The organism is Roseomonas elaeocarpi, assembly GCF_042433915.1.
Taxonomy (GTDB): domain Bacteria; phylum Pseudomonadota; class Alphaproteobacteria; order Acetobacterales; family Acetobacteraceae; genus Roseomonas; species Roseomonas elaeocarpi.
The window spans coordinates 276686-333020 of sequence record NZ_JBHLUN010000010.1; the positions used below are offsets into that span (position 1 = coordinate 276686).

Here is a 56335-nt window from a genome sequence, read left to right on the forward strand (position 1 = left end):
CTGCGCGCGATCTGGACCGCTAAGCCCGAGACGGCGAACCGCTTGCGAGGCCGCATCGAGGCGATCCTGAACCTCGCGAGCGCCCGGGGATGGTGGTCAGGAGCGAACCCAGCGGACTGGAAGCATCTACAGCAGGATCTTCCATCTCCCCGCCGGGTGAAGGAGCGGCAGCACCAAACCTCCCTCCCCTACAGCCGTATCACCGCCTTCCTGCAGGAGCTCCGGAAGCGGAGGGGGCTTGCGGCCCAGGCACTGCAGCTCACCATCCTCACAGCCGCGAGGACCCAGGAAATTACCGGAGCCCGCTGGGGAGAGATCGACTTCGACGAGGCTGTCTGGACGCTGCCAGCCGCGCGCATGAAGGCTGGCAAGAGCCATCAGGTGCCGCTTTCGGCCGCGGCGATCGCCGTACTGCGCCCGCTCAAGCCTGCAGCTGCAACGCCGGAAGACTTCGTCTTCCCCGGAGCGAAGGCAGGCAAGTCGCTGTCCAACATGGCCATGCTGGAACTCGTGCGCGGCATGAATGAGGAGGGGAAGTCGGCTACCAAGAACACTAGGCCGCGCTGGTGCGATGCAGAGGGCCTAGCGATCACCGTGCACGGTTTCCGCGCCACTTTCCGCGTCTGGGTTGGCGAACAGACGCAGTTCCCCCGGGAGCTCGCTGAAGCGGCACTGGCACATACCATTCGGGACAAGGTCGAAGCTGCCTATGCCCGCACGGGACTGTTGGAGCGGCGTAGACCTTTGATGACGGCCTGGGCGGAGTGGTGCAGCCGACCGCAGTTGGTTCAACGCGGCGGTACAAAGCAGACGCCCGCCCCTACCCCCGAGGCGCGGGCGGTAAGCGGCGGGCTATCGCATCACCCCTGAAGCCGGCGGACTCAGGTGACATAGCACCAACTATCACTCGCCCTGCCTCATCTCCAATACTCATCACTGAGCGACTCCGAATAAATTGGCTTCCATCCAGTAGAAACTACCAGTTCTTCAGAGGCGGGAATAATATCAGACAGCCTAGTCGCAGAAATTTAGGGTTCTCTGGGTTGCCTACGTCATACCGTCGAGCTTGTAGTCCGAATCCCTCTCTGTTATTGCTCTGTTCTCACAGTGCCTAGGCATGTCAGGGCGCACACAGGGACACTAGGGCAATGCACAGCTTGGCGGAGCAATGGGGAGCAAGGTGCGGCTTGGCGCCTGTCACAATGTTCGCCGAAGCTGAGTGCCACAATGGCTACCACCATCTCCTCCTCGATGGAGGCTTGGGCAGTTTTGCCTTCTCCGAAAGCTCCGAGAGAATCTGGCGTGATCCGCGTACCGCGGCGTGGGCATGGTCCAGCGGTGTACCGCATCACGTCACCGTCACGGCACAAGAGGTCTCCGTGGTTCGGTGGGATCGACCTGGTGCGGAAGAGTTTTCGCGACAAAGTGTAGAAAACGACTTGTCTGCCTTCTACTCCTACCTTGTCGCTGATCGTGTTCAGTCAACACGTCGCGTGGTCGAACACCTCGTAGACGTGTTCCAGCGCACACGTTCACTCATCCATGGCACTGTCGAAGATGGTGCAGCTGTGCGCGCATATCTCGGCATCCTCGCCAAAGCAATCAACCGCGCAGAAGTCTCACATCCTATCTCTCTACCCGATCCGGATCTGCTCGCTTCACTCCCTGCAGCAACTGTAGATCTGCTAGTAGCTCGGACGCTCGCTGCGTCTGGGCATTCTCTCGGCCACTCCAAAGTTTGCCTCCTCCCCGATCTCGCTGTGCGTCACGCTGGGTCTGAGATTTTCCAGGAAGCACATTTCGCTCTTGTCTCCGCAGGCGACGGCGATCTGTTGGACGGGATGTCGCCCGCAAAGTCTATTCGGAAGACGCGCGGCACTAGCCACTTCACACCACCGGCTCTTGCTCGCAGCTTGGTTGAGCAGACCTTCGCTGAGCTGGGTGATCTCAGCATACTTCCCACCCTCACTGTTCTTGATCCAGCATGCGGGTCAGGATCGTTTCTCTATGAGGCAGTTCGCACTGCGCGTCGCGCGGATTTCAAAGGCCAGCTCAAGCTCATCGGCCGTGATCTATCCCGCGCCGCAGTGGACATGGCCCGCTTCGTCTTGAATTTCGCTGCAAGGGACTGGTCACCGAACGGTGGCATCGATGTTGATATCGAGGTCGCTGATGCCCTTGAAACTGAGATGCCGCAGGTCGATGCCGTCCTGATGAATCCACCGTTCATGGCTTGGTCTGTCATGAACGGTGCTTTGCGCGACCGCGTGAAACAGATTCTCGGAGATGCGGCCAGAGGGCGAGGCGACATTTCAATGGCTTTTGTGTCACGCGCGCTCGATGCTGTGCGTCCAGGCGGCGCTATAGGGGCAGTCATGCCGGCAAGTATTCTTGCCTCAAGCGCTGCGGAAGGTTGGCGTTCCTCTATCCGTGACCGCGCTGATCTCCGGTTAGTTGCCTCTCTGGGTGAGTACGGACTTTTCGCTTACGCAGCAGTGAACGTTGCAGCTCTTGTGGCGAAGCGCCATAGCGCCCGCGTTCGTGACGATCGCGATGTTGTTGCCGTGGTTGGTGGACGCACTCCCGAGGCTACGGGTGATGCACTTCGTGCTATTCGGGGAGTGGCTGACACAGTGACCTATGGCACAGCACAGCAATCCTGGCAGGTCTTTGCTGTACCACAGGCTGTCTTTGACAAAGCTCCCACATGGCGCCCGTTTAACCCTGTCGTACGTCAAGCGTTGTCGCGACTGGAAACGCTCGGGCTTACTCGACCGCTCGGGGAAGTATTCGAGGTTCTGCAAGGCGCGCGCACAGGCTGGGTAAACGGCTTTGTGCTGAACAGCGCTCAGCTTTCCGCACTAAAGAAGTCCGAACAGCGCTTCTTCCGTCCAGCAGCAATGGGCGACAACGTAGTTAACGGCAGCCTCGAAAAAGATCGGTACGTCTTCTTCCCGTACAATGAAGATGGTCCGTTGCTTGCGTCAGAAACTGATCTGCACCGCGAGCTTCCCGAGTATTTTGAGCGCTACCTTCTACCTCGGCGAGATATGCTGTCTCATCGCAAAACCCATATCGGGCGCAGCGACTGGTGGACACTTGCTCGGCCACGTGGCTGGAATAGTTCCTCTCGAGCGCGCATCGTCTCCAAATACTTCGGTGGCGTAGGTGGCTTCGCCTTGGATCGCGACGGAGCCTATGTTGTTGTGCAAGGCTTTGGATGGTTCCTCCGTCGCACCGCAGCTAATCAGCAAATGAATGCACTTATCGGCATCAGCGATGATGACGAAGAGCAGGCCGATTTTTTCGAAGCTGAAGGCGCGTATGAAGCATCCAACATCCGGGAGAAGGACCTATTATCTGCCTACGTATCACTTTTCAACTCTAATGTGTTCGAGCAACTGCTTGCGACTTTCTCGTCCCATGTTGCAGGCGGTCAATACGATTTGAGTTGGCGGTTCGTACGCCATATTCCAATTCCTGACTTTGATCTATTATGGAAAAGGGAGGCTCAAGCGTCAGAGATCGCCCGTCTTATTGAGTTAGGAGAAGAGCCAGACCCAGAAGATCGCGCTTGGTCCCGAAAAGTCGATAGAGCACTGCACGGCTTTTATGGAGCCGAGCTTCTCGCTCTGCTGTAAGCAATGACTAACCTCGAACCGTTCCACGTACCGGTTAAGTCTATCAGCGACCACTTTGCACAGGTTGAGGGAATCCTTGCTGCTTGCCTCGACCCCAGTGTGGATGCCAAGCTTGGTCTAGACGAGCTCGAAGCACGCATTGTCGCCGGCTTACAAGGCGCCGGAATGGAAATCACATCTCGGAACAGGGGATTGCACCCTGTTCGTGTCGCACCTCTCCTTCAGCTGCGTGATGGACTTTGGGCTTGGCTCGGATACCAAGAGGAATGGTCGCGCTCACCAGGGGGCGGACCTCGACGCGTTTTCTTCCGTTCCAGTTCTGTCAGCATTTACTTCGGCTTCCGTCACATGGATCCCAAGCCTCAGATCTTCCGTGCCGAGTGGGCTGGGTATGATCTGAAGGATGGTAAGTACCGTTTCCAAGGCGGTAAAGCTGGCCACCCACATTGGCAGTTTGACGCAGTCGAGAGCCTTCTAAGCGATGACGACGCAGACAAGGCAGCTGATTTGGCTGCTCTACTCCGCCATGAGGCAGGCGGAAGCCAAACGCCCGCCGACTTTTCGCCTCAACATCTTGGGCTTGTCTCCACCGATGTACATGGCTTGGTGTCATCAAGAAAGATTGCCGGCATACACTTCGCCAGCGCCGGCCAATGGTGGAGGGACCCTGTCCATGCTCACGCACCGGCTAACGTTATGAATATTCGTGTTTGGTTAAAGCGAACTCTCGAGTATGTCCTCCAAGAGCTTGAACGGGTCTGATACTTCGGATCGGGCCAGCTTAGAAATGAAGAAACAACTGGCAACGACCATTGCCATCAAATGGAAGCCCAATGCACGCCGTGCCTGCTTCTATTTTCTGGTGTAAGCAGCATATGTCCCGGCAGTGGTTCACCTACGCTATGCCTTCCGATCCTGTAAGATACAACTGTCTCCTCAACTGCCCAGCTCTCGTAGGAGCGAGTGGTCACTTCAGGAGCGAGGTAGTCAGCATAGACCCATCGTAACCGGCTACCCGAAGCGTCGAAGTCTCTCATTTCCTTAGCGTTGAGGAAATGGCGGATGGCGTCGGTCGTAGTGCCCCCCCAAGACTCAACGCCGACGTGAACAACGCCAGGTCTGTCACACTGAATTTGTCCTGCGGCGCCAGCCACTACCTTGCGAAAGTGCCCAGCCTTCTTGAATACAGCGTCCGCAGATGCACTCAGCCAGCTAACTACACTCGCTTGATAAACTGCCTCGGCCCAGAACGGACTTCTCTCAGAAGGCCGCCATTTTGCAGCCATGCTGTGCGAGAAATCATGATTGTAGCGCCCAACAAGCAACTCAATCATGCGGCTCGAGCCATAGTAGACGTCATCTGCGGCAAGCACTTTATGAGCCAGACCCCAGTTTACATCGCGGATCACACCCCGCCCTTCGCTGTCAGACCAAGCGTGAGGTGCGGTGCCACCAAGAAATGTCCGCAGGTGTCTTACGAGGTAATCATCCGGCACTTCATGCAGCTCAACTTTGTACGCCACCTGCACAACAACGGATCGTGACGCATTCAATGCAAGCTCGTGCAGCGGTTTGGCCAACTGCTTCCCTCGCATCTTCTCCTTCATCTCGTAGCCGGAGCGGTTGAGGCGCTTACATTCAACCGCCCAACGCCTCCTGCCCTTCTCCACCTTGATGTCGTAGGTGCGGGCAATTCCGGGCATTTCCGGAACAAACTCCACCTTCCAACCATGTCGCTTGTAGGCAAGGGCAACCAGCAACTCGAACAATCCACCGTCCGGCTGAGCACGTTCCGCGTTCATGAAGCGGGACACTCGCTCCTCGACACCCGAGATACTGCTCAGATCTCCCAGTTCCATCGCGATTCTGGTGAGAGACGGCACTATGCGAGCCGCTTCCTCCGGAATCCAGTGAAGGCGCTCTTGAGCATAGGCGTTGGCCTGGAACATGTACCAAGCAGCTGCATCGCGAAGATTATAGAGCGAAACAAGCTCGCCGGAAGTCCAAGCTGACCGGGCCTCCAGAAAGCGGCTTCTTACCGCCTCCATCCTCTCAAAAAATGATCGCTTATCAGCAAAACTCGTGAGCCAGTTTATGGCACGCAGAACTTCATCATCCTGCCAGTCCATCCCTGTCCGCGGTGCAGTCCACGCAGGATTTTCAGGGCTAATTCTCATCCTTGAGTGCTTGTGAAGCGAGCGTAGGAAACTGCAGCAGTTTTTGGGATTGCAATGTGACCTCCCGCCAGCGGAGGGCTCGCAGCGACATGGTCGACGTAAGAAGTACTACCTTTGTCGGTCTGTCCCGCATGGAGGCGTGCCACGAGTTCGCGCGGATCAAGCATCCTGCGCAGCCGCCTTCTTCAGCCTCACTCCGGCCCCTCCCCCATTCTCCGGAATGAACTCGCACCCAGCCGCTTCCAATGCAGCCCGGATCGCAGCGAGGTTGTTTGGATGAGGCGTTCTGGCCCCGCGTTCAAAATCCACCAGGGTCATCCGGGAGACTTTGGCCGCCATTGCAAGCTCAGCCTGGCTCCACGCCAGCATGGCCCGTGCTCCTCGACACTGAGCAGCAGAAAACGAGCTTTCAGACAAACGTTGATCATCCTGCTTGACTTTGGCGACTGAGATGAACAAGTTGCCATGAGTTTGGCAAAAAGCCAAACGTTAGACGGCCGGATGATGAAGGTTGCAGCTCCTCACCCGGCCTAACCGCAACCCGGAAGCACGGAGCAACCGGATCATGGCTGAGCACGCCTTTAGCACGTCCACCATCAGAAGAGACGCCTCCGGCGCGCAGGTGGTCGCGCTGCCCAGAAGAGCCGGTGCCAGCGCCGCCCTGAACCGGGCAGCGCTGGAAGACATCGCCGCCCGTGCGATCGAGGCGCTGGATGCCCTCGACGCCCCGCATCAGGACCGCGAGCCGGAGACGGTGGAGGAGGGCGACGCTGACGAAGCGAGTCTGCAGCCCGCAAGCCTCTGCCCGAACCTGCGGCCGGCCGTCGTCGTGCACACCCGCCGCCGGGAGGTGGCCCGGTGAACGCCCCTACTCTCATCCCCGCGGCGCCGTCGCGCCGCAGCCATCCCCACGTTCAGCGCCGCTCGGATCGTGAGCTCCGGGAACTGTGCCGCCGGCACTTCGCCCTGGCCCAGCGCATCCGGCGCATGTGGGACCAGGTGCGCGAGACAGTGCCGGTCCTGGGCATGGATCCCGATGATCTGGAGAACTACGGCATCCGTGTCCGCTTCGTGGAGCCCACCACGGCGGCCGAACGCCGCGCGAAGGATCGCGTCCTGAAGCTGGGCGAGAGCATCAGCGATCGTCGGGATGAGCTCGAGCTCCTGGCGGCCGAGATCACGCGCATGACGCCCTGCACGCCCGCGGGCTTCCGGGCGAAGACATGGGCGGGGCTCCACACCCTGCGGCTCTGCCGGCACGAGGAGGACAGCGCGGATCAGCCGCTGCTGGACTCGCTGCTGCAGGACCTGCTGTTCGGGGGAGGCCTGCCATGAGCCGCCTCGCCCCCGCGCGTCGGAGCCTCCTTGGCGGCCTCGCGCTGCTGGCCAATCCCATTCCCGCAGTTGCGTCCACCAGTTCTGATGTTGCGCTGCTCACCGCCTGCAGTCGCTGGATCAAGTGCCAGGACGAGCATGACCGCATCGATGAGCCATTCTGGAAGATGCCGGGTGACTGGGAGTACCCGGCGGACGTGCTGAAGCAGTTGGACGCCCTGAGCGAAGAGCGCGACGGCTTGCGCGAGCGCATTATCGCCATGCGCCCCCTGACCGTGGAGGGCTGCCGCGCCTGGGCCCAGGTGGCCCTACGCGACATGGTGCTGCACCTCGACGGCACGGTGCCGGAGAACGCTGACCACTACATCGCCTGGGCGCTGTGCCGCGCGCTGGTGGGTTGAGATGAGCACAAAGCATGAACAATCCGCTAGGGTAGCTTCCCCGAAGAGTCCCCGCCTTCAGCCATGCACCACCTTCGGGATGGTGCCGGCTGATTACGGGTGCGCTCCGAGAAACCGCCCCAAGGAAAGTACCAGTGAGCCAGGACGAGCAGGCATCTCAGGAAAGAGCGGAGACTTGGGAGGAAAGGAAGCGAGCGTTCGAGCTCGCCCTCGTCGGTGGGGATGCGGATTCTCCACCGCTACCTGGGATGCGAAATACAACACAGGAACTGATGAACGCTTTGTGGGGAACACACCTGCAGCTCACGCAGGTGCACGAAGAATTCTTCTCAGCACGTTACGGCACAGACATTCCGGACATTCTTCGACCGTTCTTCCCGGGAGCCCCACAGCCGAAGGACGGGAAGATAACCACAGCCGAGGCCGAAGCCATCGGTTCTGCATTGGACGAAATCTTCGCCAAGAGGCCGCCGGATTTGGTGGAGCGTTACCAAAGGCTCGGTGCGCAAATGACCTCCCTGCAAAGAGAGTTCAGCATCTTGACGCGGGCAAAGTTCGTGAACCTTCCGGAGGAGACGCTTCGTCTTTGCTGGGAGAGAACCAGAAACCCTATCTTCGTCTGGTTGGCTTTGCGGCGAGCTATCCTCATCACTCCCGGCCGTGCTGTTGGAAGAACGGTCGAAGTGGAGACTCTGATCCCTGGTTGGTGCGCGGAGTACCTGCTTCAGGCCTCGTTCGGCATTGTGGATTTGAGCGAGGGCCAAAACCCGTTTCGATCCGCATCAGATCGGGAAGAGCCGTGGCAGTTCGCGCGGAATTTCACCCGTCTCGGAAGGCTTTTGGACGATGCACCCAAGGCATCGAAGCCGAACCCCATGGACTCGATGCTGGCACTCCTAGGCTTCACGGGAGATGCGGGCTGGAACGCCTTCACCGCCTATGCGGCCGAGGTCAGCAAAATCTCAGCATGGTTCACGTTCGAAATTCTCAAAGCTACAGGAACGAAATCCAAGGACGCGTTGTCGCTTCTCATGGAGGAGTTCCAGGTTTCCGATCCCTCTCACATGCGGAGGAAGATTCGCGAGGGCCAGAGGCTTGTCGCACCGTTGGTAGCGAAACCCGCAGCTGCAGGGGAGCAGCGAGGATCTCGGCAGGACGGCCGAGGGGAGGCAGAAGAGGAAGTTGGCGAGTAGGGGGCGTAGCCACCCCACCTGGCAGCGCCCTTACGCCACCCTCAAGCGTGCCGCTATTGGAGTGCCCCGCTGACGCAGGCCGCGTCGCAAACCGAAGGGGCACCCCATGAAGCGCCATAACCCTCCCGTCCCTGCTGCCCTGGACCCGGCCGGCCCACTAACGGTGCCGCTCCCGCAGGCACCGGCGGCAACGGGGCTGTCGCGCAGCGCGATCTACCGCGCCTCTCGGCAGGGACACATCCGGCTGCTGAAGCTCGGACGCACGACGCTAGTCGACATGGCCAGCGTGCGGACGTTCCTGGCGAGCCTGCCGACCCTCTGAAACGCGAAACCCGCCGCGGGAAAGCGGCGGGCTCCGGCCTACTCGTTACGATACAGACACTACGAACATCTGTGCCGTAGCAGGTTGCCCGGACGCGCGCCACGATTTCCACGGCCTTCCATCAAGGCCTCGACATGACCACCCATCATCCCGGCTCGGACGCGCGGCAGATCGTCCTGCCGCGTACCGCGTCGATCGACTTCGCGACCATCCACCAAGCGGCACTGCCGCATCTGGAGGCGCTGTGTGCCCGCTGGCTTCCCGGCGGCCGACGCCAGGGCAGCGAGTGGGCCTGCGGCAGCTTGGCTGGCGAGAGCGGCAGTTCCTGCAAGGTCAACCTGCGCACCGGCCGCTGGGCCGACTTCGCCACCAACAAGAAGGGAGGCGACGTGATCAGCCTTGCCGCCGCCATCCACCGCATCAGCCAGGCCGAAGCCGCGCGAAACATCGCCACGATGCTTGGCATTCCGGCAGGAGGGCAGAAGCATGTCTGAGCAGACTTCCCCTGACGCCTTCGCGCCGCTCACCGAAGTCATGCCACTCCTGAACGGCAAGACGCACGCTGCCGCACCCACTGGGATGAGCCGTGACACCGAGGAGCTGTGGGAGCCGCAGGATGCCTCCAGCTCCACGATTCCATCGACGTCCAAGCTGGTGCATCCGGCACACGGCAGCGCCGCAGCACGCTGGGTGTACCGCGACGCCAAGGGTACACCACTGTTCATCATCGCCCGCTTCGACAAGGTAAAAGCCGACCAGGATGCTAAACAGGGTAAGGAGTTCCTGCCCTACAGCTACGGCCGGCGGGTGTGGACCTCTCGGGATGGTAAGCGGCAGGACCGCACCGGCTGGCACTGCAAAGCCGCGCCCACACCGCGCGCCCTGTACGGCCTCGACCAGTTGGCTGAGCGGCCGGATGCGCCAGTGCTGGTGGTCGAGGGGGAGAAGACTGCCAACCGGGCTCAGGAGCGCTTTCCCGACCACGTCTGCATCACCAGTGCCGGCGGCAGCAAGGCTTCGGGCAAGACGGAGTGGGCGCCACTCGCTCGTCGGCATATCGTGATCTGGGCAGACCGGGATGATCCGGGCCAAACTTATGGAGACGAGGCGGCACGCCGCTGCAAGAGCGCGAAGGCCGCTTCGGTGCGAGTGGTACAGGTGCCGCAGGGCTGGCCTGAAGGCTGGGATTTAGCTGATGCCCTGCCCTCCGGCGTGACCGAGGAGCATCTGCGCGAGCTGCTGGACGAGGCGGAAGACGCCGATCCGCCCCACCTGCCGGAAGGCTTTCAGTTCAAAGAGACTGGGCTGTTCTTCTATCCCGAGAACGAGGATGCAGAGCGCGTGTTCGTCTCGGCCCCCTTCGACGTCATCGGCGAGGCGAACGATGGTGCCGGCTTAGACTGGGGTGTCGTCATCGGCTGGCATGACCGTGACGGACGCAAGCACCAGTGGTCGGTACCGCAGCGCCTGGTGCACTCGGATGGCAACGGCATCGCGGAGGAGCTGGCCTCGGCAGGCCTCCACGTCGGCACCAGCGGTCGGGCGCGCGGGCTGCTGAAGCAGTTCATCGCGGGTGTCCGGTCGCAGCAGCGCCTGACCTGTGTCGATCGCACTGGCTGGCATAGCTGCCGCGGCAACAACGTCTTCATCATGCCTGGTGGCGAGGCCTACGGGCCCGGTTCGCGTCGCGTCATCCTGCAGACCGAGCGCGCGGCATCGGACACCGCTTTCCAGTCTGCCGAGACGCTAGAAGCGTGGCAGCAGCAGGTGGCCCGCTACGCTGTCGGCAACGACCGGCTGCTGCTGGCCATCAGCCTTGCCTTCACTACGCCGCTGCTCGACGTGGTGCACGGCGATAGCGGTGGCATCCACTTCCAGGGCATGTCACGCACCGGCAAGACGACGCTGCTGGTGTGCGCCGGTAGCGTCTGGGGTCGCGGGGACGGCAGCGGCCAGGTGCGGCAATGGCGTGCCACGGCGAACGGCCTGGAGAGCATCGCATCCGAAACCAGCGACACGCTGCTGGTGCTGGATGAGATTGGGCAGGCCAACGCGAACGATGTCGCGGACACGGTCTACATGCTGGCCAATGGCGCAGGGAAGGTGCGCGGCCAGAGACAGGGGGGCGCCCGGCCGACGAAGACCTGGCGTACCATGTACCTGAGCACCGGGGAGATCACGCTAGCTGCCAAGATGGCCGAGTCTGGCAAGCGCATCATGGCGGGCCTCGAGATCCGGCTGCTCAACATCCCCTCGGACGCCGGAGCCGGAATGGGCGCTTTTCAGTACCTGCACAACCTGCAGACACCGGCTGAACTCTCGAAGCACCTGACCCACGCGGCGAAGACCACCTATGGCACTGCGGGACGCGCTTTCCTCAGTCGGCTCGTGCGGGAGCGGGCGCGGGACGGGAAGGCAATTGGGGCGCGACTGAAGAAGGCCCAAGACGACTTTGCTGCCCGTTATGTGCCGTCAGACTCTTCCGGACAGGTCCGCAACGCGGCGGATCGCTTTTCGCTCATCGGCGCGGCGGGGGAGCTGGCGCGCGAGTACGACGTGTTGCCTTGGCCTAAGGGAGAGGGGATGCGCGCCGCAGCCGCCTGCTTCAAGGCGTGGCTGGAGGAGCGCGGCGGTACTGGGTCCAGCGAGGACGAGTTAGCCGTCGCGCAGGTGCAGGCATTTCTCGAGGCACATGGCGAGGCTCGCTTCACGCCCTTGACGGCGCGCTTTGGTGGAGAAGTCGAGCCACCCGAGGCCAGTTCCCAGCGGACACACCAGCGCGCCGGCTGGCGCCGCCGCCCGAAGGGTGAGGAGGAGGGTTGGGAGTACCTGGTGCTGCCCCAGGTCTGGACGAACGAGGTGTGCCGGGGCCTAGAAGCACGACAGGTTGCCAGCGTGCTCCGTAAGCGTGGGCTTCTGCTAGGTGGTACTGCAAAGAGCTCATCCAGCCTGCAGCACATTCCTAGGGAAGGCAGCGTGCGCGTCTACCGCATTTCTGGAAGCATCCTGGGACAGGCGGAAGGAGAGGCTGACGAAGTGGAAGATTGAGAAAAAGACCGGCCAAAAACCGGTGTTAGGAGTGTAAGGATGTTAGATCGCTGATTATAAAAGAGAAATCCCTAACACGCCACTTCGTCAGTCTGTTAGAAATGTTAGAAACGCCTCGGGATTTCTAACACTTCTAACAAGGCAACAGGCGCGAGTGTTATAATTTTCTCCAGCGATATTAACGCTCTAACAGCCTTACACATCTAACACCCACTTTTCTCCTCCTCGCTCGCATAAAGGCGATGTGGCGGAGCGCTGCCTCCCCCAGCGACAGAAAGACTGCGGCAAGTGGAGCGCATCCGGGCACGGCAGGACATAGAACTCGCCCAAATGCCCCGGATTATGGTAACTGGCTTGCCACGCTGAGACAGGCGTACTCGCTGGATAGCCCCGGCGACGCGACGAGCCCCACCCAGTACCATGCTGGGACGGCGGACCAGATGTGAAAGCGATGAGCCAACTCTGCAGCGCTCGGGATCCTCACGGTTCCCGGGCGCTTTTGCGTTCGGCCTACCGGGCAACCCATTTTTCGGAAACCGCTGCCCAGTTCGGCAGCATCTAGACAGCTCTTCACCGGCACCAGCGCCCTCAGTTCGATCAGGCGCAGTGACCGGCACCTTCCATCACCAGGAGAACTCAATGAGCCGTTCAGGCTGGGACCGCGCCATGTCGCGCGTCCGCGCAGATGTCAGCGCCAACATGCAGGACTTTTCTCACCTCGACGGATCGGACCCCGGGGCTGTGGGCGCCTCGCAGTCCGTAGAGCATGAGGCCTCCGACTCCTCCAAGACGGCGACAGCGCGCAGCTGGGACCGCGCCGCGGCGCAGGCGACCGGCCGAAAGCCGGTACCGGGTCGCTGAAGGAGAACCACGACATGCCGAAGCTTCCCACCAAGCCCCATCGCGACACCCTCACCGTGGCGATGGAGGCCGCAACCGCCGCTCTGGCCGAACGCACACGCCTCGAGGCGCTGCGCGGCGAGCTCGCTACCCGGCACCTGCACGCCGAGAGGGCGAAGGTCGAGGCTACCGCCGCCCTGGGCAAAGCGGAGGCCGAGCTCATGCTGGCCTCCCCTCACGAAGAGTCCACACTGCGTGCACAGGTGGAAGCGGTGAAGGCGCAGGTCCGCGAGGCCGATCAGGAAGCTGCCCGGTGCGACGCCGCGCAACGCGCCCTGCCAGTGAAGCTGGATGAGGCAGATGGGCCACTGCAGGACGCGGCTCAGGCGCTGGACGAGGAGGGGCGTGTTCTCGCGGCCAAGGCGCTTCGTGCCTATGAGCGCGAACTGCATAATGCCGTTCGCGTCATGGCCGCCGTCGTCAGGAAGGGCCACGCCCTAAAGGCCTCGCTGAACATCCTCGGCGCTCACCTCGAAGGCATCCGCATCCCGACCGTCGACATGAATCCCTTCAGCGCCGACATACTCAACAAAACGAGGATGCTGCTGGGCGACGAGGTCATCCCCCTGGCCGAGGGCTGGACCGACGATGCCGCGGCCATGGAACTCTATCGCACCTATCAGCCGGTGCGACAGATGGAGCGTCGTCTTGATGAGCACCGAGAACGCATCCAGCGGGAGAGGGAGCGTCGCCGCCTGGAACAGGCAGACATGAACCGCGTCCGGACCTTCCAGCGCGGCAACGTTCTGAGCCAGCCAGCTGTCAGCCAACCACCGACACCGGAGGCGGCGGGGTCCGAGGCGCCCGGTTTCAAGCCGCGGTCCTGGACCGTGCGTGGTCCCGGGCAAGCAGTGCCGGATCCGAGTATCGGCGACGTGGCCATGGCTGTAGCAGGCTCCCACGACTGATTATTCCGGCACGGCCGGCGCATTTTCACCCCTGGTCCGGATCTGATCCGTGCCGAGACGTGCGCGGCGGGTGTGCCATTCGTCCATACGTTCGTCTCGGAAAGGAACGGCGCCAACATGGCCCGTACCATCCTCAGGGTGCGCGCTGAGGGCGCCTCTTCAGCGCCCCCTTTTGTCGCCTACTACCGCGTCTCCACCGAGCAGCAGGGCCGTAGCGGGCTAGGATTGGCTGCTCAGAAGGAGGCTGTGGTCAAACTCTTGGCCAATCGGCCTGGATCCCGCCTCGTTGCGGAGTTCGAAGAGGTCGAGAGCGGCAAGCGCAATGACCGGCCGCAGCTCGCCGCAGCACTAGCTGCCTGTCGCACCAGGCGCGCGGTCCTGGTGATCGCCAAGATCGACCGCCTGGCGCGCAATGCCCGCTTCCTACTGAGCGTGGTCGAGGGTGCAGGCGATGCCGGGGTAGTGTTCTGCGATCTTCCCGACATCCCGGCCGGTCCCACAGGGAAGTTCCTCCTCACCCTCCTTGCTGCCGTGGCGGAGCTCGAGGCGGGGCTTATCAGCCAGCGCACCAAGGCGGCCCTCGCCGCAGCAAAGGCACGTGGCGTGAAGCTGGGCTCCCCCCGACTTCGCAAAGGCTTCGACACGGCCGAGACGCGGCGCGGCCGAGAGACACGCACCGCCAATGCAGAGGAGTACCTGACTGAAGTCTGGCCCTATGTGGAGGCTGCCCAAAAGGCAGGAGCGGCCAGCCTGCGTCAGATCGCTGAGGCTCTGACCGCACGCGGCGTGGTGCCGCCTGCAGGGGGCGAGACCTGGCACGCGACAGCGGTGCGGCGCCTGATGCTACGGAAGGCCGTCGCGACCGCCTGAAGGCGGCCAGGGGGTACCCCCCCGGTCTGGGTCCCTCCTGGGCCCCACCCCTTACGCGGGGCGCTTCGCGGCGTGTCCCTCCTCCAGCTACGGAAGAAAAAAGGTGTCCGCACTCCACTGTCCGCAGTGTCCGCACCAAAAAAATCTAGCTTTATCAATGATTGAGTGCGGACACCGGTGCGGACACCGGTGCGGACACTGCGGACATCTGTAGTGAAGTGTCCGCAGTGTCCGCACCAGCTGTCTATCTAGTGAGCGGCGTCACTGTGGTTGTTTGAGTTTGTCAGCCGCTGCCGCGGGTGGACGCGGCTGTGAAAGCTTTGGGTCACCATGTCTGCTCTATCCTCCTGGCGGAACGGAGAAGCGGCCCACCTGTGTTAGCCCTCACGACTTAGTCTGAAAGGCGGTGAACTGGAGAGTTTCCTCGAGCCATGCACCTTAGGACTGACCTGAACGGCGGCTGATTAGGCCAGTCCCACGAATCAGGGTGCCATGGGGATCAGTCCGGGATTTGCTCCAATGAGGTCGGCTCGATCGTCGTGTTCCCGTTGCGGCCTTGCCGAAACTTCACCAGGGCCGGATAGGTGCGTAGCCGTGCCCGCATGAGGGAACCGAGCGGCCGGTGTGCGGCAAGGCTGTGCGAGGGGCGAAACGACATGCCCTCGTTGAAGAAAATCCGGCGCGCCTCGCTCATGGCGTCCTGCCGCGGCAGCATCAGCCGCGCGACGGGGCGGTAGGGGCTTTCCTCCTCCGGCCACTGCACGGAAGCATCCTCGACCGGCATGGTGTCCAGGTTTGTGCAGAGCTGCACGCGGATCTCGAACTCGGCATTGTTGTTTCGGAAGTACTCCACCGTGGCGTCACGGAAGGTGTTCGGGTTCTCGGAAGTGTCCAGGGGATCGCGGCTGAGCGCGTCCTGTCCTGGCGCGACGGGCACGGCGACGATCTTGGCAACGTAGTCGCCATACCGAAGTGCGGCCTGGCTGTAGTAGCAGTCCACAAGCGGGTGGCGCGGCGCGTGGCCGAAGAAGTCTAGCAGCGGGCTGTCGCCCCCCGTGACGGCCTTGACCACCTTGTTGAGCGTGCCAGCAGTCGCTGAGACGGCGGTCTTCACCGCGTCTGGCATGGTGCCGCCCGCTCCTCCTTCCAGTCCCTTGATGGCACCCAGGAAGCCTGCCGCATCAGCATTGGGGAAGACTGGGCCGGTCGCGAAAACGAAGTCCTGCGTGGTCTCGTTCTCGTGGCCGGGAAGCTTCGGTCCCTCCACACCGAACACCTTGATGGCCATCCCGCGATGCGTGGAAACGCTGTCGGACAGGTTCTCGCCCGGCCCCTGGGCGAGGCGCACCGCGACGTTGAAGGTACGCGGCTCGGCGAAGAGGCCCTGGCGAAGTTCCGCGGGCAGGCCGTCAATCACGCGCAGCTGTCCCTTGAGCACGGCACTCGCCTTGGCGTGCGACGCGCGCACGGTGTGGCCTTCGCGCTCGGCCACCTTCGCGCTCTCGTGCGACATCGAGGAGATGATCTTGTCGATCGTCTCGTCCTCACCTTCCGGACGATGCTCGATATCATCGCTGTAGGGGATCGGGGTCTGGTACGTAGCAGCTTGCATGCGGCGTCTCCCTTTAGCTGATAACTGGCAGAAAGACCCTGCCGTGTGAGCGATAGGATCAGAAGAGCTTCAGGCGCTTTGGCGGGCGCTGGGTTCATGCACCGGGCAACGATTGAAGCGCTCCCGGAACTGGGTCGAGTGGATGTAGGCTTCGCGTCGGGCACGGTTGATGTTGCCTAGCGGCTGGTGCGCAGCGAGACCGGTCCAGATCATGAAGTGCATCTCTTCGTTCACCGCCTGAACCTGAGCAGGATCCCAGCTGTCCTGGCGTGGTGCGGTGATGGTGGCCACCGTCCGGAACGGCGCCTCCTCTTCGTCCCACTCCACGGTCGGGTCCTCGACCGGCTGCTTCTCCAGGTCACGACAGAGCTGCACGCGGAACTCCCACACACCATCAATGCTCTGCATTTCGGACCGCACGGCGTCGCGGATTGCATCTGGGTCGTCGCTGGCGTCGATCTGCTGATCCTTGTGGGCGAGCAGGGCGGGAGCGACGGGAGCGACGCTGAACTTCGCGATGTAGTCGCCGTACCGGAAAGGCGTAACGCTGTAGTAGGTCTCACCGAGCGGATTGACGTTCGGCGCGCCGCCAAGGGACTGCAACTTCGTGCTCTCGATCCCGACCGCGGAGAGAGCGGTGTTCAGGCCACGCGCGACACTGGACACCACCTCCTTCACGCCCTCCATCCGGTTGGTGGTTGCCGCCAGCATCTTGAGGTTGCCGAGGAACTTGTCGGCGGTCTTGGCCTGGAAGACCGGACCGTTCACCATGATGAAGTCCTGGGTCGTTCCTGCCGCACCCGGCAGCCGCTTGCCCTCGACGTCCAGCACCTTCAGCGCCAGCCCGCGCGGGAGCGAGATCGTGTCCGGCAGGATGTCGCCGGCATTGGTCGAGATCCGCATGTAGACCTTGTGCTCGCCAGGGCATGCGAAGACGCCTTGGGCCAGTTCCGGCGGCAGGTTGTCGGCCACCACCATCCGGCCCTCCAGGATCGCGTGCGCCTTGGCGTGTACGGAGCGGACCGCGTGGCCATCCTCCTTGGCGGTGGTCTCCAGGATCGTGTCGAAGGTGTCGTTGAGGCCCTGGATCGTCTCTTGCTCGCCGGGCTGGATTTCCTCGACGGCGGGAGTGTAGCGCACGGGTTCGGCAAGGCTCATCTGCGGTCCTCCTTGGTTAAGTCCCAGAACGTTTCGTTCTCGCAGTCCGAGCGAGGCAGCCCGCCAGCCCTCGGGTATGATCCTGGGCACAGCAAGTGGCTTCTCCGACGTTCCGGCAGGGACCGCCACGAGCTGTGGTGCATGGACGCCGAAGTTCAGCGGCGCCCGCGAGGTTGCCAGAGCTTGGGATGAATTAGACGCCGTGCCGGTCTTTTTGGACGTCGTGTCGGCCGACCGGCGTCAGCGCCAGCTCTACCTCGCTGGTGCTCACATCACACCGAGAACGCGCCCAGGTCGGGCAGCCGTCGGAGCTGCCTAGGGGTCTAGCTGTTCAGGACGCGATAGGCCGTCGGGTCGGTCCCGTACGCTCCACGAAAGGCTCGCGAGAAGGAGGATGGATCGGCATAGCCAATGGCCGCCGCAACAGCCTTCAAAGGCAGGTCGGTTGTTTCAAGAAGGCGTGCGGCCGCGTGAAGCCGCACAGACTGTGCAAATTCCATCGGTCCGCTTCCCAGCGCTCGCGCGAAATGGTCAGCGAACGACGCGCGGCTCATCCCGGCTCTGTCGGCGAGACTCGCAACCGTATGTGGCGCACCAGGATTTTCGAGTACCGCAAGGATGGCGCGGATGAGACGGGGATCCTTGGGCAGGGCTGCGGGAAGCAGGCCCTGGTCTCCACGCCGGAGACGTCCTCGCAGAACGGCAGCAAGGCAAGCTTTCATCAACGCCTCGGTCACAGCCGCCGTGCCGAGGCCAGGTGCCGCAACCTCCGCTCGCATAAGGTCGAAGATACCACGGCCCACATCATCGGCTGGCGCCTCTACAACCGTCTCTGTCAGGAGATCGAAGAGGCTGAGTGCCAACCCATGAGAAGCCGGGATGGAGCCGCACAGCAGCAACGTGCCGGGCCCAGAGCCGGCCGTGAAGGCCGCCAGCCCGTCAGCGAAAGGGCCGCAGGTTTCTCCGGCGTTTACCTCTCGCGCTCCGGGCCAAGCATCGCCGACGATGTGGCCCTGGCGGGGTGGTACGACGATGACACTGCCGGAAGCGTAAGGAACTGGAGCAGCATTGCCGACACGGACGATTCCAGAGCCGGCAAGGACATGATGGACGGTTGCCGCTTCAAGGGGCGCAATAGCCAAACGCCAGCCCTGGCCGATGGTGCAGACGGAGGCGGAGTGGAGGTGAACGACGAGAGCTGCCAGGAGCCTGTCGAGACTATTAGCTGCCATGCTGCAAGCTTAAGCCACAGCAGGATCTACGTCTTAGGGGGAATAGGCTTGGTGATGGCAACCAGACAGCACAACCTTCCGACAAGCCTCAGGTAAGGATGCGAAGGCGTGCGCACGCTGGCAGCTCGATCCTACCGCCACCTTATCCATGGCAGGTCAGAGATGCCATAGGCGAAAGGGCTTCAGGACAAGAAACTAGGAAGGAGGCTGTATCCAGCTGTGCCTGTATGCATCCAGCAGAACCGCATTGAAGTAGGGACCCAGGTAGGGACCGAAAAACTAATCTAGAAAAAATTCAGTATAAACAATGACTTGTTGAACTAACTGGCGGAGAGGGTGGGATTCGAACCCACGGTACCCTTGCGAGCACAACGGTTTTCGAGACCGTCCCAATCGACCACTCTGGCACCTCTCCGCGCCGAGCCATGCTCGGAGCGGGGCTATAAGGGCGGAACCCGTGTCGCGCAATGGGGCGGGGCACAGTTTGCGCGGGTCGCCTTTGCCTTGACTCCCCGCCGGCCCTCCCCTTATACGGCCCGCTTCCCGGAGGTGCCCACGGTGCCGCCGCACCGCCGCTCGCGGCCTCATTCCTACTGATTCAACAGGCGTAACGATGACCTACGCAGTGATCCGCACCGGCGGCAAGCAGTACCGCGTCACCCCGAACTCGGTGCTGATCGTGGAGAAGCTCGAGGCCGAGCCCGGCTCCACCGTGACCTTCCAGGACGTTCTGGCCATCGGCGGCGACGCCGGCCTGACCCTGGGCGCCCCGACCGTGGCCGGTGCCTCCATCACCGCGACCGTGCTCGAGCAGAAGCGCGGCGAGAAGGTCATCATCTTCAAGAAGCGTCGTCGGCAGAACAGCCGCCGCAAGAACGGCCACCGCCAGCACATGACCGTGCTGCGCATCGGCGACATCGCCGCGGCCTGAACCAGAAACCGGAGTTCCAGAGATGGCACACAAGAAGGCTGGCGGCTCCTCCCGCAACGGTCGCGACTCCGCCGGCAAGCGCCTTGGCGTGAAGCTCTACGGCGGCCAGGCCGTGAAGTCGGGCTGCATCATCGTCACCCAGCGCGGCACCAAGATGCTGCCGGGCCGCAACGTGCTCGTGTCGCGCGACCACTCCATCCAGTCCGTGGCGAACGGCGTGGTGAAGTTCGAGCGCAAGGCCGAGGGCCGCGTGATGGTGTCCGTGGACGTGCTGCCGGCGGCCGCCGAGTAAGGCGCCTCCCCCCAGTACGGTTAACCGATACGGTTTTCTTTCCCGGACGGGGGCCCGCTACGGCGGCCCCCGTTCGTCGTTTCAGGCTCACGTGATCCGATGAAGTTCCTCGACGAAGCGAAGGTGTACCTCAAGGCCGGCGACGGCGGGAACGGCGTGGTCGCCTTCCGGCGCGAGAAGTACATCGAGTTCGGCGGCCCCGACGGCGGCAATGGCGGCCGCGGCGGCGACGTGATCGTCGAGGCGGTGGACGGCCTGAACACGCTGATCGACTACCGCTATTCCCAGCACTTCCGTGCCCGCAAGGGCGACAACGGCGCTGGCTCCGACCGCACCGGCGCCGGCAGCGAGGACGTGGTGCTGAAGGTTCCGGTCGGCACCGTCGTGCTCGACGAGGACAAGGAAACCGTTCTCGCCGACCTGACCGAGGTCGGGCAGCGCGCGACGCTGTGCACCGGCGGCGACGGCGGGCGCGGCAACGCGCACTACAAGACCTCCACCAACCGTGCCCCGCGCCGTGCCGATCCCGGTTGGCCGGGCGAGGAGCGCTGGGTCTGGCTGCGCCTGAAGCTGATCGCCGATGCCGGGCTGCTGGGCCTGCCCAATGCCGGCAAGTCGACCTTCCTGGCGGCGGCCTCGGCCGCGCGGCCGAAGATCGCGGATTATCCCTTCACCACGCTGCACCCGCAGCTGGGCGTGGTGCGCCTCAACGCCTCGGAAGAATTCGTGCTGGCCGACATCCCCGGCCTGATCGAGGGTGCCGCGGAAGGCGCCGGCCTCGGCACGCGCTTCCTGGGCCATGTGGAGCGCTGCGCGGTGCTCTTGCACCTGATCGACGGGACGCAAGCCGACCCAGTGGGCGCCTGGCGCACCGTGCGGGCCGAGCTCGAGGAATACGGCGGCGGCCTCATCGACAAGCCCGAGATCGTGGCGCTGAACAAGACCGACGCCATGACGCCGCAGGCGCGCGCCAGCCGCGTCAAGGCGCTGGAGCGTGCCACCGGCAACCCGGTGATGCTGATCAGCGGCGCCACGGGCGACGGCGTGCCGGCCGCGCTGCGCCGCCTGGCCGACGTGATCGCGGAGCAGCGCGAGACCGCGGCGTGAGCGACCTTCGCACCGCGCGCCGCATCGTCGTCAAGGTCGGCTCCGCCCTGGTGGTGGACCCGGCCACCGCCGCCCCGCGCGAGGCGTGGCTGGCATCGGTCGCCGCCGACCTCGCCGCGCTGCGCGCCGGCGGGGCGGAGGTCATCCTGGTCTCGTCGGGCGCCATCGCGCTGGCCCGCCGCGCACTCGGGCTGACGCAACCGCGCCTGCGGCTGGAAGAAAAGCAGGCCGCGGCCGCCGTGGGGCAGATCCGCCTCGCCGGCGCCTGGCAGTCGGCCTTTGCCGCGCACGACATCGCGGCGGCGCAGCTGCTGCTGACGCTGCAGGACAGCGAGGACCGGCGCCGCTACCTCAACGCCCGCGCGACGCTCACCACGCTGCTGACGCTGGGCTGCGTGCCGGTGATCAACGAGAACGACACCGTGGCCACGGCGGAAATCCGTTTCGGCGACAACGACCGCCTCGCCGCCCGCGTGGCCGAGATGGTGCAGGCCGACGCTCTGGTGCTGCTGAGCGACATTGACGGCCTCTACACCGCCGACCCGCGCCGCGACCCGCAGGCCCGCCACCTGCCGGTGATCGAGCGCGTCACCGACGAGATCATGGCCATGGGGGGCGAGCCACCGCCGGGCTATTCCTCCGGCGGCATGCGCACCAAGCTGATCGCGGCGCAGATCGCCACCGGCGCCGGCTGCGCCATGGCCATCGCGCTGGGCACCGCGGAACACCCGCTGCAACGGCTGCTCGACGGCGCGCGCTGCACCTGGTTCCTGCCGGCGCCCGAGGGCCGTTCGGCCCGCAAGCGCTGGATCGCCGGCAGCCTGGCGCCGCAGGGCAGCGTGACCGTGGATGCGGGTGCGGTGCGGGCGCTGCGCAACGGCTCCTCGCTGCTGCCGGCCGGCATCCGCTCGGTGGCCGGCCAGTTCGAGCGCGGCGACGCCGTGGCGGTGCGCGATGAGGCCGGGCACGTGATCGCGCACGGGCTGTCGGCCTACGACGCCGCGGCCACGGGGCGCATCGCCGGGCGGCAGAGCGACGAGATCGAGGCGATCCTGGGCCTGCGCGGCCGCGACGAGGTCATCCACCGCGACGACCTCGTCCTGCTTTAATCCGGGCGGCTGGCGCCGACCGGATAGCAAAGGTTCAGCGCAACCTCCGACGCCCCGAAACGCGGCACCAGGCCGACATGAGGGCGCCCTAAGCGCCCCCGGCCGTGCGTGCCACCCGCCCCTCGATCGGGTAAGCCGGATCGGTGTAGCCCGGGGTCGAGGGATGTCCGGCGGGCACGAGGCCGTCCACCAGGGCCTCGTCCTCGGCCGTGAACTGGTAGTCGAGCGCCCCGAGGTAGTCCGCCCACTGCTCCTCGGTGCGCGGCCCGGCGATGGCCGCGGTGACCAGCCGGTTGTTCAGCACCCAGCGCACCGCGAACTGCCCCGGCGTGATGCCGCGCGCTCTGGCGTGCTCCGCCAGGGTTTCGGCGATCCGCAGGCTTTCCGGCCGCCACTCGGTCTGCATGATGCGGCGATCGGCGCGCGCGGCGCGCGTGCCCTCGGGCGGTGGCGCGTCGGCGCGGTACTTGCCCGTCAGCACGCCGCGCGCCAGCGGGCTGTAGGGCACCACGCCCAGGCCGTAATACTGGCAGGCCGGCAGGTGCTCGACCTCCGGCATTCGGTTCACGGCGTTGTAGTAGGGCTGGCTGACCACCGGCCGCTGGATGCCGAGCTCGTCGCACAGCCGGCAGATCTCGGCGAGGCGCCAGGAGCGGTAGTTCGACACGCCGAAGTAGCGGATCTTGCCCTGTCGCATGAGGTCGCCCATCGCGATCACCGTTTCGCGCAGCGGCGTGTCGTGGTCTTCCTTGTGCAAGTAAAGGATGTCGATCGTCTCGATGCCCAGGCGGCGCAGGCTGCTCTCGGCCTCGGCGAAGCAGCGGCGCCGCGACAGGCCACGCTCGTTGGGTCCCTCACCCATCGGATTGGCGAGCTTGGTGGCCAGCACCCACCAGTCGCGATCCGACGCGATGGCACGGCCGGTGATCCCTTCCGAGCCGCCCTTGCTGTAGGCGTCGGCGGTGTCGATGAAGTTGATGCCGCGCTCGCGTCCCTGCGCCACGATCCGCCGCGCCGTCGCCTCGCCGGTGGTATCGCCGAAGGTCATGGTGCCCAGGCAGATCGGGGAAACCCGCAGGCCGCTGTTGCCCAGTTGCCGGTACTGCATCGCGCCGTCTCCTTGCTTGCTTATCCGCCGTGGCCCGCCTCGTGCCGAGGCCGAGACGTGTCCGGGACCGCACGAGCATGCGCCCCGAGGCGGGACGCTGGAACCGCCGGCCGCTGCCCGTGACCGGGCACGCGGGGTGGTGTCCCGCACGATCGCGTGCGCGCACCCCCGCGCCCCGAAACAGGATGTGGCTGTGATCGTGGGGGGTTTGGCGCTACCATCGGGCGGTCGGTTCGGAGGATAAGGCCGGGATGCGTTTGAGGATGCTCGCGGCCCTGCCCGTTTCCGGGGTCCTGCTGGGGCTGACCGCCGCCTGGGTTCCGGCCGCCCATGCTGACACCGTGACCGCGCTGTGGTGCCGCCCGGCAGCCAGCACGGGCACGAATGCCGACCTGCGGATCGAGATCCGGGGCGACACGGCCACCGTGATCAGCGGCGGCACGCGCATCCTGGCACCCGTCCGGCGCAGCATGGTGGCCTATGTGCTGGCCATGCCCAATGGCGGCAGCATGCGCATCCAGGGCCAGGGCGCGACCACCTGGAAGAGCACCTGGCCCCGTTTCGAGCAGTCCTACAGCTGCCGCAACACGCCCCCTTCGCTGCCCACCGGCGGCGGCGGGAGCTTCAACGGCCAGCCGGGTCTTTCCGCCTCCTCCTCCCTCGGCGGTGCCGGGGGTATGGGGGGCGATCCGCTTTCGGCCCTGACCGGCGGTGCTGGCGCAGGGGCCGGCACGCAGATGGACCCGGCCGCAGCCCAGGCCGCAGCGATGAGCGGCAGCCTGGGTACCAGCCTCGGCGGCGCTGGAGCATCATTGTCCGGAGGAGGACTCTCCGCCGGCGCCGGGTTGGGCGGCGCTGCCGCAGGGGGACTTGGCGCTTCGGGACTTGGCGCTGCGGGTGTCGGCACCTCGGGAGTCGGCGCCTCCGCGCTGGGCGGCGGTGGCGGCGGCAGTGGCGGGTTTCGCCGCTCAGGCTCCTCCAGCTCGAACGGCGACAACGCCGCCGTCGGCTTCGGGGCGGCCGCCAGTTCGGGCGACAGCGACTCCGCCACCGGCTTCAGCTCCGCCACGGGCTTCGGCTCCGTCGCGTCCGGCATGACGGGCGGCATCGGCGATACCTCGTCCGGTGGCACGTCCCTCACCCGAAGTGGCACCCAAGGTGGCACTCAGGGTGGAGCCCAAGGCGGCCTGCAGGGAGCAAGCCAGAATAGCAGCCAGAACGGCGCGCCGGGCGGCAGCCTCGGCAGCGCTTCGGCGGGCGGGATTGGCAGCGGCATGGGCGGCACACAGGGGGCGGGCGACGACGACGCCACGATGAACCCGGTTCTGCCGGGGGCGCAGGTTCCGTTCGGTGGCCAGGCGGTGGACCTCGCGGGGCCGATGGACCCCTTCAGCACCTCGGACTCCAGCCTGACCACCGGCCCGTCCTTTATTCCGTCCCGTTCCGGCTTCGGCCCTTCGGGCGGTTCGAACTTCGGTCCCTATCCCGGCACAACGCCATCGGGCGGGGCCTTCGGGGACTCGTACCAGGGGCAGTCTTCCGTGGGCCCGTATCCGGGCTCCTTCTCGGGCCCGGCAGCCCTGTGGTCTTACGGGTGGTCTTCCAGCCAGACGCAGAACCAGCTCCCGGCCAACGCGCCCCGCACCCGCTACTAGGCGCGCGGCCGGAGGGGTCAGGCGCCCTCGCCGCCCAGGAAGCCGTCCAGGAAGCGGCGGAGCAATCCGCCCAGCTGTTCCACCGCGTAGCCGCCCTCCTGCACGACCGCGGTGGGCAGGCCGAGCGCCGCCACGCGCTCGCCCGCGCGCGCAAAACCCTCCGCCGTAACAGACAGGGCGTTCAGCGGCTCGTGCTCCGAGGCGTCGAAGCCGAGGCTCAACACCAGCGCGGCGGGGGCGAAGCGACGGATGGCCGTGACGGCCTCGTCGATGGCCGACAGCCAGGCCGCGTCGCCGCTGCCCAGCGGCAGCGGGCGGTTGAGGTTGAACCCCTGCCCTGCGCCGGCGCCCCTTTCCCCGGCATGGCCGACATACCAGGGGTAATAGCGGTTCGGATCGCCATGGACGGAGGCGAAGAACACGTCCGGCCTTTCCCAGAAGATGCCCTGCGTGCCGTTGCCGTGGTGGCTGTCGATGTCGAGCACCGCGACCCGCGCGGCGCCACACGCCCGCAGATGCTCGGCAGCGATCGCGGCGTTGTTCATGTAGCAATGGCCGCCGGCACGCAGGGCATAGGCGTGGTGCCCGGGCGGACGGGCCAGGGCGTAGGCATGGCGCCCGGCCGCCGCTTCCCCGGCCGCCGCCAGCGCGCAGGCCGCCGCGGCCTCGGCGGCGGCCCAGGTGTGCGGCCCGATCGGGCAGGCGGTGTCGGCCACGTACCAGCCGACCTGCCCGATGATCGTGCCGGAACGCTCGCACCCTTGCGCCAGCATCTCGGGCGAGGGGTGCATGTTGGGCACCGGTTCCGGCCCGGCGCCCGGCATAGCCTGCCAGGCCTCGAAGGCGCCCCCGAGGAAGTCGAGGTATTCCGCCGGGTGCACGCGCTCCAACGCCGCCCGCTCAGGCGGTGGGGGTGCGGCGATGTCGAGCCCCATGGCGGCGCAGGCGCCGAGCAGCGCCCGGGCGCGGTCGGGCACCTCGAAATGCGGCCGGAGCTGCCCGCGCTGGAGAAAGAACGCCGGCGCGTGGTCGAGCTGCCGCTCATGCCAGAAGACCTTCATGCCGATCGTGCATCCCCTGCGGTGTGCTCACCCCGCCCCGGCCGGGGCGCGGTTGCGGTCGATCATGCGGCCGGGGCGGCGGCACCGGAAGCCCAGGCGGACGGCGCCCGGGATGGGTTCAGGCCGCACGGCGCCTCATGCCATGTGGAAGACGTAACCCTCCTCCACATGGCGGTCTTCGTGGCGTCCGGCGCATGGCCGCTCTACCAGCCCCATGCGCGATAGAGGTCGAAGCCCCTGCGGCCCGGCGTCAGACCACGGCACTCGGCAGCGGCTCACCCGCGAACTGGGCTGCGAGGTTGCGCAGCACGATCCGCCCCATCTCGAGGCGCGTTTCCACCGTGGCGCTGGCCCGGTGCGGCTGCAGCACCACCTGATCCATGCCGAGCAGCGCTTCCGGCACGCGTGGCTCATCGGCGAAGACGTCGAGGCCGGCGCCGCCGAGGCGGCCATCCTGAAGGGCCCGCACCAGCGCGTCCTCGTCCACCACGCTGCCGCGCGCGACGTTCACCAGCACGCCATCGGGTCCCAGCGCCTCGATCACCGCCTCGCTCACCAGCCCGCGCGTCGCGGCGCCACCGGACACGGCGACCACCAGCACGTCGCAGTCCCGCGCCAGCGTCAGCGCATCGGCAACGAAGCGGTAGGGCACGTCGGGCACCGGGTTGCGGTTGTTGTAGCTGATGGGCATGCCGAAGCCTTCGGCCCGGCGCGCCACGGCGCGGCCGATCTGGCCCAGGCCCAGGATGCCGAGGCGAGTGCCGCTGACCTTGCGCGACATGGGCGGCGCGACGCCCCCGCTCCACTGGCCGGAGCGCACGAAGCGGTCGTTCGCCACGGTCTGCCGCAGGGTGGCGAGCACCAGCGCCATGGCCATGTCGGCCACGTCCTCGGTCAGCACGCCGGGCGTGGTGGTGACGCGGATGCCGCGCTCCCGCGCGTAAGACAGGTCCACCGCGTCGGTGCCGATGCCACTGACCGCCACGATCTCGAGCTTCGGCAGCGCTTCCATCAGCGCGCGGGACGCGCCCTTCACGCCGCCCGTCACCACGCCGCGGATGCGCGGACCGACCTCGCGCAGCAGCGCCTGCGCGTCCGCGGCCGCGTAGAGCCGGTGCACCGTGTAGGTGGCGTCGAGCTCCGCCTCGGTCGGCTCCGGCAGGGGTTGGATCATCAGGATCTCGGCGGTCATCGGCTTGCTCCGGAAGATCGGCACGGGTTCGGGCGACGCGGTCCGGATGCCGGCACGCCGGCGGGTCGAACCACCACCGACACCTGGACCGCGTCGCCCCAGGTCGCCGCATAAGGGCCGGGCCCGGCGCCGAGGTCAAACAACGAGGCTCAGGCCGCGGGACACGGAGGGCCGTCCCGCACCGCGGCACCGGCGGGAAGCTGCGCCACCTCCCGCCGCAGGACGTCCAGCACGGCCAGCAGGGCGGGCGTGGCGTCGTCCTCGCGCGTGACGGCGAAGAGCTCGGTGGAAGGCGTATCGGCGTCCAGCACGCGGTAGCGGATGCCGGGCATCCCCAGGCGCCGCGCGGATTCGGGCACGATGGCGAGGCCCAGCCCGGCGCTGACCAGCGGCAGGATCGTGTGGATCTGGCTGATGTGCTGCACGTAGTGCGGCAGCGCCCCGGCCCGGCGCAGCAGGTCCGACACCAGACCGTGGAAGTACTGCCCCTCGGTCGGCGAATACATCACCAGGTCCTGCCCCGTCAGGGCCGCGAGGGGAAAGGCCCCCTCGCCCGCGGCGAAGGGATGCGCCTCGGGCACTGCGAGCAAAAGGGACTCGCGCCAAACGCCCAGCGTCGCCACCCCGCGCGAGTCGAAGGGCGGCCGCGCGAAGCCGAGGTCGATGCGGTGGCTCGCCAGCCCTTCCACCTGCTCGCGCGTCATCATCTCATGCAATGCGAGGTCGATGCCCGGCAGGGCGTGGCGCACGGCTGACACGAAGCGGGGCAGGAAGCCGAAGCTGGTGCCGGCGGTGAAGCCGATGGTGACCGAGCCCGCCTCACCCCGTGCCGCGCGCCGCACCGCCACGGCCGCCCCTTCGGCCATCTGCAGCAGCCGCCGCGCTTCCGACAGGAAGGTCCGCCCGACCGGGGTCAGCCGCACGGAGCGGCTGTTGCGCTCCAGCAGCTGCACGCCGAGTGCCCCTTCCAGCAGCTGCACCTGGCGGCTCAGCGGCGGCTGGGTCATGTGCAGGCGCATCGCCGCGCGGCCGAAATGCAGCTCCTCCGCCACGGCCACGAAGCAGCGCAGCTGGTTCAGCTCGAACATCGATCCAGCTTCCGCATTACTGCATCCAGTTTATGTCTTGGACAGGCATGGATAGCCTATCTAGAAGACTGACCAAAGAGAGGCCAATCTCCGCGGCGGAACGCAGCCCGGCTTCCATCCGGGCGCCACGCCTGAGAAGGCCCGACCGATACGTCGGTCATGGAGGATGTGCGATGCAGTTGACGGGTGAGATGCTGATCGGGGGCGCCGCGGTGCTCGGCCACGATGCCGAGATCCAGGCGATCAACCCCGCCACCGGGGAAACCATGCAGCCGGCCTATCCCGGCGGTGCCGGCGCCGAGGTCGAACGGGCCTGCGCCCTGGCCTGGGAGGCCTTCGACACCTATCGCGCGCTGAGCCTGGAGGAGCGCGCCACCTTCCTCGAAACCGTGGCGGCCGAAATCCTGGAACTGGGCGACGCGCTGGTGGAGCGCGCCTGCGCCGAGAGCGGCCTGCCGCGCGGGCGCATCGAGGGCGAGCGCGGCCGCACCGTCGGCCAGCTGCGCCTGTTTGCCCAGGTGGTGCGCGAAGGCTCCTGGATCGGCGTTCGCATCGACCCCGCCCTGCCCGACCGCAAGCCCATGGCCCGCGTGGACCTGCGCCAGCGCCAGATCCCGCTGGGCCCGGTGGCGGTGTTCGGCGCCTCGAACTTCCCGCTCGCCTTCTCGGTGGCCGGCGGCGACACGGCCTCGGCGCTGGCCGCCGGCTGCCCGGTGGTGGTGAAGGCCCATTCCGCGCATCCCGGCACCTCCGAGATGGTGGGCCGCGCCGTGCAGGCGGCGGTGCGCAAGTGCGGCCTGCCCGAGGGCGTGTTCTCGATGCTGTTCGGCTCCGGCTCCAAGGTTGGGCAGGCGCTGGTGGCGGACCCGCGCATCAAGGCGGTGGGCTTCACCGGCTCGCGCTCCGGCGGCACGGCGCTGATGAAGACGGCGGCCGCGCGTCCCGAGCCGATCCCGGTCTATGCCGAGATGAGCTCGATCAACCCGGTCTTCCTCCTGCCCGCCGCCCTGAACAAGCGCGCCGCGGAGATCGGCAAGAGCTTCGTGGGCTCGCTGACCATGGGCGCCGGGCAGTTCTGCACCAACCCGGGCCTCGTGCTGGCGGTCGAGGGGCCGGATCTCGACGCCTTCCTCGCTTCCGCCCGCACCGCGTTGGAAGCGGCGCCGGCCTCGACCATGCTGACGCCGGGCATCCTCAAGGCCTACCAGGAAGGCGTCGCTCGCCTGAAGGGCCATGCCGACGTGGAGCAGGTGGCCGAGGGCCAGCTCTGCTCCGGCCCGACGCAGGGCCAGGCCGCGCTGTTCGTCACCGACGCCGCGAAGTTCATGGCCGACGTGGCGCTGGAAGAAGAAGTCTTCGGCGCCGCCTCGCTGGTGATCCGCTGTTCCGACGTCGCCACCATGAAGGCCGTGGCCGAGAAGCTGGAAGGCCAGCTCACCGCCACGATCCAGATGGAGGACGGCGACGTCGAGCACGCCCGCGCCCTGCTGCCCACGCTGGAGCGCCGGGTCGGCCGCATCCTGATCAACGGCTACCCCACGGGCGTCGAGGTCAGCCACGCCATGGTGCATGGCGGCCCCTACCCGTCCACGGCGGACGGTCGCTCCACCTCGGTCGGCACGCTGGCGATCCAGCGCTTCCTGCGTCCCGTCTGCTACCAGGACTTCCCCGAGGCGCTGCTGCCCGAGGCGCTGCGCGACAGCAACCCGCTGGGCATCTGGCAGCGCGTCGAGGGCGAGCTGCGCCGGAACTGACGGGCCGCGGGCGGCGGTTCAGGCCGCCGCCCGTCCCACCACCCGCGGGGCGCGGACCCGCGTCAGAAAACCTTTCCCGCCGTTACCCGATGCCGTGCCCGCGGCCTGGAACGGCATGAGCACCACGAAAGATCGAGCGATGTCGCAGTCCGACCCCAACCTGCCTCCTGCCGGCCTGGAGCCGGACAGCGGCGAGAACTCGCCCCAGCCGCGCCGCCGCAACCCGTCCGAGTTCCGCTCGCGCCGCTGGTTCGGCCCGGCCGACCTGCGCTCCTTCGGCCACCGCTCGCGCGCCATGCAGATGGGCTACTCGCCCGAGGAATGGACCGACAAGCCGGTTATCGCGATCATCAACACCTGGTCCGACCTGCAGCCCTGCCACACGCACTTCAAAACGCGCGTCGATGACGTGAAGCGCGGCATCCTGATGGCGGGCGGCTTCCCGGTGGAGCTGCCGGCGCTCTCGCTGAGCGAAAGCTACCTCAAGCCCACCTCCATGCTCTACCGCAACATGCTGGCCATGGAGACGGAGGAGCTCCTGCGCTCCCACCCGATCGACGGCGCGGTGCTGATGGGCGGCTGCGACAAGACCACGCCGGGCCTGCTGCTGGGCGCGACCTCGATGAACATCCCGGCGATCTTCGTGCCGGCAGGCCCGATGCTGCGCGGCAACTGGGGCGGCAAGACGCTGGGCTCGGGCTCCGACAGCTGGAAGTACTGGGACGAGCTGCGCGCGGGCAAGATCACCGACCAGGACTGGCTGGGCGTCGAGGGCGGTATCGCGCGCTCCTATGGCACCTGCATGACCATGGGCACGGCCTCCACCATGACCGCCATCGCGGAATCGGTAGGCATGGTGCTGCCGGGCGGCTCCTCGGTGCTGGCGGCCGATGCCGGCCACATCCGCCTGAGCTCCGAGTCCGGCCGCCGCATCGTCGAGATGGTCTACGAGGACCTGACCCCGCAGAAGATCCAGACGCGCAAGGCCTACGAGAACGCCATCGCGGTGGCCATGGCGATGGGCTGCTCCACCAACGCCATCATCCACCTGATCGCCATGGCGCGCCGCGCCGGCCAGGACATCGGCCTCGACGATTTCGAGCGTTACTCCCGCAAGGTGCCGGTGATCGGCAACGTCCGTCCCTCGGGCAACACCTACCTGATGGAGGACTTCTTCTACGCCGGCGGCATCCGTGGCCTGATGAACAACATCCGCGAGCACCTGCACCTCGACTGCCTCACGGTGACCGGCCGCACGCTGGGTGAAAACATCGAGGGCGCGAAGATCTACAACGACGACGTGATCCGCCCGACCTCGAACCCGATCTACGGCGAGGGCTCGCTCGCGGTGCTCAAGGGCAACCTCGCGCCCGACGGCTGCGTCATCAAGCCCGCCGCGATGGACCAGAAGTTCCTCAAGCACTCCGGCCCGGCCGTGGTGTTCGACGACTACCCTTCCATGAAGAAGGCCGTGGAGGACGAGGATTACCCCTTCACGCCCGACACGGTGATGGTGCTGCGCAATGCCGGCCCGCAGGGCGGGCCGGGCATGCCGGAATGGGGCATGCTGCCGATGCCCAAGAAGCTGCTGAAGATGGGCCTGCGCGACATGATGCGCATGTCGGATGCCCGCATGAGCGGCACGAGCTACGGCGCCTGCGTGCTGCACGTGGCGCCGGAATCCTTCGTCGGCGGCCCGCTGGCGCTGCTGCGCACCGGCGACATCGTCACGGTGGACGTCGAGGCGCGCTCCATCCGCATGGAAATCTCCGACGAGGAGATGGCAGCGCGCCGCGCGGCCTGGAAGGCGCCGGAGCGCCGCTACGAGCGCGGCTACGGCTGGATGTTCTCGAAGCACATCCAGCAGGCCGACCAGGGCTGCGACTTCGACTTCCTGCGCACCGAGTTCGGCGCGCCGGTTTCCGAACCCGTGATCTACTGAGCCGAGAAGAAGCACCCCATGGCGCTCAAGCCCGAGACCCGCGACAAGCTGCGCAAGGTCAGCACCGCGACGCTGGCCAGCACGCTCTACAAGCGCGGCCTGCGCAACCAGTTCATCCAGGACGTGCGTCCGCTGCACCCGCTGACCGACAGCATGGTGGGTGAGGCCTTCACGCTGCGCTACATGCCGGCGCGCGAGGACCTGAACGACATGTCGGTGTTCCGCGACCCGGAGCACCCGCAGCGCAAGGCGGTGGAGATGTGCCCGCCTGGCGCCGTGCTGGTGATGGACAGCCGCAAGGACGCGCGCGCGGCCTCGGCCGGCGGCATCCTGGTGACGCGGCTGATGGCGCGCGGCGTGGCCGGCGTCGTCACCGACGGCGGCTTCCGCGACAGTGCCGAGATCGCGACGCTGGAAATGCCGGCCTTCCACAGCCGCCCTTCCGCGCCGACCAACCTGACGCTGAACCAGGCGATCGACATCAACGTGCCGATCGGCTGCGGCGACGCGCCGGTGTTCCCAGGCGACGTCGTGGTGGGCGACAATGACGGCGTGATCATCCTCCCCGCGCACCTGGCGGACGAGCTCGCCGAAGAGGCCACCGAGATGACGGCCTACGAGGACTTCGTGACCGAACGCGTCCGCGACGGCGCCACCATCCGGGGCCTCTACCCCGCGACCGACCCGAAGAACCTCGAGCTCTTCGCGGAATGGCGCAAGGCGAACAACCGCTAAGGCCCAGGCCCTCGGGGCCGGGGCTTCCGTGATGTGCCACGCCGGGACGCCGGCGTGGCACATTGCGTTTCTGGCCCGCATGATCGGCTTCGACGCCGCGGCGCTGGAGTCGGGCGGCACGCCCTTCTACCAACGCCACCCACCCCCGCGCGGCGCCGTGTCCAGCCCGCAGCCGTCCGCCCCCGCCGGCCCGGGCTACCCCTCCCGCACACCGGACCCTCCGCAGACGCTTCGTTGTCCCCCATCATTGTCCCGAGGCGTAAGAACTCTTTGCAAGCTGCCATGGCAGCGGGCAGGCTGTTCCCATCAACGCGGCACCCTGAGAGTGCCCGGGTGGAGGAAGCGATGGAGTTCCAATCACGGCGGAGCCTGCTACGCGCCGGCATGGGCGCGGGGACGCTCGGGATCCTGGGGGCCGGCGGCCTGACCGGTGCGAGCCGCCCGGCGCTGGCACAGGCGAAAACCCGGCTGCGCTTCATCTGGTGGGGCTCCAAGGAACGCTCCGACCGCAGCTACAAGGCAATGGGCCTCTACACCGCGGCGAACCCCAACGTGCAGGTGGACGGCGAAAGCCTGGGCTGGGGCGACTACTGGCCCAAGCTCGCCACCCAGGTGGTGGGCCGCAACGCGCCCGACCTGATCCAGATGGACTACCGCTACCTCTTCGAGTACGCGCGCCGCGACACGCTGCTGGCGGTGGACCCCTATATCCCGAAGACGCTGGCGATCACCGACTTCGGCAAGGACGCCACCGATGTCGGCCGGGTGAACGGCAAGCTCTACGGCGTGAATTTCGGCGCCAATTCCACCGCCATGCTTTACAGCCGCACGGTGCTGGAAGCCGCCGGGCAGCCGCTGCCCACGCCCGACACGACCTGGGACGACATCGCCAAGCTGGGCGAGGCGATCACCAAGAAGTCCGGCCGCCAGAACTACTACGGCCTGGGCGACGGCGGCGCGCGCGAGCCCCTGCTCGAGGTCTTCCTGCGGCAGCGTGGCAAGGCGCTCTACAAGCCCGACGAGACGCTGGGCTTCGATGCCTCCGACATGGAGGAATGGCTGTCGATGTGGGCCGCGCTGCGCAAGAGCGGCGCCTGCGTTCCGGCCGAGATCGGCGCGCTGAACAAGGACACCATCGAGACCGCCGCCCTGTCGCTGGGCCGGGCGGCGATCGACTTCGCCCATTCCAACCAGCTCGTCGGCTACCAGCAGGTGAACCCGGACAAGCTGGGCATCTCGCTCAACCCCAAGGGCACGGGCGCCAACAACAAGCCCGGGCAGTACCTGAAGCCCTCGATGTTCCTCAGCATCTACGCGCGCTCCCCCCAGGCGGAGGAAGCGGTGAAGCTGATGAACTTCCTGGTCACCGATCCGGAAGCCGGCAAGGCGCTGGGCGTGGAGCGCGGCGTGTCGGTTTCAGCCCGGCAGCGCGCGGCGATCGTGGAAGGGCTGAACGAGCTGGACAAGGCGCAGGTCAGCTACATCGAGTTGGTCAGCGAGGCGGCCGGCCCGATCCCCGCCCCGCCGCCCAAGGGCGCCGGCGAGATCGCCTTCAACCTGCGTCGCACCAACGAGCAGGTGGCCTTCGGCCGGATGACGCCGCGCGTGGCGGCGGAACAGTTCGTGGCGGACGCCAAGGACATCCTGTCGCGCAGCTGAGCGCGGCAGCCCCCGGCAACCATCCGGCGGCCGGGGGAAGGAAGGCTCCTCAGCCCGCCGGGGAGCCTCCAGCCCCAACCGGGGCGATGCGGCGCCAGGTGCTGTGGACATGCTGTTCCAGCACCGCGCCCAGCGCCGGGTCCCTGGCGCGCAGGAGGCGCAGGATCTCCTCGTGCTCGCGGATGGCCTGTGCCCAGACATCCTCGTTGACGCTGCCGAGGTAGCGGGTGCGGTAGAGCTGGTGGTTCAGCCGCTGGTGGATCTCCAGCAGCGTGCGGTTGCGCGCCATCCGCACGATCAGCCCGTGGATGGCCTGGTTGTTGCGGAAATAGCCCTCTCGGTCTCGCTCGGCATGCGCCGCGACCATGCGCGCGTGCAGCCCGGCCAGCGCGTCCAGTTCCTCACCCGTGGCGAGGCGAATGGCCGCCTGCCCGGCCAGCCGTTCCAGCGCCCCCAGCACATCCAGCTTTTCCGCGACCTCGGCCGGCGAGAGCCCGGCGACCACCGCGCCTCGCCCCGGCACCAGCGTCACCAGCCCATCCGCGGCGAGGAGCTTCAGCGCTTCCCGAAACGGCGTGCGCGACACCTGAAGCTGTTCCGCCAGTTCCCGTTCCCGCAGCCGCGTGCCCTCGGGCAGGTCGTCGCGCGTGATGGCGTCGCGCAGCCGCGCCGCGATGCGGCTGGGCAGAGTGTCGCCCCGCAGCGGCTCCGTTTCGGGACGATCCACCCCGCGGTCGGCTTCCGCGGATGGGTCGGGGCGGGCTTGCGAGCTCATCCGGCGCTTTCCCTCAAAGCTTGCAGCGTCATTCGCGACGTTGGTATACCATATTCAGCTTAAAGAGTGCAGCCGGCGAAACACGGCGCGCCGAGGAAGGAAGCAGGGCCATGAACCACGAATTCCTGTTCCGGAAGGAGCTGGGCCGCCCGGTCCGCGTCGTGGTCACGGGCGCGCGGGGCGGCTTCGGGCGGTCGCTGCTGGTGCAGTGCCGGCAGGTTCCGAGCATCACCCTGGCCGCCCTGTGCGACCTCGACACCGCCGGCGTGATGGCGCTGCTGGGCGAGCTGGGCTTCCCCGAAGACGCGGCCCGGATCTGCCGCACGGCGGCGGAGGTGCGCGAAGCCGTGGCGGCCGGCGCGATCGTGGTGACGGCGGAGGCCAACCTCCTGCCCGGGGTTCCGGCCGACATCCTGGTGGAATCCACCGGCCAGCCGGAGGCCAGCGCCCGCTTCGCCCGCGACGCCATCGACCGAGGCCTGCACGTGGCCATGGTCACCAAGGAGACCGACAGCGTCGTGGGGCCGGAGCTGAACCGCCGCGCCGTGGCCAAGGGCCTCGTCTACACCACGGCGGATGGCGACCAGCCCAGCAACCTCGTCGGCCTCGTGACCTGGGCCCGCACCCTGGGCTTCGAGGTGGTCTGCGCCGGCAAGTCCAGCGAGTACGACTACGTCTTCGACGAGCGCCGCGGCACGGTGGACTACACCGGCCAGGTGGTGGAGGCCACGTCACTGCGCGAGCTGTGGGACCTCGGCAGCGACGTGGCGGGCGGCATCGCCCGGCGCAGCGCGGCGCTGAGCGCCCTGCCGCAGAGCGCCACGCCGGACTACTGCGAGATGAACGTGGTGGCGAACTCCACCGGCCTCATCCCCTCGCGCGACGCGCTGAACTACCCGCTCTGCCGCATCAGCGAGTTGGCCGACGTGTTCATCCCGCGCGAGGATGGCGGCATCCTCGACCGCACCAGTGTGGTGGACGTGTTCAACAACATCCGCCGCACCGACGAGGCGAGCTTCGGCGGCGGCGTCTTCGTGATCGTGCGCTGCACCGACGCCCCGGTCTGGGAGATGCTGCGCGAGAAGGGCCACGTCGTCGGCCGCAGCGGCAAGTACGCCTGCATCTATCACCCCTATCACCTGATGGGGCTGGAAACGCCGATGACGCTGCTCTCGGCCGTGCTGCACGGCCGCCCCTCCGGCAGCGACCGGCAGGAGCGCCACGCGGTGATGGTGGCGCGCGCCGAGCGCGACTTCCGCGCGGGCGAAACCCTGCACATGGGCGGCCACCACCACGTCATGACCGACATGACGGCGCTGCTGCTGCCGGCCGTCGAGGCGGTGGGCCTCGCCCCCTTCTACCTGGCCGCCAACAAGGCGCTGCGGCACGACGTGGCCAAGGGCACGCTGCTGCGCGAGGATGCCGTGTCGCTCGACGGTTCCGTGCTGCAAGCGCTGCGCAACGGCGCCGCCTGAAGGAGAAGCCCCATGCCTGACCACAAGCCCCTCCTCGGCTGCGTCGCCGACGACTTCACCGGCGCCACCGACCTCGCCTCCATGCTGGTGCGCAACGGCATGCGCGCCGTGCAGCTGATCGGCGTGCCGGGCGGTGACACGCCCGTGCCCGAGGCCGACGCCATCATCGTGGCGCTGAAGTCGCGCACCAGCCCGGTGGCCGAGGCGGTGGCGCAGAGCACCGCCGCGCTGCGCTGGCTGCGCGAGGCGGGCTGCCAACAGTTCTTCTTCAAGTACTGCTCCACCTTCGACAGCACCGACGAGGGCAATATCGGCCCCGTCGCCGACGCCCTGCTGCGAGAGCTGGGCGACGACTTCGCCCTCGCCTGCCCGGCCTTCCCGGCCAATGGCCGCAGCGTCTACCAGGGGCACCTCTTCGTCGGCACGCGGCTGCTGAACGAGAGCGGGATGGAGCACCACCCGCTGACGCCGATGCGCGACGCCGACCTGGTCCGCGTGCTGGGCCGCCAGACGGAGGGCAAGGTCGGGCTGGTTCCCACCGCCCGTGTCCAGGCGGGCGTGGCCGCCATGCGCGAGGCCATGGCGGCGCTGCGCACCGAGGGGCACCGCTACGCCATCGTGGACGCGGTGTCGGACAGCGACCTGCGGGTGATCGGCGAGGCCGCGGCGGAGCACCGCCTCCTCACCGGCGGCTCGGGCATCGCCATGGGCCTGCCCGAGAACTTCCGCCGGCAAGGGCTGCTTCCGACGCGCGGCGAGGCCGGCGAGCTTCCCGCCGTCGAGGGTCCGGCCGCCGTACTGGCGGGCTCCTGTTCGCGCGCCACGCTGGCGCAGATCGCCGCGGCGCGGGAATCGCTGGAGGTTCTGGAGCTCGACGTCCTGGCCACGCCCGAGGCCGGGGCGCTGACGCAACAGGCGCTGGACTGGGCGGCCACGCGGCTCGCTACCCAGCCGATCGTGATCGCCGCCTCCGCCCCGCCGGAAAAGGTCGCGGCGCTGCAGGAGAAGCTGGGACGCGACGCGGCCGGTGCGCTGGTGGAGGAGGTTCTGGCCGGCGTTGCGGAAGCGCTGGTCGGGCGCGGCGTGCGCCGCCTCGTGGTGGCGGGCGGCGAAACCTCCGGCGCGGTGGTGTCGCGCCTGGGGGTGCGGCAGCTGCGGATCGGGGCGGAGATCGACCCGGGCGTGCCCTGGACCCTGGCCGAGGGGCACGGCGAGGAAATCCTGCTGGCGCTGAAGTCCGGCAATTTCGGCGGCCGCGACTTCTTCCGCGAGGCCTTCCGCAAGCTGCCCTGACGCCCCGCAACCCGGCGCCCTGCTGCCCCGGGGCGCGACGGCCTCCGGCCTCGGGGCCGTCAGGCCAGCGCGAAGCTCACGCCGAGGCGGAAGCGTTCCGCCACGGCGTCGGGCATGGCGACGGGCCCGTAGTAGCGGGCCAACCGCAGGTCACTCGGGGACAGCACCGCGAAGCCGTCGCGCCATTCGCCACGGCTCTCGTGGTCGGGCCAGTCCTCACCGCGCCACATCAGGGGGCGAAGCCCGTCCCCATCCTCGACCCAGTGCCAGCCGCTCCGTTCCGGCGCTGCCGGAACACCATTCCATCGTCCCGACATCGCGTCTCCTCGGGGTTCCGGTACTGCTGCTGCCGCGATGGCCGCAAGCTTTGATCGACGTTCTGCTGATTAATACGTGGAACCCGTGGAGGAGCTATTAAGTAAAGCAGGAAGCCGTCGAAATCATGGCTTCCTGCAGAATGTTTCGATCAGATCGGGCAGACGCCGCTGGCGCACTGCAGGTGTGCCCAGTCCACCGCCTCCTGCACCGTGCCGTCGTTGATGTTCTCCACGATCGCGGCGAACTTCCCGGCGGACACCTCTTCCTCCGGCAGGTACTCGTAGCCCAGTTCGCTGTCAGGGCGGCTGGGCAGGATCGAGCAGCAGCGCACCCGCGGCTGCTCGTCGCGCACGATGGCGCGGAAGCTGTCGAGGTCGTGCTGGTCGGTATAAACCTTCAGCGTGTAGCTGACCTGGTTGCCGCGCTCGGCGCCGATCCAGTAGCGCTCCATCAGGCGCAGCCACTGGTACTGCTCCTCCGGCGTCGCTTCCGGCGCGGTGACGAGGCCGTCGCCCAGGCCCAGCCGCTGCAGCAGCGGCACGGTGGGGAAGCCCACGATGCTCATGCCGGGGAAGGAGCGCAGCTGCCGGATCGGGTAGCCGCGCGCCTCATAATCCGCCAGCAGCGGGTCGGAACCGGTGAGCCAGGCGCCCGTCGCCTCGTCGCGCGTGCCCTTGAACTGCACCCAGCGCAGGTACTGGCGGCGGGCCGGCAGGTGCGCGCCCTCGGTCAGGGCAAACAGCTTCGAGGTGGTGCCGGCGGGCTTCACCGTGGTGACCGTCACCGGATGCACCATGCCGAGCTCGTCGGCATAGGCGATGGACTCCGCCTTGGCCGCCTCGGACAGGCGGTCCAGCATCCCCCAGAAATCGGCGGAACGCTCACTGTCCAGCAGCTCACGGAAGCCGTGGCCGAAGCGCATCCAGGCCCATTCGTGCAACCCGGTGGGGCCGACGCCGATGCGGTTGGTGCGCGCCACTTCCTCACCGTAAAGGGCGTTCATGCGGTTGGCGCGGATCAGGAAACGCACCGCCAGGCGGACGCTGTCCTCAACCCGGCGGTCCCAGGCCTCGGCCACCTCGGCGGGGATGTTGCCGGCCTCCAGCGCGTTGATCTCCACCGGGCAGGCCAGCAGCGGCGCGAAGTCGGCGATCACGCAGTAGCCACCCGTGACGTGCAGCGTGATCTCGCCGCAGGGGTTGGTGGTCACCGGGAAATTGGCCGAGGAGGCACGGCGCGCGGTCTCGGCCAGCAGCCCCGCCGCGTGGTCGACCTGATACCGGTCGGAACGGAAGTCGCGCCCGTCCTCGTGCACCGGCTTCTGCCAGGCGGAGCCGGTGCGGTGGTCCTCCAGCATGTCGCCGTTGATGAAGCCGGGCTCGCCGTTGAGGTAGGCGCAGCGGGTGACTTCCTCGAACACCATGCGGGCGTGCTGGGTCAGGCGGTCGTCCGGCTCGCCGGTGCGCACGCGCTCCCAGAACTCACGGTCCACCATGACGGAGTTGTTGGCGGTCCAAAGGCCGCCCTCGGACTTGGCGCGGATGAAGCGGCCGATACCGGGGTCGCGCCAGCTCTTGGTGGCCATGCGCGCGGCGCGACGGGCGCCGCCCACCTGCACCTCGACCGAGAGGTGGTGGTCCACCAGCAGCGCCTGCTCCCAGGGCTGCAGCGCCTCGCCCGCGGGGTCGCGGTCGCGCGACGGCTCCAGAACGTGGCGGCGGATGTTCATCAGGCCCCGCAGCAGCGACACCGGGCCCGAGGCCGGGCGCCCCTGCATGCCGCGGATCGGGCTGCCGGCCGGGCGAACATCGGACAGGTCGAGCACCAGCACCTCGTCGGCGCGGCCCTCGAAGGCCATGGATTCTAGGATCTCGACCGCCTTGGCCCAGCCTTCGCGGCTGTCGGCGACCTTGTGGATCGTGGCGCCGGCCGGGGCGTCGGCCAGGTCGCGCAGCAGCTCACGGCCGAGGAAGCCGCGCAGTTCGGCCTCCTGGGCGGCGTCGAAGCTCTCCTCGGTGCTGCCCCAGGGCAGCAGGCTCATCTCGATGCCGAAGCGGTGCAGCGCCTGGCGGGTCTCGGGATAGTCCTTGTGCGAGGGCGACAGGTGCAGCACGAGGCGCGGCGCCCGGGCCCAGTCCACCGCCATCAGCTCATCATCGTAGGCGCGGCCGACGCCGGAGCCGTTCAGCAGCAGGTAGAACTCGGCAAAGGAGCTGATCGCGGTGGAGCAGTTGGTGAACACCTCCATGTTGCGCCCCACTTGGTCGCGGTCGCCGTGCTGGAGGTGACGGCCCGAGGTCAGCAGCGCGCCGGTGGCGATGGCGTTGCGAAGGCGCATCTCCTCCAGGGCGCGGGCCTCGGCCGAACCGTGGGTCACCAGCGACATGTTGCCCGCGGCCACGCGGTCGGCCACGCGCCCGAAGGACTCCTCGTCCTCGGGCCGGAACACGGTGCGGCGGCCCACCGCCACGCCCATCCCAACGTCCAGGGCACGCGGCGGCAGCGGGCTGTCGCCGAAGCCGGTGCCCGGGATGGTGTGCTGCACGCTGTCCTGCCGGACTGCGAGGGAGGGGTGGCTGTAGCCGTCCATCGAGTGCTCCTTCTTGTGGGGTGTTCCCGCTGCGAACGATGCCCGGGGCCCTCCAGGGCGGCGCGGCTCGATTCGGTGGAGGAACACCATATATGGTGTCTGGTATCGTCGGTTTCGCTAGATGAAGCCATAGCTCCCCAAACCCGAGCTCGTCATCCTCACAGTTTCCGGAGTCCAAGCGACCCGGAAGACACAGGTTCGATGACCATGCGGAAGCATCATCCGGCAGCGCACTGTTTCCAGCCGAAAGCCGCCGCCGGACCTTCTTCGTTCCCCATCCCGCCCGTCACGGAAGGGTGAATCCGGAGACCCTCAGGGCACTTGGTTGGCGGATGGGATCAGGCGCTCTATAGCCCCCGAAACACCACGAACCGGACCTGTTCTTGCCTCCGACTCCAGACTCAGCGCCGCTGCTCGACATTTCGGGCCTCACCGTCCGATTCGGTGACTTCACCGCCGTCAACGGGCTGAGCCTGACCGTGCGGGCCGGCGAGACCGTGGCGCTGGTGGGCGAGAGCGGCTCGGGCAAGTCGGTCACCTCGCTGGCGGTGACGCGGCTGCTGGACCACGCCGGGGGAAAGATCACCGCCGGGCGCATCGGCTTCCGCGACCGGGCGGGAAAGCTGCGCGACCTTGCGGCCGAAGCACCCGACGCCATGCGGCGCCTGCGCGGCCCCGAGATCGCGATGATCTTTCAGGAGCCGATGACCTCGCTCAACCCGGTGCTCCGCGTCGGCGACCAGATCGCCGAGGCGGTGGAGCTGCACCAGGGCCTGGACCACGCCGCCGCCCGGGCCGAGGCGAAGCGGCTGCTGGAAAAGGTCCGCATCCCGGAAGCCGCGCGGCAGCTCGACCGCTACCCCTTCCAGATGTCGGGCGGCATGCGGCAGCGCGTGATGATCGCCCTGGCCCTGAGCTGCCGTCCCCGGCTGCTGATCGCCGATGAGCCGACCACCGCACTCGACGTCACGGTGCAGGCGCAGGTGCTGCGGCTGATCCGCTCGCTGCAGCAAGAAACCGAACTCGGCATGATCTTCATCACCCATGACATGGGCGTGGTGGCCGAGATCGCCGACCGCGTGGTGGTGATGCGCCGCGGCGAGGCGGTGGAGGAAGGCGACGTCCACCGGATCTTCGCCGCGCCTGAGCATCCTTATACCCAGCGCCTGCTGGCGGCGGTGCCCACCCTGGGCAGCCTGGCCGACCAGCCGCTGCCGGTCCCCTTCCCCACCCCCGGCGCCCCGCCGCCCGCGCCGCAGGACACGGTGGCCAGGCAGGCCGCGCCGATCCTGTCGGTGCGCGACCTCACCACCCGCTTCGACGTTAAGCGCGGGCTGTTCAACCGCGTGGTGGGCCGCATCCACGCGGCCGAGCACGTGAGCTTCGACCTGCGCGCCGGCGAAACGCTCGCCGTGGTGGGCGAGTCCGGCTGCGGCAAGTCCACCACCGGCCGCTCCATCATCCGCCTGGAACAGCCGCGCGGGGGCCAGATCCGCTTCGACGGGGTGGACATGACCACGCTGGACAACGCGCGCGAGGCCCGGCTGCGGCGCGGCGTGCAGTTCGTGTTCCAGGACCCCTTCGCCTCGCTCGACCCGCGCCTGACCGTGGGCTTCTCGGTGGCCGAGCCGATCCACACCCATAAGCTGCTGCGCGGCCGCGCCGTCGAGGACCGGGTGGCGGAGCTGCTGACCCAGGTCGGCCTCGGCCCCGAGCACGCCCGCCGCTACCCGCACGAGATGTCGGGCGGACAGCGCCAGCGCGTGGCCATCGCGCGGGCGCTGGCCTCGCAGCCGCAGGTCATCATCGCCGACGAGGCCGTGGCGGCGCTGGACGTGTCGATCCGCGCCCAGGTGGTGAACCTGCTGATGCGCCTCCAGCGCGAGATGGGGCTGGCCTACCTCTTCATCTCGCACGACATGGCGGTGGTGGAGCGCGTCAGCCACCGCGTCGCCGTGATGTACCTGGGCCAGATCGTGGAGATCGGCCCCCGTCAGGCGGTGATGACCAACCCGCAGCATGCCTATACCCGGCGCCTGCTGGCGGCGGTGCCGGTGCCCGACCCGAGCCGCCGCGGCCATGACCGGGGCTTGGATGACAGCGAGGTGCCGAGCCCGCTGCGCCGCCCCGACGACCTGCCCGAGGTCGCGCCGCTGGTGCAGGTGGGCCTGGATCACTACGTCGCCCGCCATCACGTCGGCGGCCTGTACTAAGATACGGGTGGGACGCGGCACGCCGCGCCCGCCCCTGATCCACCGAGTGGAGGAGGAGACCCCATGACCGACCGCTTCAGCCTCAACCGCCGGGCGCTGCTGGGCGCGCTGGGCGCCACGGGCGCCCTTCCCTGGCTCGCCGGTGCGACGCCGGCCGCCGCCGCCGCCAATGACCTGGTGGTGGGCGTGCCCGACAACCTGACCGGCCTCGATCCGGCCGACGTCAACGACACGCTGTCGCAGTCGGCCTGCCGCCTCATGCTCCAGGGCCTCTACGGCTTCGACAAGGACATGAAGCTGATCCCGGTGCTGGCCGAAAGCTACGAGGCCGACGCGGATGCCAAGGTCTTCACCTTCAAGCTGCGCCAGAACGTCAAGTTCCACGACGGCACGCCCTTCGACGCCGCCGCGGTCAAGGCGAATTTCGAGCGCGTGGCCAACCCCGACAACCGCCTCAAGCGCCAGAGCCTGATCGCCATGCTCGACCGCGTGGACGTGGTGGACCCGCAGACGGCGCGCGTGTTCCTGAAGGAGCCCTTCGGCGCCTTCGTGAACACCATCGCCCACCCGGCCTGCATGATCCTCAGCCCCAAGGCGATCGCGCAGTACGGCAAGGACATCAACCGCAACCCCGTCGGCACCGGCCCTTTCACCTTCGTGAGCTGGAGCGCCGACACGCTGCGCGTGAAGAAGAGCGACGGCTACTGGAAGCCCGGCCTGCCCAAGGTGGACAGCGTCACCTTCCGCTCGGTGCCCGAGAACGGCGCGCGCATCGCCATGCTGCAGACCGGCGAAGCGCAGTTCATCTACCCGCTGCCGCCCGAGATGGCGGCCGTGGTGCAGCGCGCCCCCAATGTCGAGATCGTGGACGCGCCCTCGATCATCGCGCGCTACGTCTCGATGAACTGCATGCAGAAGCCGTTCAACGACGTCCGCGTCCGCCAGGCGCTGAACTACGCCGTGAACAAGGAGGCCTACGCCAAGGTCGTCTACAACGGCTACGCCAAGCCGCTGGACGCACCGATCCCGGCGCAGCTGGGCTTCTACAGCAAGCAGCAGCCCTACCCCTACGACGTGGCGAAGGCCAAGCAGCTGCTGGCCGAGGCCGGCTACGCGAACGGCTTCGAGACGGAGATGTGGGCGCAGAACAACACGCTGGCGCAGCGCGGCATGCAGTTCATGCAGCAGCAGCTGGCTGCGGTGGGCGTGAAGGTCAACGTTTTCCCGCTCGAGAGTGGCGTGTTGCAGGACCGCATCTGGAGCGTGCAGAAGCCCGAGGACGCCAAGATCCAGATGTACTACGGCGGCTGGTCCTCCTCGACCGGCGATGCCGACTGGGGCCTGCGTCCGCTGTTTTGGGGCCAGGGCATGCCGCCCAAGCTCTACAACACCGCCTATTACAGCAACCCCGAGGTCGATAAGGCGCTCGAGGCCGCCATCGCCACGGCCGACACCTCCAAGCGGGAGGACCTGTACAAGCAGGCCCAGGCGCAGATCTGGAAGGACGCGCCCTGGATCTTCCTGGGCGTGGAGGACGTGCTCTCGGCCAAGGCCAAGCGCCTCAGCAACCTGTATCGCATCCCCGATGGCGGGCTGCTGATCGAGGAAGCGGCGTTCTCCTGATGCTCGGCTACGCCCTGCGCCGCCTGCTCGGCGCCGTGCCCGTCCTGGTCGCGGTGTCGATCTTCGTGTTCGCCTTCGTTCGCCTGCTGCCCGGCGATCCGGCGCGGCTGGTGGCCGGGCCGGACGCTTCGGCGCAGGACGTGGAACTGGTGCGGCAGGACCTGGGCCTGGATCGTCCGATCTGGGAACAGTACCTGCGCTACGTGGACAACACGCTGCACGGTGACCTGGGCCGCTCCACCAAGACCCGGGCGCCCGTGATCGACGAGATCGGCGAGCGCTTCATGCCGACCTTCTGGCTGACCGTGGTGGCGATGGTCTGGGCCACCGCCATCGGCGTGCTGATCGGCGTCCTGTCGGGGGTGAAGCGCAACAAGTGGCAGGACCGGGTGGGGATGGTGCTCGCGGTATCGGGCATCTCCTTCCCCTCCTTCTGGCTGGGCCTGCTGCTGATCAACGTCTTCTCGGTGCGCCTCGGCTGGCTGCCCACCGGCGGCTACGGCGACTGGCGGAGCTTTATCATGCCCTCCTTCACGCTGGGCGTGACGGTGGCCGCGATCCTGGCGCGCTTCTCGCGCTCCGCCTACGTCGAGGTCGCCTCCGAGGACTACGTCCGCACCGCCCGCATGAAGGGCGTGCCGGAGCAGCGGGTCGTGTGGCACCATACGCTGCGCAACGCGCTGATCCCGGTGATCACCATGACGGGGCTGGAGTTCGGCACCTTGCTGGGCGGCGCCATCGTGATCGAAACGGTGTTCGCCTGGCCCGGCCTCGGGCGCCTGCTGGTGGAGTCCGTGAGCTACCGCGACTACCCCGTGATTCAGGCACTGATCCTGCTCTTCGCGCTGGAGTTCGTCCTCATCAACCTGGTGGTGGACCAGCTCTACGCCGTCGTGAACCCGGAGATCCGCCTGCGATGAGCGACGCGCCCCTCGACGACATCGCCGGCACCGGCACGGCCGCGCCGATCGAGATCCAGTCCCCGCTGGGCGAGTTCTGGCGCCGCTTTCTGCGCCAGCGCACCGCCGTGGTGGCCGGCATCATCATCCTGCTGGTGGTGATCGCCGCCGTGGCGGCGCCGCTGATCGCGCCCTACGACCCGGCGACACCCGACTACGAGAACATCCTGTCCGGTCCCTCCAGCCTCCACTGGGCGGGCACCGATGCCTATGGGCGCGACATCTTCAGCCGCATCATCTGGGGCGCGCAGATCTCGCTCTCGGTGGGTTTCCTGTCGGTGGTGCTCGGCGCCGTGTTCGGCGTGACGCTGGGCCTGGTCAGCGGCTTCTTCGGTGGCTGGGTGGATACCCTCATCATGCGGCTCTGCGACGTGCTGCTGGCCTTTCCCGGCATCCTGCTGGCGATCGCCGTGGTGGCGCTGCTGGGGCCGGGCGTGGCCAACGTGATCTACGCCGTCGCGGTGTTTTCCGTGCCGATCTACGCCCGCGTGGTGCGCGGCAGCACGCTCGCGCTCAAGCACACGCTCTATGTCCAGGCGGCCCGCTCGATCGGCGTGAAGCGCCTGCCGCTGATCCTGCGCCACATCCTGCCCGGCACGCTGCCCGGCGTGATCGTCACCACCTCGCTGCGCATCGGCACCGCGATCCTGGTGGCAGCCGGCCTCAGCTTCCTGGGCCTGGGCGCGCAGCCGCCCTCGCCGGAATGGGGTGCGATGCTGGCGGACGGGCGCTCCTACCTGGGCGTGGCGGATCACCTGACCTTCTTCCCAGGCCTCGCGATCTTCCTGACCGTCCTCGCCTTCAACGTACTGGGCGATGGCTTGCGCGACGCGCTGGACCAGAAGCTGCGCTGATGCGGGCGCGCGACCTCGGCCTGGGCTGCGGCACGCTGCCGCCCGGGCCACGCAACGCGATCACCGACGTGCCCGGTCTCCGCGTCGGGCACCGGACCCTCGTCCACGGCGACGACATCCGCACCGGCGTCACTGCGATCATCCCGCACACCGGCCGGATGTTTCGCGAGAAGCTGCCGGCCGGCGTCGCCGTCATCAACGGCTTCGGCAAGAGCGTCGGCCTCGTGCAGGTCGAGGAACTGGGCGAGATCGAGACGCCGATCCTGCTCACCAACACCTTCGGCGTCGCGGCCTGCACCGAGGCGCTGATCCGTCACGCCGTGGCCGAGGAACCGCGCATCGGCCGCCGCACCTCCACCGTCAACGCCCTGGTGATGGAGTGCAACGACGGCCACCTGAACGACATCCAGGCCCTCGCCGTCACGCCCGAGGACGCCGTCGCCGCCATCGCCGCGGCGGGCGAGGACTTCGCGAGCGGCGCGGTGGGCGCCGGCACCGGCATGAGCAGCTTCGGCCTCAAGGGCGGCGTCGGCACGGCCTCGCGCCGGGTCGCGCTGGACGGGCAGGACTTCCACCTGGGCGCGCTGGTGCTCGCCAATTTCGGACGCGCCGGCGACCTGCGCCTGCCCGACGGCCGCCGCATCGACCCGCGCGAACCCGTCGAGACCGAGAAGGGCTCGGTGATCGTGGTGCTCGCCACCGACGTGCCGCTCGACGCGCGGCAGCTGCGGCGCGTGGCCACGCGCGGCGGCGCCGGCATCGCCTGGACCGGCTCCTTCTGGGGCCATGGCAGCGGCGACATCATGCTGGCTTTCTCCACCGCCGACCGCATCCCGCACGCGCCCGACGCCGCGATCCTCCCCCGCCGCGCCCTGGCGGAAGGGAAGATCGACGCGCTGTTCCACGCGGCCGCCGAGGCGACGCAGGAAGCCGTGCTCGACGCCCTCGCGGCGGCGGAGCCGGTCACAGGTTTCCGCGGCCATAGCCGCCGCGCGCTCCGGGAGTTCCTCGCGTGAAGGTCTACATCTCCGTCGACATCGAGGGCGTGGCCGGCGTCGTGTCCCCGCTGCAGGGCACCCCCGGCAACGCGGAGTACGAGCGCGCCCGACGGCTGATGACGGCGGAAGCCAATGCCGCGATCGAGGGTGCCTTCGCCGGCGGCGCCACCGAGGTCCTGGTCAATGACGGCCACGGCCCGATGACCAACCTCATTCCCGAGCTGCTGGACCCGCGCGCCGAGGTAATCCTGGGCAAGCCCAAGCCGATGAACATGTGCGCCGGTTTGTCGGCTGAGCACGATGCGATGTTCTGCATCGGCTACCACACCGCGGCCGGGCGGCACGGCGTGCTGGCGCATACGGTGAACGGCTTCGCCTTTCGCGAGATCCGCGTGAACGGCATCCCCTGCGCCGAGGCCACACTGAACGGCGCCTATGCCGGCAGCCTCGGCGTGCCGGTGGTGCTGCTGTCGGGCGACGACCTGACCGCGGCCGAATGCGGCGCGCACTTCCCCGGCGCGCGGCTGGTGGTGACCAAGCAGGCGCTCGGCGCCCGCGCGGCGCGCGCCATCTCCCCCGCCCTGGCCTGCGAGCGCATCCGCGAGGCCGCCACCGCCGCGCTGCGCGACATGGACGGCGTGGCGCCCTTCACGGTCGAAGGTCCCTACGTGCTGGAGGTCGCCTTCAACAACCCGGCGATGGCCGACCTCGCCGCCATCATCCCGGTGGCGGAGCGGCGCGACCCGGTGACGGTGTCCTTCCCCGCCGCGACGATGGGCGAGGTGCTCGGCTGGGTGAACACGCTCTCGGCGCTGTCGTCCTTTCTGCGCTGAGGCGGTCGCCTGCCACTGGCGCCGTTCAGCGCCAGCAGAGCAGCGCGTCGAGCAGCGACAGCACGCTTCCCAGCGCTACGAACAGAGCGCCGATGGGGATCAGGAACAGGCCCACCACGTAGCGCAGCGTGGCGACGCCGTAGCCGATCAGCAACCAGCCGAAGTCGCGCGTTTCGCGGCCGCCGTAGCAGGAAGGGCGGCGGGACGGCTCGGCCTGCGCCAACGCAGCGGCGGCTTCGGCCTGGCCTGGGCCCGCCGGCCGAAGGGCGCAGAGCAGAACAGCCGGAAAGGGCACGCGGTCAGGCACCTGCGCCGAAGCGGAGCCGGGCCCGGCGCACAGCAGCGCCAGCAGCAGCCCCCACGAACAGCAGGGCCGGGCGCGTCGTCCCCGCAACAGGCGATACGGGCCTGACCGGATGGCGGGATCCTTCCGGAACGCAGGGATTGCGGCAGCGAGCCACGCAACAACTGGATGGATATTCAGGATCCCCTGAGGCCCGGCAAACCGGATCAGCGCACTGCGATACCGGATCGGGGGAGAAGGGAGGAAGGTGCCCAGGGGCGGAATCGAACCACCGACACTGCGATTTTCAGTCGCATGCTCTACCAACTGAGCTACCTGGGCACAGGCGCCGCTTGGCGTGGCGGCCATGTAGCGCAGCCCCTGGGGGCTGTCCAGAGCCCCATGGCCTGATCATCGCCTCCCCTGCGATCGTTCCGGCTTACGCCGCCGAACCCCCATCGGACGCTCCCTGCCCCGGGCATCCCGGCACCGGCCCACCCGCTGCATGCGCCCCCCAACGTCGCATCGGCTCCTCGCACCACCTCCTCACCGCCCTGTCCCGCTGGACAGAAGCAGCCCGCCGGCCCAAGCCTGATCCCCGATGGTGTGAGCGGCAGCGTTCCGCCACAGCCACCGGGCCGGGCTCGCCGCCGGCCTTACAGCAGGAGTTCACCGCCTTGGCACGAGCAGGTCGACCCGTGACGACAGCCCAGGCCGATGCCTGACGCGGAGGCAGCCGCCCCGCCGGCCACCGATCTCCTCACGGACCGGCTGATGCTCGCACCGCCTCCGGCGGTGGAGACAGCGCCGCTGCTGGCGGTGCTGCGCCGGCACTGGGGGCTGGACGGCATCCTCACGCCCCTGAGCGGCGAGCGCGACCGCAACTTCCGCCTTCTCCCGCCCGCGGGCGCGCCGCTGCTGGTCAAGCTCGCGCACCCGGACGAGGACCCGGCCATCACCGACTTCCAGAACGCCGCGCTGCTGCACCTAGAACAGGCCGCGCCCGACCTGCCGCTGCCCCGCCTCCTGCGCCCCCGCGACGGCGGCACGACTCTGCCGCACCCGGCCACGGACGGGCGCCCCTGCCTGCTGCGCGTGCTGAGCTTCCTGCCCGGCCAGCCGATGACGGCGGCGTTGGAAACCGCCCAGGCGCGGGCGCTGGGCACCCTCGCCGCCCGTCTGGACCACGGTCTGGCCGGGTTCCGCCACCCCGCCGACCGCCGCCGCCTGCTGTGGGACCTGCGCGAGGCGCCCGGGCTGCGCGACCTGCTGCCGGAGGTGACGGAGCCCGCGCTGCGCGACCTGGCGGCCGCCGCGGTGGAGCGCTTCTCCACCCTCGGCGCCCCGGCGCTGCGCGCCCTGCCGGCCCAGGTGATCCACAACGACCTCAACCCGCACAACATCCTGGTGGCCGAGGACGATCCCGCGCGCCTCGCCGGCATCATCGACTTCGGCGACATGGTCCGCGCCCCGCCCATCCAGGAGGTCGCGACCGCCTGCGCCTATCTCGTGCGCCCTGGCGCAGCGCCGCTGCGTGGCCCCGCCGCCTTCCTGGCCGGCTACCGCGCCGTGCGCCCCGTGCCGGAGGAAGAGGCCGCGCTGCTGCCGGTGCTGATCGCCACCCGCATGGCCATGACCGTGCTGATCGCCCACTGGCGCGCCGCCCGGCAGCCGGAAAACGCGCCCTACATCCTGCGCAACATGCCCGGCGCCCGCACGGGTCTGGCCGCGCTGGCCGATCTCGCGACACCCTTCCTGCCGGTGGAAAGCTGAACCGCCATGACCGACGCCACATCCTCCAGCCCCCATGGCGCCACCACGGAGCCCCGCGGCATGGCGATGATCAACGCCTTCGATCCCGCCCGCGCCACCGCGCTGACGCCGCACGAGCAAACCATGGTGGCGCGCCGCCGGCGCCTGCTGGGCCCCGCCTACCGGCTGTTCTACGAACACCCCGTCCACCTCGTTCGCGGCGAGGGCGCCTGGCTGTTCGACGCGGCGGGCGAGCGCTACCTCGACTGCTACAACAACGTCGCCTCGCTGGGTCATGCGCACCCGAGCGTGGTGGAGGCGATCGCCACCCAGGCCCGGCAGCTCAACACCCACACGCGCTACCTGCACGACACCGTGCTGGACTATGCCGAGGCGCTGCTGGCGAGTTTCCCCGCGGCGCTGGGGCCGGATGCGGGTCAGGTGATGTTCACCTGCACCGGTTCCGAGGCCAACGACCTCGCGCTGCGCATCGCCCGCGCCCACACGGGCGGCGAGGGCGTGGTGATCACCTCGCTCGCCTATCACGGCGTCACCAGCGCCCTGGCCGAGCTTTCGCCCTCGCTGGGCGAAGGCGTGCCGCTGGGCCGGCACGTCGCCACCGTCGCCCCGCCCGACCTGTATCGCCGCGGCCCCGACATGCCCGCGCGCTTCGCGGCCGACATCGCCGCCGCTTTCGCGGGGCTCGCCCGGCACGGCATCCGCCCCTGCGCGCTGCTGGTGGATACGATGTTCACCTCGGACGGCGTGTTTCCCGACCCCGCCGGCTTCCTGCGAGAAGCGGCCGCCGCGGCGCGCGCGGCCGGCGCCCTGTTCATCGCCGACGAGGTCCAGCCGGGCTTCGGCCGCACCGGCACCATGTGGGGCTTCGCGCGGCACGGGGTGGAGCCCGACATCGTCACCATGGGCAAGCCGATGGGCAACGGCCACCCGGTCGCGGGGCTGGTGGCGCAGGCCGCCGTGTTGGAACGCTTCGCCGCCACGGCGCGCTACTTCAACACCTTTGGCGGCAATCCCGTCTCCGCCGCGGCCGGGCTGGCCGTGCTGCGCGTGCTGGCCGAGGAAGCGCTGCCCGACAATGCCGCGGCGGTGGGGACCTTCCTGGCCGAAGGGCTGCGCGACCTCGCGGGCCGGCACGCCCTGATCGGCGACGTGCGGGGCGCCGGCCTCTCGATCGGGGTCGAGCTGGTACGCGACCGCGCCACGCGCGATCCCGCCACCGCCGCCACGACGCGCATCGTCAACGCCCTGCGCCAGCGCCGGGTGCTGATCAGCGCCTCGGGCCCCGGCGCCAACATCCTCAAGATCCGCCCGCCGCTCTGCCTCAGCCGCGCCCAGGCGGAGATGTTCCTGGATGCGCTCGACGCCGTTCTGCGGGAGGCCAGCGCTGCGGACTGAGCGCGGCGGGCGGGATCTCCGCCGCCGGCAGCAGATTTGGGCCCAGCGTCACGCCGCCGGCCCGAACGCCGTCACCGAAGCGGGCGGCCGGGCCATGGTGCGCAGCCCTCCAGAAGCCGCGCGGCGGCGTCCCCGGCCCAGGTCAGGCGGCTTGGCCGACCGGGGCGGCCAGCAGCTCCCGCAGCGCCTCGCCCGACATCGGGCGGGCAAAGAAGTAGCCCTGCACCTCCTCGCAGCCCTGTGCCAGCAGCAGGGCCGCCTGTTCCCGCAGCTCCACGCCCTCGGCATTGGCGCGCACGCCCAGCGCCCGGCTCATGCCCACCACGGCGCTGACGATGGCGCCGGCATTGGGATCCTGGCCGAGGTTGCGCACGAAGGAGCGGTCGATCTTCACCTTGTCGAAGGGGAACTTCTGCAGGTAGCCGAGCGAGGAATACCCCGTGCCGAAATCGTCCATCGCGATCTTCACGCCCAGCCGCCGCAGGCGCTCCAGCGTCGCCAGGGTTTCCTCGGTGTCGTTGAGCAGCACGCCCTCGGTGATCTCCAGCTCCAGTCGGCTGGCCGGCAGTCCGCTGTGCTCGAGGGCCGCGGTGACGCATTCGCACAGGCCAGGCTGACGGAACTGCACCGGTGACACGTTGACCGCCACGCCCATCGGCTCTGGCCAGGTCGCCGCCTGCCGACAGGCCTCGTGGATCGCCCAGGCGCCGATCTGCCCGATCAGCCCGGTTTCCTCGGCGATCCCGATGAACTGGTCCGGCGGCACGTTGCCGACGCCCGGGCGTTCCCAGCGCAGCAGGGCCTCGGCGCCGATGATCCGCTCGTCCTCCAGGTTGATCTGCGGCTGGAAGGCGAGTCGGAAGCCGCCGCTGGCCAAGGCGTTGCGCAGGTCCACCTCCAGCGCGCGCCGCTCCTGCAGCCGCTGGTTCATCTCGGGCGCGAAGAAGCAGTAGCCGCCGCGCCCGGCCTCTTTGGCCTGGTAGAGCGCGAGGTCGGCATTGCGCATCAGCTGCGCCGGGTCGCAGAGGGCGCCCGGCGCCGTCATCGCGATGCCCACGCTGACCCCCACGCTGGCCTGCCCGCCGGCGAGCGCGAAGGGCTCCTCCAGCGCCGCGATCAATCGACGCGCCAGGGCGTCGGCGCTTTCGGGTTGGCGGGCGCGCAGCTGGATCACCGCGAACTCGTCGCCGCCCAGCCGCGCCAGCGTGTCGCTTTCGCGCAGGCAGGCCGACAGCCGCGCCGTCACGCCCAGCAGCAGCTCGTCGCCCGCGGCGTGGCCCAGCGTGTCGTTGACCTCCTTGAAACGGTCGAGGTCAAGGCAGAGCACCGCGGTGACGTCGTTGTCGCGCCGCCCCTGCGCCAGCCCCTGCGTCAGCCGGTCCGCGAAGAGGCCTCGGTTGGGCAGGCCGGTGAGCAGGTCGTGCGCGGCGAGGTAGCTCGCCCGGCGGATCGCCTCATCCAGCAGGCGCAGCGGCACCACGCGCAGCACGATGAAGATCAGCGCCGCCAGCGAGCCGGAACACAGCGCCACCGCCAGCGTCATCAGCAGCGCGTGGCGCAGGCTGCGCGCCGTTTCGGTGCTGCCGACCTTCTGGCCGTCCACCATCACCGGCTCGCTATAGGTGGCGAGTGGCCAGGCGAGCCCCACCGCCGGGATCGATTCGAGAACCAGGCGACCCCCGGCGTCGAAGACGCGCCGCCGCTCCCCCGAGGCCCGCCCCTGCTCGGGCGCCCGCACCCGCACGCCGTCGAACTCCCAGAAAGCGGGGTTGGAGTGCGACAGCGCCGCGATCTCGAGCGCGTGCAGCGTGGCGCTCGCTTCCAGGGCCCCCAGCACGCGGTAGCGCGCGGCGGCGAAGAAGCCCGCCGGCAGCGCCAGCGCGAAGAGCAGCGCCGCCAGGGCCGAGAGACCGGTGACGGTGCGGGCCACCGCGGTGCGCGAGGCCTCCGAGGGCGGGGCGGCGACCGCGGCGCGCGACCCGGCCTCCGACCGCGGGCGGACAGCCTCCATGAAGCCGGCAAAGGCCGGCAACAGGATCGGCAGGGAGATTTTCCGTGTCACGCCACCGCTCTACGCCGCTCCTGGCAAACAAATCCTCAACGCGCCGACGCGGCCCGCGAAAGTTTCCCGCCACCGGTGCGCACATGTTTGCGATTTTTTCAGAGGCGCAATGGGACAAGCCGCCCGTCACGGCGCGGTGCCGTGGCGGTGATGCCCCGCCGACACGCCGGCCGGCGCACGCCCGAACATCTCGCCGCATGAGGATGCCCATCGCTTGCCCAGGCCGGTTCCCGAGCGCCCGAGGCGCACAGCGAGCCGCCGGCTGCCCGCCGGCCGGCGCCGGCTGCTGGCGCTGGCGGTGGCGATCACCCTGTTGCCGGGGCGCGAGGCAGGGGCTGCGGACACCACGCCGCGCGACCTGCAGCTGATCGGCCAGGTCCTGGGCTTCTTGGAGCACCCGCCCACCGGCGCGGTCGAGGTCGGGCTCCTTTACGCCCCCGCCGCGCGGGTCGAGGCCGAACAGCTCGCCCAACGATTCGGCGACGGCGTGCGGGCCGGCGGCGTGACGCTGCGCCCGCGACTGCTGCCGGTGGCGGAGATCGGCACCGCCGCGCCGCGCGTCCTGCTGCTGACCAACTCCGCGCTGCCGGAGGCCGCCGCCGTCGCGCGGGCGGTGGCCGGGCGCGGCATCATGACCGTTTCGCCCGACCCGGCGCTGATCGACGGCGGCCTCGCGGTGCTGGCGGTGCGAAGCAGCCCACGGGTGGAAATCCTGGTCAGCCGCGCCGCCGCCCAATCCGCCGGCCTCAGCTTCGCCGGCGCCTTCCGCATGATGATCCAGGAGCGCTGAGGCCATGGCCGGCACGCGCCTTTTCCACCCGACGCGCCTGGCATTGCTGCTGGGCCTCGCCATGACGGGCGGCCCCGCGCTCGCGGAGGACTTCGACCGCGCGGCGCTGGAAGCGCTGTTCGGGGAACCCGTGACCACCAGCGCCGCGGGCAAGCCGCAGCGCGCCTCCGACGTGCCGGTGGGCATGGACATCATCACCGCCGAGCAGATCAAGCGATCCGGCGCCCGCGACATCCCCGAGGTGCTGGCGCGCTTCACCTCGCTCGACGTGCAGCAGTACAACGCCACCGACTACAACGTGACGGCGCGCGGCTACGCGGCGCCCAACACGCCGCGCATGCTGGTGCTGGTGAACGGCCGGCAGGTGTACCGCGACGACTACGGCCGCGTGTCGTGGCAGAGCATCCCCGTGCAGCTGGGCGAGATCCGGCAGATCGAGGTGGTGCGCGGGCCGAACAGCGCGCTGTTCGGCTTCAACGCCGGCGCCGGCGTGGTCAACATCATCACCTTCGACCCGGCCTACGACCGCGTGAACAACGTCACGGTGCGGGCGGGCCAGGGCGAGTACCGCGAGGTTTCGGGCGTGGCCTCCGCGCCGCTGGGCGAGGGCTCGGGCCTGCGCCTGTCGGCGGGGCTGCGCGAACAGCAGGCCTGGCAGCAGGGCTACGGTCCCCTCGACGAACTGCTCGGCGCCAACCGCGACCCGCATCACGGGCAGGTGGCGGGCGAGGCGGTGTTCCGCGTACGCGACGGCGTGCGGGCCAGCATCGACGCGAGCTACTCGCGCTCCGTCGATGGGGAGCTGCAGCTGCCCGGCATCTTTCTGCCCTGGGACCTCACGACCTGGAGCGTACGCGGGCGCGTGACGGCGGACACGGCGGCGGGCATCGTCGAAGCCTCGGTGTACCACAACGCGCTCGACGTCGGGCTGGGCGGCGTGCCCACCAACCGCCAGGGCGTGACGGTGGTGCAGCTGAGCGACACGGTGAAGCTCGGCGCCTCGCACACGCTGCGCCCCTTCGCCGAGTACCGGCGCAACGACATCAAGGGCACTGGCGGCGGCGCGACCGGCATCCTGTCGGTGCCCGACACCAGCACCGCCTTCGACGTTGCGGCCGGCGGGCTGATGTGGAACTGGGTGATCCGGCCCGACCTCGAATGGACCGCGGCGGCGCGCTACGACCACCTCTGGTACGGGGCCCGGGGCTACGACGCGCTGCTGAACAGCCCCTACGACGACCGCGACTACCGCCGCCGCTGGGAAACCCTGTCGTGGAACCTGGGGCTGGTGTGGAAGGCCACCGAGGTGGACAGCCTGCGCGCCGCGGCGGCGCGCGGCGTGGTGACGCCCAGCGACTACGACCTCAGCGCCATCAGCCCGGTGCCTCTGCTGGGCCTGACGGTGCTGGGCAACCCGGCCCTGAAGCCCACCACGGTGGACAACTACGAGCTGGAATACCGCCGCCGCCTCGACGCGATCGACGGCCGCTTCGGGATCACCGGCTTCTTCCAGATCAACCGCGGCATCAACACCTCGCTCGGCGCCTTTCCGGGCTTCTCGCCGGCGCAGGGCGTGCTGCTCTCGCCCTACAGCATCGGCTCCTCGCACGCCTACGGGACGGAGCTGTCGCTGAGCGGGCAGTTCCGCGGCGGCTTCGACTGGGGCACCGA

General features: G+C 68.2%; 47 protein-coding genes and 2 tRNA genes (2 of these 49 cut by a window edge). 33 read left to right on the plus strand and 16 right to left on the minus strand.

The features are described from left to right. Positions 1–870, plus strand: partial view of a tyrosine-type recombinase/integrase gene (locus tag ACFFGY_RS15995; RefSeq protein WP_377045502.1) — the 3' portion only. It extends 462 nt beyond the left edge of the window; only the last 870 of its 1332 coding nucleotides appear in the window; the start codon falls outside the window, past its left edge; the stop codon is at positions 868–870. Between the two features lie 332 nt (positions 871–1202). Next, the gene (locus ACFFGY_RS16000) at positions 1203–3641 is read left to right on the plus strand and encodes a class I SAM-dependent DNA methyltransferase (protein ID WP_377045503.1); all 2439 of its coding nucleotides are present in this window, start codon (positions 1203–1205) and stop codon (positions 3639–3641) included. Between the two features lie 818 nt (positions 3642–4459). Here ACFFGY_RS16000 and ACFFGY_RS16005 read toward each other — a convergent pair. Both ACFFGY_RS16005 and ACFFGY_RS16010 read right to left on the minus strand, forming a co-directional pair. Continuing rightward, on the minus strand, positions 4460–5770 hold the full coding sequence (locus ACFFGY_RS16005) for a hypothetical protein (RefSeq protein ID WP_377045504.1): 1311 nt from the start codon (positions 5768–5770) through the stop codon (positions 4460–4462). A 207-nt stretch (positions 5771–5977) separates the two neighbouring features. Continuing rightward, positions 5978–6187: a helix-turn-helix domain-containing protein gene (locus ACFFGY_RS16010; protein WP_377045505.1), complete on the minus strand. Its 210-nt coding sequence runs from the start codon at positions 6185–6187 to the stop codon at positions 5978–5980. A 196-nt stretch (positions 6188–6383) separates the two neighbouring features. On the opposite strand from ACFFGY_RS16010, the gene ACFFGY_RS16015 reads away from it, so the two are divergent. The 10 genes from ACFFGY_RS16015 to ACFFGY_RS16060 all read left to right on the plus strand — a co-directional run bounded on the left by ACFFGY_RS16015 (position 6384) and on the right by ACFFGY_RS16060 (position 14795). After that, the gene (locus ACFFGY_RS16015; RefSeq protein ID WP_377045506.1) at positions 6384–6680 is read left to right on the plus strand and encodes a hypothetical protein; all 297 of its coding nucleotides are present in this window, start codon (positions 6384–6386) and stop codon (positions 6678–6680) included. Next, complete coding sequence (locus ACFFGY_RS16020) at positions 6677–7153, plus strand: hypothetical protein (RefSeq protein ID WP_377045507.1); 477 nt, start codon at positions 6677–6679, stop codon at positions 7151–7153. The genes ACFFGY_RS16015 and ACFFGY_RS16020 overlap by 4 nt, the downstream gene beginning before the upstream one ends. After that, positions 7150–7554: a hypothetical protein gene (locus ACFFGY_RS16025; protein WP_377045508.1), complete on the plus strand. Its 405-nt coding sequence runs from the start codon at positions 7150–7152 to the stop codon at positions 7552–7554. Before ACFFGY_RS16020 ends, ACFFGY_RS16025 begins: the two co-directional genes overlap by 4 nt. Positions 7555–7688: 134 nt before the next feature. Next, entirely contained in the window at positions 7689–8747 is a 1059-nt protein-coding gene (locus tag ACFFGY_RS16030) for a hypothetical protein (protein ID WP_377045509.1), read from the plus strand. Positions 8748–8853: 106 nt separating this feature from the next. After that, positions 8854–9069: a hypothetical protein gene (locus tag ACFFGY_RS16035; RefSeq protein WP_377045510.1), complete on the plus strand. Its 216-nt coding sequence runs from the start codon at positions 8854–8856 to the stop codon at positions 9067–9069. A gap of 134 nt (positions 9070–9203) precedes the next feature. Further along, positions 9204–9563, plus strand: coding sequence for a hypothetical protein (locus ACFFGY_RS16040; protein WP_377045511.1), 360 nt, complete (start codon positions 9204–9206; stop codon positions 9561–9563). After that, entirely contained in the window at positions 9556–12117 is a 2562-nt protein-coding gene (locus tag ACFFGY_RS16045; RefSeq protein WP_377045512.1) for a DUF927 domain-containing protein, read from the plus strand. Before ACFFGY_RS16040 ends, ACFFGY_RS16045 begins: the two co-directional genes overlap by 8 nt. 639 nt (positions 12118–12756) lie before the next feature. Next, the gene (locus ACFFGY_RS16050) at positions 12757–12978 is read left to right on the plus strand and encodes a hypothetical protein (protein ID WP_377045513.1); all 222 of its coding nucleotides are present in this window, start codon (positions 12757–12759) and stop codon (positions 12976–12978) included. Between the two features lie 14 nt (positions 12979–12992). Next, positions 12993–13925: a hypothetical protein gene (locus tag ACFFGY_RS16055; RefSeq protein ID WP_377045514.1), complete on the plus strand. Its 933-nt coding sequence runs from the start codon at positions 12993–12995 to the stop codon at positions 13923–13925. A gap of 117 nt (positions 13926–14042) precedes the next feature. Then, positions 14043–14795 (plus strand): recombinase family protein, encoded by a 753-nt coding sequence (locus ACFFGY_RS16060; protein WP_377045515.1) that lies wholly within the window; start codon positions 14043–14045, stop codon positions 14793–14795. 499 nt (positions 14796–15294) lie between these two features. Here the strand turns inward: ACFFGY_RS16060 and ACFFGY_RS16065 are convergent, their stop codons facing one another. The 4 genes from ACFFGY_RS16065 to ACFFGY_RS16080 form a co-directional block, all read right to left on the minus strand. Further along, on the minus strand, positions 15295–16407 hold the full coding sequence (locus tag ACFFGY_RS16065) for a catalase family protein (protein ID WP_377045516.1): 1113 nt from the start codon (positions 16405–16407) through the stop codon (positions 15295–15297). A 69-nt stretch (positions 16408–16476) separates the two neighbouring features. Beyond that, positions 16477–17565, minus strand: a complete 1089-nt coding sequence (locus ACFFGY_RS16070; protein ID WP_377045517.1) for a catalase family protein — start codon at positions 17563–17565, stop codon at positions 16477–16479. A 323-nt stretch (positions 17566–17888) separates the two neighbouring features. Then, positions 17889–18797 carry an AraC family transcriptional regulator gene (locus tag ACFFGY_RS16075; RefSeq protein ID WP_377045518.1) on the minus strand — a complete coding sequence of 303 codons (909 nt, stop codon included), beginning with the start codon at positions 18795–18797 and terminating at the stop codon, positions 17889–17891. A 325-nt stretch (positions 18798–19122) separates the two neighbouring features. Next, positions 19123–19212, minus strand: a tRNA-Ser gene (locus ACFFGY_RS16080). 198 nt (positions 19213–19410) lie between these two features. On the opposite strand from ACFFGY_RS16080, the gene rplU reads away from it, so the two are divergent. The 4 genes from rplU to proB all read left to right on the plus strand — a co-directional run bounded on the left by rplU (position 19411) and on the right by proB (position 22236). Further along, positions 19411–19728, plus strand: a complete 318-nt coding sequence (rplU, locus tag ACFFGY_RS16085) for a 50S ribosomal protein L21 (RefSeq protein ID WP_377045519.1) — start codon at positions 19411–19413, stop codon at positions 19726–19728. A gap of 22 nt (positions 19729–19750) precedes the next feature. Continuing rightward, positions 19751–20020: a 50S ribosomal protein L27 gene (gene rpmA / locus ACFFGY_RS16090; protein ID WP_377045520.1), complete on the plus strand. Its 270-nt coding sequence runs from the start codon at positions 19751–19753 to the stop codon at positions 20018–20020. A 99-nt stretch (positions 20021–20119) separates the two neighbouring features. Further along, positions 20120–21127, plus strand: a complete 1008-nt coding sequence (obgE, locus tag ACFFGY_RS16095; RefSeq protein ID WP_377045521.1) for a GTPase ObgE — start codon at positions 20120–20122, stop codon at positions 21125–21127. Continuing rightward, positions 21124–22236, plus strand: a complete 1113-nt coding sequence (gene proB, locus ACFFGY_RS16100; protein WP_377045522.1) for a glutamate 5-kinase — start codon at positions 21124–21126, stop codon at positions 22234–22236. Before obgE ends, proB begins: the two co-directional genes overlap by 4 nt. Positions 22237–22324: 88 nt before the next feature. Here the strand turns inward: proB and ACFFGY_RS16105 are convergent, their stop codons facing one another. Next, on the minus strand, positions 22325–23344 hold the full coding sequence (locus tag ACFFGY_RS16105; protein ID WP_377045523.1) for an aldo/keto reductase: 1020 nt from the start codon (positions 23342–23344) through the stop codon (positions 22325–22327). A 251-nt stretch (positions 23345–23595) separates the two neighbouring features. Here ACFFGY_RS16105 and ACFFGY_RS16110 point away from each other — a divergent pair, with 251 nt between their 5' ends. Continuing rightward, positions 23596–24999, plus strand: coding sequence for a hypothetical protein (locus ACFFGY_RS16110; protein ID WP_377045524.1), 1404 nt, complete (start codon positions 23596–23598; stop codon positions 24997–24999). A 17-nt stretch (positions 25000–25016) separates the two neighbouring features. Here ACFFGY_RS16110 and ACFFGY_RS16115 read toward each other — a convergent pair whose 3' ends face one another. The 3 genes from ACFFGY_RS16115 to ACFFGY_RS16125 all read right to left on the minus strand — a co-directional run bounded on the left by ACFFGY_RS16115 (position 25017) and on the right by ACFFGY_RS16125 (position 28340). Beyond that, positions 25017–26060, minus strand: a complete 1044-nt coding sequence (locus ACFFGY_RS16115; RefSeq protein ID WP_377045525.1) for a histone deacetylase family protein — start codon at positions 26058–26060, stop codon at positions 25017–25019. A 250-nt stretch (positions 26061–26310) separates the two neighbouring features. Beyond that, positions 26311–27252, minus strand: coding sequence for a 2-hydroxyacid dehydrogenase (locus ACFFGY_RS16120; protein WP_377045526.1), 942 nt, complete (start codon positions 27250–27252; stop codon positions 26311–26313). A gap of 149 nt (positions 27253–27401) precedes the next feature. Next, entirely contained in the window at positions 27402–28340 is a 939-nt protein-coding gene (locus ACFFGY_RS16125) for a LysR substrate-binding domain-containing protein (protein WP_377045527.1), read from the minus strand. Between the two features lie 173 nt (positions 28341–28513). On the opposite strand from ACFFGY_RS16125, the gene ACFFGY_RS16130 reads away from it, so the two are divergent. The 4 genes from ACFFGY_RS16130 (at position 28514) to ACFFGY_RS16145 (ending at position 34430) form a co-directional block, all read left to right on the plus strand. Next, positions 28514–30094 carry an aldehyde dehydrogenase (NADP(+)) gene (locus ACFFGY_RS16130; protein WP_377045528.1) on the plus strand — a complete coding sequence of 527 codons (1581 nt, stop codon included), beginning with the start codon at positions 28514–28516 and terminating at the stop codon, positions 30092–30094. 115 nt (positions 30095–30209) lie between these two features. After that, positions 30210–32036 carry an L-arabinonate dehydratase gene (araD, locus tag ACFFGY_RS16135; protein WP_377045529.1) on the plus strand — a complete coding sequence of 609 codons (1827 nt, stop codon included), beginning with the start codon at positions 30210–30212 and terminating at the stop codon, positions 32034–32036. An 18-nt stretch (positions 32037–32054) separates the two neighbouring features. After that, positions 32055–32771, plus strand: coding sequence for a ribonuclease activity regulator RraA (locus ACFFGY_RS16140; protein ID WP_377045530.1), 717 nt, complete (start codon positions 32055–32057; stop codon positions 32769–32771). A gap of 345 nt (positions 32772–33116) precedes the next feature. Beyond that, on the plus strand, positions 33117–34430 hold the full coding sequence (locus ACFFGY_RS16145; RefSeq protein WP_377045531.1) for an ABC transporter substrate-binding protein: 1314 nt from the start codon (positions 33117–33119) through the stop codon (positions 34428–34430). A gap of 49 nt (positions 34431–34479) precedes the next feature. Here the strand turns inward: ACFFGY_RS16145 and ACFFGY_RS16150 are convergent, their stop codons facing one another. Beyond that, positions 34480–35205: a GntR family transcriptional regulator gene (locus ACFFGY_RS16150; protein ID WP_377045532.1), complete on the minus strand. Its 726-nt coding sequence runs from the start codon at positions 35203–35205 to the stop codon at positions 34480–34482. Between the two features lie 110 nt (positions 35206–35315). On the opposite strand from ACFFGY_RS16150, the gene ACFFGY_RS16155 reads away from it, so the two are divergent. Together ACFFGY_RS16155 and otnK are read left to right on the plus strand one after the other, a co-directional pair. Further along, positions 35316–36680 carry an NAD(P)H-dependent oxidoreductase gene (locus ACFFGY_RS16155; protein WP_377045533.1) on the plus strand — a complete coding sequence of 455 codons (1365 nt, stop codon included), beginning with the start codon at positions 35316–35318 and terminating at the stop codon, positions 36678–36680. Between the two features lie 12 nt (positions 36681–36692). Then, positions 36693–37973 carry a 3-oxo-tetronate kinase gene (gene otnK, locus ACFFGY_RS16160; protein WP_377045534.1) on the plus strand — a complete coding sequence of 427 codons (1281 nt, stop codon included), beginning with the start codon at positions 36693–36695 and terminating at the stop codon, positions 37971–37973. A gap of 59 nt (positions 37974–38032) precedes the next feature. On the opposite strand, the gene ACFFGY_RS16165 is transcribed toward otnK, so the two are convergent. Further along, complete coding sequence (locus ACFFGY_RS16165) at positions 38033–38290, minus strand: hypothetical protein (protein ID WP_377045535.1); 258 nt, start codon at positions 38288–38290, stop codon at positions 38033–38035. A 149-nt stretch (positions 38291–38439) separates the two neighbouring features. Further along, positions 38440–40881, minus strand: coding sequence for a recombinase (locus ACFFGY_RS16170; protein WP_377045536.1), 2442 nt, complete (start codon positions 40879–40881; stop codon positions 38440–38442). A gap of 383 nt (positions 40882–41264) precedes the next feature. Between ACFFGY_RS16170 and ACFFGY_RS16175 the strand changes: the two genes are divergently transcribed. The 6 genes from ACFFGY_RS16175 to ACFFGY_RS16200 all read left to right on the plus strand — a co-directional run bounded on the left by ACFFGY_RS16175 (position 41265) and on the right by ACFFGY_RS16200 (position 48361). Then, on the plus strand, positions 41265–43094 hold the full coding sequence (locus tag ACFFGY_RS16175) for an ABC transporter ATP-binding protein (protein ID WP_377045537.1): 1830 nt from the start codon (positions 41265–41267) through the stop codon (positions 43092–43094). A 63-nt stretch (positions 43095–43157) separates the two neighbouring features. Further along, positions 43158–44717, plus strand: a complete 1560-nt coding sequence (gene gsiB / locus ACFFGY_RS16180; protein ID WP_377045538.1) for a glutathione ABC transporter substrate-binding protein GsiB — start codon at positions 43158–43160, stop codon at positions 44715–44717. Beyond that, positions 44717–45637, plus strand: coding sequence for a glutathione ABC transporter permease GsiC (gsiC, locus tag ACFFGY_RS16185; RefSeq protein WP_377045539.1), 921 nt, complete (start codon positions 44717–44719; stop codon positions 45635–45637). Before gsiB ends, gsiC begins: the two co-directional genes overlap by 1 nt. Beyond that, a complete protein-coding gene (locus ACFFGY_RS16190) occupies positions 45634–46530 on the plus strand; it encodes an ABC transporter permease subunit (RefSeq protein ID WP_377045540.1) in 897 nt (298 codons plus the stop codon). Before gsiC ends, ACFFGY_RS16190 begins: the two co-directional genes overlap by 4 nt. Continuing rightward, the gene (locus tag ACFFGY_RS16195; RefSeq protein WP_377045541.1) at positions 46530–47546 is read left to right on the plus strand and encodes a DmpA family aminopeptidase; all 1017 of its coding nucleotides are present in this window, start codon (positions 46530–46532) and stop codon (positions 47544–47546) included. The genes ACFFGY_RS16190 and ACFFGY_RS16195 overlap by 1 nt, the downstream gene beginning before the upstream one ends. After that, positions 47543–48361, plus strand: coding sequence for a M55 family metallopeptidase (locus ACFFGY_RS16200; protein ID WP_377045542.1), 819 nt, complete (start codon positions 47543–47545; stop codon positions 48359–48361). Before ACFFGY_RS16195 ends, ACFFGY_RS16200 begins: the two co-directional genes overlap by 4 nt. A 25-nt stretch (positions 48362–48386) precedes the next feature. Here the strand turns inward: ACFFGY_RS16200 and ACFFGY_RS16205 are convergent, their stop codons facing one another. Both ACFFGY_RS16205 and ACFFGY_RS16210 read right to left on the minus strand, forming a co-directional pair. Beyond that, entirely contained in the window at positions 48387–48584 is a 198-nt protein-coding gene (locus ACFFGY_RS16205; protein WP_377045543.1) for a hypothetical protein, read from the minus strand. 329 nt (positions 48585–48913) lie between these two features. Beyond that, positions 48914–48986 (minus strand) — tRNA-Phe (locus ACFFGY_RS16210). A 375-nt stretch (positions 48987–49361) separates the two neighbouring features. Between ACFFGY_RS16210 and ACFFGY_RS16215 the strand changes: the two genes are divergently transcribed. Together ACFFGY_RS16215 and ACFFGY_RS16220 are read left to right on the plus strand one after the other, a co-directional pair. Further along, positions 49362–50417 (plus strand): phosphotransferase, encoded by a 1056-nt coding sequence (locus ACFFGY_RS16215; RefSeq protein WP_377045544.1) that lies wholly within the window; start codon positions 49362–49364, stop codon positions 50415–50417. Positions 50418–50423: 6 nt separating this feature from the next. After that, a complete protein-coding gene (locus ACFFGY_RS16220; protein WP_456316171.1) occupies positions 50424–51812 on the plus strand; it encodes an aspartate aminotransferase family protein in 1389 nt (462 codons plus the stop codon). A 142-nt stretch (positions 51813–51954) separates the two neighbouring features. Here ACFFGY_RS16220 and ACFFGY_RS16225 read toward each other — a convergent pair whose 3' ends face one another. Then, positions 51955–53874 carry a putative bifunctional diguanylate cyclase/phosphodiesterase gene (locus ACFFGY_RS16225; protein WP_377045545.1) on the minus strand — a complete coding sequence of 640 codons (1920 nt, stop codon included), beginning with the start codon at positions 53872–53874 and terminating at the stop codon, positions 51955–51957. A gap of 214 nt (positions 53875–54088) precedes the next feature. On the opposite strand from ACFFGY_RS16225, the gene ACFFGY_RS16230 reads away from it, so the two are divergent. Next, positions 54089–54664 carry a YfiR/HmsC family protein gene (locus tag ACFFGY_RS16230; protein WP_377045546.1) on the plus strand — a complete coding sequence of 192 codons (576 nt, stop codon included), beginning with the start codon at positions 54089–54091 and terminating at the stop codon, positions 54662–54664. 4 nt (positions 54665–54668) lie between these two features. Further along, on the plus strand, positions 54669–56335 hold the 5' portion of the coding sequence (locus tag ACFFGY_RS16235) for a TonB-dependent receptor plug domain-containing protein (protein WP_377045547.1). It continues 352 nt past the right edge of the window; only the first 1667 of its 2019 coding nucleotides appear in the window; its start codon is at positions 54669–54671; the stop codon falls past the right edge of the window.

What these genes read in the sequence shown, in the direction of transcription:
- ACFFGY_RS16040 (WP_377045511.1), top strand. Translation starts at nt 9,204, where the DNA reads ATGACCACCCATCATCCCGGCTCGGACGCGCGGCAGATCGTCCTGCCG.
- otnK (WP_377045534.1), top strand. Translation starts at nt 36,693, where the DNA reads ATGCCTGACCACAAGCCCCTCCTCGGCTGCGTCGCCGACGACTTCACC.
- ACFFGY_RS16145 (WP_377045531.1), top strand. Translation starts at nt 33,117, where the DNA reads ATGGAGTTCCAATCACGGCGGAGCCTGCTACGCGCCGGCATGGGCGCG.
- ACFFGY_RS16010 (WP_377045505.1), bottom strand. Translation starts at nt 6,187, where the DNA reads ATGCTGGCGTGGAGCCAGGCTGAGCTTGCAATGGCGGCCAAAGTCTCC.
- ACFFGY_RS16045 (WP_377045512.1), top strand. Translation starts at nt 9,556, where the DNA reads ATGTCTGAGCAGACTTCCCCTGACGCCTTCGCGCCGCTCACCGAAGTC.
- ACFFGY_RS16220 (WP_456316171.1), top strand. Translation starts at nt 50,424, where the DNA reads ATGACCGACGCCACATCCTCCAGCCCCCATGGCGCCACCACGGAGCCC.
- ACFFGY_RS16215 (WP_377045544.1), top strand. Translation starts at nt 49,362, where the DNA reads ATGCCTGACGCGGAGGCAGCCGCCCCGCCGGCCACCGATCTCCTCACG.
- ACFFGY_RS16195 (WP_377045541.1), top strand. Translation starts at nt 46,530, where the DNA reads ATGCGGGCGCGCGACCTCGGCCTGGGCTGCGGCACGCTGCCGCCCGGG.
- ACFFGY_RS16130 (WP_377045528.1), top strand. Translation starts at nt 28,514, where the DNA reads ATGCAGTTGACGGGTGAGATGCTGATCGGGGGCGCCGCGGTGCTCGGC.
- ACFFGY_RS16015 (WP_377045506.1), top strand. Translation starts at nt 6,384, where the DNA reads ATGGCTGAGCACGCCTTTAGCACGTCCACCATCAGAAGAGACGCCTCC.
- ACFFGY_RS16140 (WP_377045530.1), top strand. Translation starts at nt 32,055, where the DNA reads ATGGCGCTCAAGCCCGAGACCCGCGACAAGCTGCGCAAGGTCAGCACC.
- ACFFGY_RS16075 (WP_377045518.1), bottom strand. Translation starts at nt 18,797, where the DNA reads ATGGCAGCTAATAGTCTCGACAGGCTCCTGGCAGCTCTCGTCGTTCAC.
- ACFFGY_RS16190 (WP_377045540.1), top strand. Translation starts at nt 45,634, where the DNA reads ATGAGCGACGCGCCCCTCGACGACATCGCCGGCACCGGCACGGCCGCG.
- ACFFGY_RS16120 (WP_377045526.1), bottom strand. Translation starts at nt 27,252, where the DNA reads ATGACCGCCGAGATCCTGATGATCCAACCCCTGCCGGAGCCGACCGAG.
- ACFFGY_RS16005 (WP_377045504.1), bottom strand. Translation starts at nt 5,770, where the DNA reads ATGGACTGGCAGGATGATGAAGTTCTGCGTGCCATAAACTGGCTCACG.
- ACFFGY_RS16115 (WP_377045525.1), bottom strand. Translation starts at nt 26,060, where the DNA reads ATGAAGGTCTTCTGGCATGAGCGGCAGCTCGACCACGCGCCGGCGTTC.
- araD (WP_377045529.1), top strand. Translation starts at nt 30,210, where the DNA reads ATGAGCACCACGAAAGATCGAGCGATGTCGCAGTCCGACCCCAACCTG.
- ACFFGY_RS16065 (WP_377045516.1), bottom strand. Translation starts at nt 16,407, where the DNA reads ATGCAAGCTGCTACGTACCAGACCCCGATCCCCTACAGCGATGATATC.
- ACFFGY_RS16165 (WP_377045535.1), bottom strand. Translation starts at nt 38,290, where the DNA reads ATGTCGGGACGATGGAATGGTGTTCCGGCAGCGCCGGAACGGAGCGGC.
- ACFFGY_RS16125 (WP_377045527.1), bottom strand. Translation starts at nt 28,340, where the DNA reads ATGTTCGAGCTGAACCAGCTGCGCTGCTTCGTGGCCGTGGCGGAGGAG.
- ACFFGY_RS16170 (WP_377045536.1), bottom strand. Translation starts at nt 40,881, where the DNA reads ATGGACGGCTACAGCCACCCCTCCCTCGCAGTCCGGCAGGACAGCGTG.
- ACFFGY_RS16050 (WP_377045513.1), top strand. Translation starts at nt 12,757, where the DNA reads ATGAGCCGTTCAGGCTGGGACCGCGCCATGTCGCGCGTCCGCGCAGAT.
- ACFFGY_RS16105 (WP_377045523.1), bottom strand. Translation starts at nt 23,344, where the DNA reads ATGCAGTACCGGCAACTGGGCAACAGCGGCCTGCGGGTTTCCCCGATC.
- rpmA (WP_377045520.1), top strand. Translation starts at nt 19,751, where the DNA reads ATGGCACACAAGAAGGCTGGCGGCTCCTCCCGCAACGGTCGCGACTCC.
- ACFFGY_RS16035 (WP_377045510.1), top strand. Translation starts at nt 8,854, where the DNA reads ATGAAGCGCCATAACCCTCCCGTCCCTGCTGCCCTGGACCCGGCCGGC.
- ACFFGY_RS16025 (WP_377045508.1), top strand. Translation starts at nt 7,150, where the DNA reads ATGAGCCGCCTCGCCCCCGCGCGTCGGAGCCTCCTTGGCGGCCTCGCG.
- ACFFGY_RS16150 (WP_377045532.1), bottom strand. Translation starts at nt 35,205, where the DNA reads ATGAGCTCGCAAGCCCGCCCCGACCCATCCGCGGAAGCCGACCGCGGG.
- ACFFGY_RS16060 (WP_377045515.1), top strand. Translation starts at nt 14,043, where the DNA reads ATGGCCCGTACCATCCTCAGGGTGCGCGCTGAGGGCGCCTCTTCAGCG.
- ACFFGY_RS16110 (WP_377045524.1), top strand. Translation starts at nt 23,596, where the DNA reads ATGCGTTTGAGGATGCTCGCGGCCCTGCCCGTTTCCGGGGTCCTGCTG.
- rplU (WP_377045519.1), top strand. Translation starts at nt 19,411, where the DNA reads ATGACCTACGCAGTGATCCGCACCGGCGGCAAGCAGTACCGCGTCACC.
- ACFFGY_RS16055 (WP_377045514.1), top strand. Translation starts at nt 12,993, where the DNA reads ATGCCGAAGCTTCCCACCAAGCCCCATCGCGACACCCTCACCGTGGCG.
- ACFFGY_RS16000 (WP_377045503.1), top strand. Translation starts at nt 1,203, where the DNA reads ATGTTCGCCGAAGCTGAGTGCCACAATGGCTACCACCATCTCCTCCTC.
- ACFFGY_RS16155 (WP_377045533.1), top strand. Translation starts at nt 35,316, where the DNA reads ATGAACCACGAATTCCTGTTCCGGAAGGAGCTGGGCCGCCCGGTCCGC.
- gsiB (WP_377045538.1), top strand. Translation starts at nt 43,158, where the DNA reads ATGACCGACCGCTTCAGCCTCAACCGCCGGGCGCTGCTGGGCGCGCTG.
- ACFFGY_RS16070 (WP_377045517.1), bottom strand. Translation starts at nt 17,565, where the DNA reads ATGAGCCTTGCCGAACCCGTGCGCTACACTCCCGCCGTCGAGGAAATC.
- obgE (WP_377045521.1), top strand. Translation starts at nt 20,120, where the DNA reads ATGAAGTTCCTCGACGAAGCGAAGGTGTACCTCAAGGCCGGCGACGGC.
- gsiC (WP_377045539.1), top strand. Translation starts at nt 44,717, where the DNA reads ATGCTCGGCTACGCCCTGCGCCGCCTGCTCGGCGCCGTGCCCGTCCTG.